Consider the following 54,636-nt stretch of genomic DNA (forward strand, 5'->3'; position numbering starts at 1 on the left):
GCACCTGACGGTGCCGGGACCCGCGCCGTCGTCCTGTCCGAGGGCCGAGCAGGCTCAGCCCTCGCCGTCCGTGCGGGACAGGAGGTCGTGGCCCTGTCGGGCGCGGTCAGCGCTCCGGATTGGGGGTGAAGGTGTGGCCCAGGGCCGTGGACAGCTCGGCGAAGATCCGCGTGGCCGGGGTGGCGCAGGGCAGGGTCCTGGGGTCGTCGGCCAGCACCGGGGACTCCGGGCAGTCCCCGGAGGGGATGTCGCTGGTGGCCTGCACGACCACGGTGGTGTCGGTGGTGGTGTCGTAGTAGACGGTGGTGTTGTAGCCGGGCTGCGTCCCGGTGTGCCCGACCCACCCGTCGATGCAGCCGAGGCCCAGCCCGTAGCCGCCCTCGGGGGGCCGGAACGAGGTGAGGCGCTCCCGCTGGGTTCCCGGCTCCAGCAGCCCGTGCCCGGTCCCCATGGCCCGGCCGTAGACGAGCAGGTCCTCCACCTCCGAGATCAGGGCCCCGGCGGTGCCTCCCCAGGAGGGGTTCCAGTGGGTGGCGTCGTCCGGGGCCTCAGGGGTCGCGGTGTCGCCCTGCAGGGTGAAGCCCTGCGCGTAGGGCTCCGGCAGCTCGGTGGACGCCCCGGGCCAGGTGGTCTCGTCGAGCGCCAGGGGCTCGAGGATCTGCTCCTCCAGGACCTCCCCGACCGGCCGGCCGGTGACCTGCTCGATCACCAGGCCCAGCAGGATGTAGTTGGTGTTGGAGTAGTCGAACTGCTCCCCGCTGGCGAACAGGGGGGATTCCGCGACGCCGACGGCGACCAGCTCCTCCGGGGTGAAGGTCCGCTGCGGATCCGCGAAGAAGAGGTCCGTGAACGCGGTGCTGCGGGTGTAGCTGGCCACGCCGCTGGTCATGTCGGTCAGCTGCCGCAGGGTGATCCGCTCGCCGTTGGGGATGCCCTCGACGTAGTCGGCGACGGGATCCTCCAGGGACAGCTCTCCCTCCTCGGCCAGCTGCAGGACCAGCGTGGCGGTGAAGGGCTTGGTGACGGACCCGATGCGGGTGTGCACCCCCACCTCCATGGGCTGACCGGTGGCGGGGTCGGCCACTCCGTAGGCGGCCGTCCAGGTGCCCTCCGGGGAGGAGACCCCCACCACCGCACCGGGGGTGGAGGCCTGCCCGAACGCCGCGCGGGCGGCGGCGTCCAGCGTCGTCGCCACCTCCTCGGGCAGCGGCTCGGCCATCGGCGCGGACGGCTCCCGGGTGACGACGTCGTCGACGTCGGGCACACAGGCCTCGGGGCCCGCGGCCGGCGGTGCTCCTGGAGCGGCCGGGCCGGACGACGCCGGGGCGGCGGTGGCCCCAGCGGTCCCGAGGAGGAGGGCCACGGCGGTGGCGGCGGCGAACGTGCGGCGACCGGGTCGTGTGGGTGCGGACATCTTCGGTTCCTTCTCGATCGGCGCGGGACACCCCGGCGGGGTTCCTGCGTCGGCGGAGCAGTGCTTCGGGAGCGGTCGTCAGGGACGACGATGCCGGCCCCTGCACCCCCGCACCGCGGAGGCGGAGCCCGGCGGCACGCACCGGGGAAGGAGCCGACGGGACGACGGGCCGGCACTCGGCCCTCGGATCACGCACCACCCCGGGCGGACTCCGGGGACGGGTGGTGCCGCCAGGGTAGGACGGCTTCCGGGGCCGGTCGGCGGACCGGCCCCGGATCGTTACCCGAGCACCGAAGATGTCAGGCCGTCCTGCGCGGTCAGGGCGCCCCCTCCGTCGTGGCGGTGGCCGTTGGGCGCGGGATCCACCGTGGTCGGCGAGCCGGGAACCGCCCCGGACCCCCGCACGACGCACGGCCGGTGGCGGGCTCCCGGTTGCTCAGGGGAGGGGCACGAGCAGCCCGACGGCGCCCAGCACGGACAGCGCCGCCCGGGCGTGGTTGGCCCGGGTCCACGGCCGGGCGTAGGCGGGCCACGCGAGGGCGCTGCGGGCCAGCCGGCCGTTGAGCGGGACGTTGACGGCCATGGTCAGCGCCCACCCGGCCAGGAGGGCGGCGGCCCCCAGCACACGTGGCGAGGCAGGGGAGGCGGCCAGGGCCGGCCACGCGTCCACGTCGGGGGTCTCAGTCGCCGACGGCGTCGCGTCCGCGGCGGACGATCAGCGGATCCGGGGGATAGACCACCGCCGGGTCCTTGTCCTCGTAGTCGAACTGGTCCAGGAAGAAACGCATCGCATTGAGCCTCGCCCGCTTCTTGTCATTGGACTTCACCGTGATCCACGGGGCGTGATCGGTGTCGGTGCGCAGGAACATCTCCTCCTTCGCCTCCGTGTAGTCCTCCCACCGGTCCAAGGACGCCAGATCCATCGGGGAGAGCTTCCACCGCCGCACCGGATCGATCTGCCGGATCGCGAAACGCGTGCGCTGCTCGTGCTGGGTGACCGAGAACCAGAACTTCGTCAGGTGCACCCCCGAGTCCACCAGCATCTGCTCGAACACCGGGGCCTGCACCATGAACTGCTCGTACTCCGCGTCGCTGCAGAAGCCCATGACGTGCTCGACCACCGCCCGGTTGTACCAGGACCGGTCGAAGAGCACGATCTCCCCGGCGGTGGGCAGGTGGGCGATGTAGCGCTGGAAGTACCACTGCCCCCGCTCCCGGTCCGAGGGCTTGGTCAGGGCCACCACCCGGGCCGCGCGCGGGTTCAGGTGCTCGGTGAAGCGCTTGATCGTCCCGCCCTTGCCGGCCGCGTCGCGGCCCTCGAACACGATCACGTGCTGGAGGTCGTGGTCCTGGCCCCAGTACTGGAACTTCAGCAGCTCGATCTGCAGCCGGTACTTCTCCAGCTCGTAGTCCTCCCGCGACATCAGCTCCTCGTACGGGTAGTCCTCCTGCCAGGTCTGCACCGCCGACCCGCCCGGGTCGATGAGATCGGCGTCCTCGCCCTGCGGGTTGCCCACTGTGTAGCCCCGCGCGGTCAACAGATCGATGAACTCCCGCAGCTCCAGCTTCGCCGGATCCCACTCCTGCAGCACCGCAGATCTCCCCTCCGTAGGTCACACGTCTCCCAACAGTAGGGGTCGCGGGTGGACGAACGGTGAACACGCCACGGCCCGCGCCAGGGGATCCCACCGGCGGTATGCGCACTATAGTGCGCATATGCTGAGGGGCATGAGGCACACCTTCCGGCGCAACGACGTCGTGCGGCTCCGCATCAGCCGCCCCGAGTGGATCCTGATCGGCATCACCATGATCTGGGGGACGACCTTCCTGATCATCCACGTGGCCGTGGCGCACACCGGCCCGCTGTTCTTCGTCGGGATCCGCTTCGTGGTGGCGGGACTGATCGGCGCCGCGGTGTTCCGGCGCGCGCTGCGGGGCATCACCGGGCACGAGGTCGTCGCCGGTGCGGTCATCGGGGTGACGATCTTCATCGGCTACGGCCTGCAGACGATGGGGCTGCAGACGATCACGGCCAGCCGGTCGGCGTTCATCACCGCCCTGTACGTGCCGATGGTGCCCCTGCTGCAGTGGGTCCTGCTGCGCCGGCCTCCCGGGGCGATGACCCTGGTCGGGGTGGCCTTCGCCTTCGCCGGCCTGGTGCTCCTGGCGGGCCCGGACGCCGGGACGGCCGGGCTGAGCACCGGAGAGACGCTGACGCTGCTCAGCGCGGTGGCCTGCGCGGCGGAGATCGTGCTCATCAGCCGCTACGCCGGCACCGTGGACGCCCGCCGGGTCGCCGTGGTGCAGGTGACGGTGGCCGGGCTGCTGTCCTTCGCCATGATGCCCGTGGCCGGCGAGCGGGTCCCGGAGTTCTCCTGGGTGTGGCTGGCGGCCGGGATCGGCCTCGGGGCCGCGAGCATCCTGATCCAGCTGGCGATGAACTGGGCGCAACGCTCCGTCTCGGCCACCCGGGCCACCGTCATCTACGCCGGAGAACCGGTGTGGGGTGGGATCATCGGGCGCATCGCCGGAGAGCGTCTGCCGGGTCCGGCGATCCTCGGGGCCGTGCTGATCGTCGTCGGCGTCCTGGTCAGCGAGCTGCGCCCCGAGGAGCTGAAGCGCCGGCCGCGTGCCGTCCCCGAGTCCGGCCCGGGCGCACCGGGTGGGAGCGACGCGTCGCCGGTGCCCGCCCCGTGGAGTGCCGGAGGAGGAGCGGATGGCCGCCCGTGAGCGAGGGGGAGCCACCGCGGAGTTCGTCGCCGTGGTCGGCCGGCAGATCCGCCGGCAGCGCCGGCAGCTCGGGTGGAGCGTCCAGGAGCTCTCCGACCGCGCCGGGGTGAGCCGGCGGATGCTGACCCAGATCGAGCTGGGCCAGGCGAACCCCAGCCTCGTGACGGTCGACCACATCGCCCACGCCCTGGGCACCGACTTCGTCTCCCTCGCCATGCCCCCCACCACGCCCCTGGAGGAAGCCGGCGGGCGGGCCGGGGCGGCGGTGCGCGTGTGGCGTTCGGACCGCGGCAGCGAGGCCGTGCTGCTCGTCGCCACCGAGAGCGTTCCCCGCACCGAGCTGTGGCGCTGGCGCCTGGCCCCGGGGGACAGCTACCAGGCCCGGCCGGACACGGCCGGGACCGAGGAGCTGCACCAGGTCCACGCCGGTGAGCTCGTCATCACCACCGCCGGCTCCGTGCTGGTCGTGCGCGCCGGGGAGGCCGGTCGCATTCGCAGCGACCAGCACTACGCCTACCGCAACGACAGCGACACCTGGGCCGAGTTCACCCGCGTCGTCACCGGTGCCCGGGCGCACCCGGAACGGGCGGGGTGACCCGGGCCGTGGCCCGCCGCCCGTGGGGTCCGGGGAGCCGGAGCCTCCCGGTCCCGGCGGCCGTCGGCCCGGGGGACCGGGAGACCCGGGACGGCCGGTAGCTGCTCAGCAGATTGCGGTGGCGTTGGCGGGCGATCCGGTGGCGCCGGTGATGTTGAGGGGTTTCACCACGATCATGGCGTCCCAGTGGCCGGTGGCCCGCGTGTGGGCGGCGAGGTGGTCCAGGCGCCACAGCTCACCGAGGGGCATGCCGAGTTTGGCCAGCAGCTCCTGGTGCATCATGCCCTTGTCGTGAGGGGCCGATGCCAGGAACGGGGTGCCGGCGACCGGGGGCAGGCACTCCACGGCGAAGTTGTCGGCGGCGACCAGGGCCAGCCGGTGGTCCCAGACCCATTCGACGAACTCCTTGGACTGGGCGATGCCGGTGGAGCGGCCGGCCTCCTTGGCCCGGAGCTTCGCCCGGCGGTCGAGGCCGAGGAACCACTCGGCCCAGCCGGTGCGGATCATCAGGACGTCCCCCGGGGCCGGTGCGGTGCCCTGGGTCCGGACCGTGTCCTCGAGCAGCTCCAGGTGCAGGGGTTCGCCGCCCACGTGGTCGATGGGATCGCCGAGCGCTCGGCGGTGTCCGGCGACGTCGAGCAGGAGCCCGCGGGAGACGATGGGGGTCTCGGCCCACGCCTGGATGCCGAGGGGACGGGTGCCGGGGCGGATCAGCTCGTCGTCGGTGCCGCCGTAGAAGCCGACCTCGTCGGAGCGGCGGTGCCGCAGGCCGTCGATCTGGGTGGAGCCCTGCAGGTAGAACCCGTCGAGGTAGTCGTCGCGGTGGGCGGGGTGGCCGGAGTAGATGGTGTGGACCGGGGCGGTGCGCCGGACGGACATGCCGGGGTCGAAGGCGTCGACGGGGTGGTCCAGGCCGAACACGGTTCCGGTGCGGATGCAGGAGCGGGCGGCCAGGACCTCCTCGGCCGCGGCGAAGCTGGGGGTGCCCCGGTCCGGGTCGGGGAACAGGCCCCAGGAGGTCCCGGCCAGGTGTCCGGGGCGGGTGGCCAGCTCGGCGTGCGTGAGGTGGTCGTGGTGGCCGGGCGTGCTCACCGGCGGGCCTCCTGCTGCTGGGCGGTCGTCGGGGCGGGGGTGCGGTAGCCGAGGAGGTACCCGGCCACGGCGCACACCGACGCGGCGACGACGACGGGGGTCTTGGCGCTCTCATTGAGGAGGACCAGCCAGGGGCCGTGGCCGATGAGCAGGGCCACCGCCTGGGCGAGCACCAGGGAGATGCCCCCGAGCAGGGAGAGCCCCAGGGTGAGGGTGAAGATGCCGAGGAGGGTTCTGCGCAGCACGTGGTGCCTTTCGGGTCTCAGACGGGCAGGATGCCGAGGGCGATGAGCACCCCGATGGCCAGCAGGGGCAGGGCGTAGTAGAGGAAGAGGCGGGCGAAGGTCCTGAACGGGTCGACGTCGGCGATGCCGCAGGCCACGTACAGGGGAGCGCCGCCCGGGGGGATGGCGGCCTCGCAGGAGGAGAACACCAGCACGGCCACGGCGGCGGTGGGGGCCGGGACCCCGGCGGCGACCAGGGCGGCGACGCCGACGGTGCCCACAGCGGCCATGGTGGCGGTGGAGGACAGCGGGGCGGCCACGGCGATGACGATGAGTCCCACGAGGACGGCCAGCGCCCACAGGGGCAGGTCGAGGTCGCCCAGCAGGCCGGTGAGCTGTTCGGGCAGTCCGGTGGTGGCCAGGGCGTTGGCCCCGGCGAAGGCGAAGAGCACGGTGATCCCCACGATGCCGAAGCGGGGGGCGGAGCTCTCCAGCAGTGCCCACCACCCCGCGGCGGTGCGCGGCAGCCTCGCCAGGCCCAGCAGGACGCCGGCGATCGTGAGCGTGATCGGGATCCAGAAGATGATGCTCACGGCGTCGCCGATGTCCTCGACCCCGGTCCAGGCGGCGGCGGCCTCGGCGGCCGCCCCGGTGGTGAGGACCAGGGGGACGGCCACCGCGACGAACAGCAGCAGGGTGGCCCAGCCCTGGCGGAAGGCGGTGCCCACGGCCATCCGCTGCTCGGGGTCGACCGCGGCCATCCCGGACCGGCGGACGAGGACCACGGTGACGATCAGCCGGTGGAGCAGGCACCACAGCCCGCCGACGAGCAGCGGGACGACCAGGTCCTGCACGTCGAGCAGGGGGCCGACCGTGGTCGAGCCGACGAGGACGAACATCGAGGCGCTGAACGGGAAGGTGATGCCCATCCCGGCGTTGCCGGCCACCAGGGTGGCCGCGGTCGAGCGGTCCATCTTCGTGCGTTCCATCCAGGGGATGGTCACGGATCCGACGGTGGCGGCGATGGCGGCCTGGTTGTGCACGATGCTGCCCAGCCCGGCCGAGGACAGGGTGGAGACGTAGGCCGGTCCGCCCCGGTAGCGTCCCAGCAGGGAGTTGAGCAGGTTGATCAGCCGGTCCAGCACCCCGCCGCGGTCCAGGAGGTAGCCCATGAACACGAAGACCATGGTGGCGTAGACGATCTCGTCGGTGAGCGCGTCCTGGAGGGCGGCCCGTCCCACGCTCAGCGCCTGGGGGCCGCTGAAGAGCAGGGCCGTGAGGAACCCCAGGATCATGGCCTCCCCGACGCTGCGCCTGGCCACGGTGGTCCACCCGATGATGACGGCCAGATAGGCCACCAGGGCCCACACTCCGATCACGATCCACTCACTTCCTCAGGGGCGTTCCGGCCGTCGGCGGGAACGCTGACTTCATTGTGGCGGTGGGCCCGGCACCCCGCGGTGCCGGGCCCACCGTAGGGTCTCCGGCCGCTCAGGACGCGGTGGCCTCCACCGGGTCCTGGGCGGCCCGGGCGGCCATCCGTTCCATCGCCGACGCCGAGGCCTCGGTCATCTCGGCGGGCACCCCCAGGTCGGTGAGGTACTGGGCGGTGGAGCGCATCTCGTGGGCGCGGCGTGCGGCGTGCTTGGGCGTGCCGGTGAGCCACCGGTCGATGACGGCCTGGCCGTCCCCCGCCAGCTGGCCGGCGATCTGGGCCCGGACCCACTCCTCCTGCCCGGCCGCCCGGGCGGCGGTGACGGCCTCGACGACGACCGAGGCCATGCCCTTCATCACCACGCTGCGCAGCAGCTTGTGCGCCATGGCCGCCCCGGGGCCCCCGTCGACGACCTCCACCGGGGCACCGATCCCGCCCAGCAGCTCGGCCAGCACCGGGGCTCCGGGGCCGCTGACCATCAGCGGGGTGCGCGCCCCCTGCACCGGGACGGGCCCGAGGATGGCCACGTCGGCGAACAGCGCCCGGGAGGGGGTGCGGCCCAGCTCCTCCATGGTCTGCGGGGAGGAGGAGGTCAGGTCCGCGTAGCAGGTGTCCTCCTGCATCACGGGCAGGCACTCGGCGGCCACCGCCCGGGCGGCGCCGGCCCCGGTGAGGACCAGGACCACGTCGGCCGCACGGCAGGCCTCCGCGGCGGTGTCCGCCCGGACGACGCCGGCGGGGGTGGTGGGGGCCACCGGGTCGTAGCCGGTGACGGCGTGCCCGGCCTCGGCCAGGGCGGTGGCGTAGACGGCGCCGGCCTCACCGAGACCGATGACGGTGCATGCGCTCATGATGACTCCTTGGGATGGTGGGGAACGGTGGCTCAGGCCTGTACCGGGGCGGCCTGGGTGCGGGCGGCGAGGATGGCCGCGCGGCGCTGGGACTCGTCGGCGAAGACCGCCTCGGCGGCCTCGGCGATCTCGGCGGCCCGGCCCTGGGGGACGACGACGACTCCGTCGGAGTCCCCGATGACGATGTCGCCGGGCAGCACCGGCACCCCGCCGAAGGCCACCGGCACCGCGACCCGGGAGGGGCCGTGCTTGTAGGGCCCGGCCGGGGACGTGGCCCGGGCGAAGACGGGCATGCCGATCTCCTGCAGGTCCTGGGCGTCGCGGGCGGCCCCGTCCAGGGCGAAGCCGGCGATGCCGGCGGAGATCGCGCGCTCGCCGATGAGCTCCCCGAGCAGGGCCCGGGTGGTGTCGCCCTGACCGGCGACGACGATGACGTCCCCGGGGCGGGCCAGGGGCAGGGCGCGGTGGATGCCCTGGTTGTCCCCGGCGCGCACCCAGACCGGTAAGGCGGGGCCGGCCAGGCGGGCGCCGGGCCAGATGGCCTGGATGGCGGAGTCGGCCACGCCCAGCCGCTCCATGGCGTCGCCGATGTTGGCGGCGGGCAGGGCGGCCAGCCGGGCCACCAGGGCCGGGTCGGGGCGGGCGAAGTCGGCGGTCGTGGGGTCGTCGGTGATCGTGGTCATCGAGAGGTCTCCGTGTCGTGTGGCAGGGGTGAGCGGGGGTCGGCGGCAGGTCCCGGGAGGCGTCACTCGCCGTCCTGGACCTGGGGCAGGACCTCCTTGTAGTCGGTCTCCTGCTGGGCCCAGAACGCCTCGTAGTCCGCGGCGCCCAGGTAGCTGGTCTCCAGGCCGAGGTCCTCCATCTTCTGGACGACCTCCGGGTCCTCGATGGCCTTCTGCAGGGCGGCCTCGAGCTTCTGCGCCACGGGCTCGGGGAGCCCGGCGGGGGCCGAGTAGCCGCGGGCGGTGGCCGAGACGACCTCGTAGCCCTCCTCGGTGAAGGTCGGCACGTCGGGCAGGGCCGCGGCGCGCTCCTCGCCCATCACGCCCAGCACCCGGGCCTTGCCCTGGGCGACCAGGTCGGTGACGTCGCTGACGTTGGCCACGAGCACGTCGACGTGCTTGCCCAGGAACGCCGTGGTGGCCTGGGAGGCGCCCTCGGAGAAGTGCACCGGGGCGAAGGAGGCGTCGGTGGTCTCGGCGATCTGCGCCAGGGCGAAGTGCTCCCCGCCGAGCTGGCCGGTGGTGGTGGCGGTCATGGACTCGGGCTCCGCCTTGGCCGCCGCGAGCAGCTCCTCCAGGGTCTGGTAGGGGCTGTCGGGCTGGACGGCGATCACGGCCGGGTCCACCACCTGCCGGCCCAGGGGCTGGAAATCCTCGCGGGTGTAGGAGGCGCCGCGGCTGGGGTCCAGCGGGGAGACGACCACCGAGGGGGAGCCGGTGGCCCCGATGGTGTAGCCGTCCGGGTCGGCGCCGGTGAGCTGGGTGTAGCCGATCTGGCCGCCGGCGCCGGGGGCGTTGACGACCTCGACGTTGGTGTCCAGCTCCTCCTCCAGCACCGGCTGGACGAGGCGGGCGGCGGTGTCCACGGCTCCGCCGGGGGCGAAGGCGACGACGAGCTCGATCGGCTTGCCGGCCTGCGGGAAGTCCTCGCCGGAGGCGGAGGTGCCGGTGGAGGCGGCGCAGCCGGTGGCGGTGAGCAGGCCCAGGACGGTGAGGCCGGTGGCGACGGTGCGACGGGTCATGGTGTTCTCCTGTTTCGGGGCAGCGCCGAGGAGGGCGGCTGCGGAGCAGAGGGGTGCGGGGACGGTGCGGTGGTGGCCGCTCGGGACGCGTGGTGCCGAGCGGCCGGCGGGACGGTCAGGACTCGGGGTCCTCGTCGGCCAGGGCCTTGGGCTTGCGCAGCTTCAGCAGCGGGCTGCAGACGATGACCAGGGCGAGGACCAGCAGGACCGCGGTGATCGGGCGGGTGTAGAAGACGTCGAAGCTGCCCTGGGAGATCTCCAGGGACTCGCGCAGGGACCGCTCCATCAGCGGGCCCAGCACGAGGGTCAGGACCATGGGTGCCAACGGGATGTCGAGGTGGCGCATGGCCAGGCCGATCACGCCGAAGGCGATCATCACGAACACGTCGAAGACGGTGAAGTGGATGGTGTAGGCCCCGATGACCATGAACAGCAGGATGAGGGCGGTCAGGATCGGGTAGGGCACCCGCAGGATCGACGTCCACAGCCCCACCAGCGGCACGTTGAGGATGACCAGCAGCACGTTGCCGATGAACAGGCTGGCGATGATGGCCCAGGCGATCTCGGAGTTCTCCGCGAACAGGGTGGGGCCCGGCGTCAGGCCCTGCTGCAGGAACGCTCCCATGAGCACCGCGATGGTGGGGGAGGCGGGGATGCCCAGGGTGAACAGCGGGATGAGCGCGCCGTTGGCGTGGGCGTTGTTGGCGGTCTCGGGACCGGCCACGCCTTCGACGGCGCCGTGGCCCAGCTCGTGCCGGTAGCGGGAGAACTTCCGCTCCGCGCCGTAGGACAGCAGGGAGGAGACCGAGCCGGTCATGCCCGGGATCAGGCCCAGGCCGAACCCCACGCCGGTGCCGCGGGCGATCGCCGGGGCACTGCGGCGCCATTCGACGCGGTTGGGCAACAGCGAGCGCAGGTTGGGGGCGTGGACGGCCGCAGGGGTCCTGCCGGCACGGTAGGCCAGGATCTCGGACAGGCCGAACACCCCGACGATCACGGCCACGAAGCTCACCCCGTCGAGCAGCCGCTCCGAGCCGAAGGTGAAGCGAGGGGCTCCGGCGACCGGGTCGATGCCGACCATGGCGATGAGCAGGCCCAGCGCCCCGGAGATCAGCGCCCGGACGATGGAGCGCCCGGCCAGGGCCACCAGCAGGGTGATGCCCACGGTGACCAGGGCGAAGAACTCCGGCGGGCCGATGAGCAGCCCCAGCTCGCCCAGCGGCTTGGCCGCGGCCACGAGCCCCACCGTGGCGATGGTCCCGCCGACGAAGGAGCCCACCGCGGCGATGGTCAGCGCGGCACCGGCCCGCCCCATCCTGGTCATGGCGTAGCCGTCGAACGTGGTCACCGCCGAGGCCGCCTCACCCGGGGTGTTGAGCAGGACGCTGGTGATCGTGCCGCCGTAGGTGGTGCCGTAGAAGATGGCGCACAGCATGATGATCGAGCCGGTGGCGTCCAGGTTCAGCGTCAGCGGGATCAGCAGCGCCACCCCGGCCACGGGGCCGATGCCGGGCAGCACCCCGATCATGGTGCCCAGCAGGCACCCGATGAACGCGAAGAGCAGGTTCTGCCAGCTCAGGGCGGTCGCGAAGCCGCCCAGCAGGTCGTTGAAGACGTCCATGGTTCACAGTCCGATCAGGTTGAACGGCAGCACGGAGGCCGAGGGCAGGGAGACCTTCAGGCCCACGGTGAAGAGGTAGAACACGCCCACGCTGCCGATCACCGAGATCAGCACCGACTTCGCCCATCCCAGCCGGGCGCGGATCCGCAGGTGGTACATCAGGAACAGCAGCAGCGTGACCTGGAAGCCGAGGAAGGGCAGCACGGCGCCCAGGACGAGCAGGCTGCCGATCACCGCCGCGATCTGCGACCGGTCCACGTCCTCCCGCGGGGTCGAGGGGCTGCGCTGCTCCTGGACGAGCCAGATCAGGGACATCGCCACCAGGACCGCGCCCATCGCGAAGGGGAACAGTCCCGGGCCCGGGCCCAGGCTGGTCCACAGTCCCAGGTCCCAGGAGCTGACCAGGACGTAGGCGCCCAGCAGCAGGAAGACCGCCTGCCCGATCAGCACCGACCGCGCCGGCCGTTGTCGCGGACCGGGCCTCGCGCTCTGCGTCGTCGGTGACTCCGTCGTCATTCTCGTGCCCCTCACTGCTTCATCGGGTGAAATGTTCTTTCACCCCGTGGAAGGTTATTTCGTAGAAGGAATGGTGACACGGAACACAGAGTGGCGTCAACCACATCCCGGCAGGACGAGCGGACGGCGGGCCGGAGGCAGATGCAGGGTCTGAAGCGAGGGCCACTTCCATACAATGGAAGAATGACGACGGTCGACGACGCCTCTCCCACGCCTGCCCGGTCTGCCGGCAAGACCGCCACGACCATGCGGTCCCTGTCCCGGGCCCTGGACGTCTTCGAGCAGCTCCAGCGCTCGGACCGCCCCCAGCGACTGAGCGAACTGGCCCGCGCCTGCGGGATCTCCCTGCCCACCACCCTCCGGCTCCTGCGGGTGCTGCAGGACTACGGGCTGGTGAGCCAGACGGAGAAGAACTACCGGATCGGCCCCGCCGTCCTGCCGGCCGCCCGCAGCTTCCTGGAGAACGACCCCCTGGTCCTGGCCGCCCGGCCCATCCTGCTGCAGCTGGCCACCCGGTCCCGGCTGACCGCGTCCCTCTACTCCCGGCTGGGCGACGAGCGCATCCTCATCGCCCGCGTGGACGGCGCCGATCCCCTGCGCTACGACCTGCCCCTGGGCAAACGGCTGCCGCTGACCCGCGGGGCCGCAGGAAAGATCCTCATCGCCGAGCTGCCCGACGACGAGCTCGCGCGCATCGCCGAGGCCGCCGCGGGGCGCCGCCATGAGGAGGAGCCCTTCGACGTGGGCGCGCTGAGGTCCCGTCTGCCGGCGCCGGGTGACGGCTACGCGTTCTCCGTGGACGAGCGGGCCAGCGGCGTGATGTCCGCCGCCGTGGCCGTTCCGCACCCGTCCGGCGCCGTCACCGAGTCCATCGCCCTCACCACACCGGTCGAGGCGTACTCCCCGGAGGACCTGCGCGCCCAGGTGCCGGAGCTGCGACGGGCGGCCCGCAGGCTCTCCGAGCTGCTGGAGGGCGTCGTCTACTGACGGTGCAGGGCCGGGCGGGCCGCTCGACCGTGCGCAGTCCGTGGCGGTCCGCCCGGGTCGCCGGAGTGGTCACGGTGGTGACCGGGCTGCGCACCGCGGTGGGGCGGCCCGGCGGTGCCATGGGCGCGGTGCCCGGTCTGCCGCTGTGGACGATGCCGGTCATCGGCTGTACGCGTCGGCTCGGCGGGGGCCGTCCCCGTGCGCTCCTGCGCCGCCGCCGCTCAGGCTTCCGGGTCGAGCATCGCGGCGGCCGCGGCGTGGTCGGTCTCGGCGCCGGTCGCCAGGGCGTACAGCGCGTACCCGAGCGGGGAGGCCTCCCACAGGTGCCGGGCCTGGGCGGCCAGGCCCGGGTGCACGTACCCGCCGGCGTGCTCGTACGCGGTGAGGGCGGCCTGCAGCATGTCCTCCCCCGCGGCGCCGTACTGGGCGGCCAGGTCGCGGGCGGGGTCGTCCACGCGGGCCGTCGTCCAGTCCAGGACCCCGGTGACCGCACCGTCCTCGTCGAACAAGACATGGGCGGGGTAGATCTCCCCGTGCGTCATCACGGTCCGCTCCGGCCAGCAGGCGTCGTCCTCGAGCCATGCCCGCCATGCCCGGGCCAGAGCCGGGGCCACGGTGAACGCCGCCTCCACCCGGGCGACGTCGTCCCGCCACGCCCGGCGGACGTGCATGGGGGAGCGGACCTCGACGCCGGCGGCCTCGGCCTCCGCGGCACCGAGGGAGTGCAGGCGGGCCAGCAGGCGTCCCAGGCGGGCGGCGTAGTCCGGGTCGGCGGGGTCCATGTGCCAGACGGGTTCTCCGGTCTCCGACAGGGTCAGTCCCGGAGCACCGGGCAGCGCCGGGTAGGCGATCAGATCCGGGGAGCGGATCTGCCAGTCCGGAACCGCCACCCCCTCAGCCGCGAGGAGCGGGCCCACGAGGTCGAGCACGCGGGCCTCGGCGGACATGCCCGCGGACACGTCCGCGCGGCGCGGGATCCGCAGCACCCAGCGGCGTCCGCTCCTCTCGGAGGCCATGACGACGCGGTAGTCCAGGCCCGCCTCGTTCACGGTCGCGCCCTCGGCGGACAGGTGCAGTCCGTGGGCGGCGGCCAGGGCCAGCACCTCGTCGAGTGTGTGCACGGAACCATCCTCCCACCCGGAGGAGCATGACGGTCACGAGGTCATGAGGTCCGGTCCTCGGCACCCTCTGCCGCATCGCGGGCGGCGCTCCGGCCGCCGTGGTGGCCATCGGGCCGGCGCCGGGGCAGGCATCGACGGGACCGCCGGCGGGGCGTAGCGTCTGACGGCATGGGGGAGCAGGTGCGCCGGTCCGTGTTCGCCACCCGTGACCGTGCCGAGGGCTTTGCCGTGCTGGAGCAGGTCTATGCCGTCCAGGGGGCCCACCGCGGGTCGGCCGGGGACTTCTCCATGCGCGTGTCCACGGCCGGGGTGGGGCCGATGAGCCTGGAGCGGGTGAGCTGGCAGGGAACCCCGGCGGGCGGGGTCGGGGAGCATCCCGAGGTGCTGCGGGTCGGGCAGGTGCTGGAAGGGTCGGTCGAGATCTCCAGCGGCCGGGACGCACTGGCGTGCCAGGGTCCGTTCCTGCTGCCCCGGTCTCCGTATTCGAGCCGGTGGGAGGGACTCGACATCCTGTCCCTGTCCCTGGACGCGGCGGTGGTCGAGGAGCACGCCCGGGCCGTGCTGGGATCCGGGACGTTGCGCGTGGAGTTCACCGGCGCCGCCCCGGTGAACGCGGCCCTGGGCCGGTACTGGTCGGGCGGCGTCACCCGTCTGGCCCGGACCCTGCAGTCCGGTGACGAGGTCATGCGCACCCCGCTGCTCCAGGCCGAGATGACCCGGTCCCTGGTCACCGCCCTGCTGCACACCTTCCCGAACTCGTACCTGGAGCGGCTCCGGGCCCCGGCCGCAGAACCCCGGCCCGGCTCCGGGGGCGTGCGGCGGGCGGTGGCGTTCATCGAGGGCCACCCGAGCGAGCCGATCGGCCTCGCCGAGATCGCCGCGGCCGCACGGATGAGCCCCCGGGGGCTGCAGGCGGCGTTCCGGCGTGAGAAGGGGACCACGCCGCTGGGACATCTGCGCGCGGTGCGGCTGGAGGCCGCCCACGCGGACCTGGTGACCGCCGACCCCGCGAGCGGGGTGAGCGTGGCGGTGGTCGCCGCCCGCTGGGGGTTCTCCCACCCCGGGCGCTTCGCCGCCGCCTACCGCGACCGCTACGGGCGGGCGCCGTCGGCCACCCTGCACGCGTGACCGCGTCGCGGTGCTCCGCTGCCGCTCCGGGTCGTGCCCCTCCCCGGCCGGCCCCTTGCGGCGGGGGATCGGTGATGATCCGGTGACCTGCTCCGGGCCCCCGAGGACTGGGACACGCCTACACTGGCACGTAAGCACGCACGGCGTGCGCCGGAGGCGTTCCCGGCGGAGTGACCGTCGCGGTGCCGGCGGGCACGGGGCGGGTCAGGGCGCGCTGGCCGCGGGAGTCCGACCCCGCGGCGCGGCAGGCCGACCAGGGGGAGGAGCCGATGAGCCGGCCCATCCACCACGAGCAGACAGCCGCCGATCCGGAGGCCGTGACGGAGCTGTTCGCCCAGCTCGGGGTGCGCTTCTGCTTCGACCCGGCCGGGCCGGGCTTCATCTACCGGGAGACCCGGGACGGGGACGAGCAGCTGAGCGTGGCCCGCCTGTCCATGGGGGGCGAGTTCTCCACCTGGGGCGACACCGAGGTCTTCGGGGTGGTCGAGGTGCGCGGGGCCCGCTACGACTGGTCGACCTCCGACGACCAGGGTTCCGGGCTGGGGGAGCCGGTGCTGTTCCGTCCCGGGCACCCGGCCCTGGTCGTGGCCGGAGCCCTGGTGGCCACCAACGTCTATCTCACCGCCGGGGTGCTGCAGGAGATCGCCGACACCGTCTACGGCCTGGAGCGCGTGCCGGTGGCCTTCGTCTCCTCCCGCCCGACCACTCCGGCCCTGGGGCGGTACTGGTCCGGGCTGGCCCGGTGGGCCGCCGACGCCGCGGTCCCCGCGCTCCTCGACGAGCCGCTGGTGCGCAGCGACCTCACCCGCCGCCTGGCCGTGGGCATGCTCGAGTGCTTCCCGCTCAGCGGGGACCGTGAGACCCGGTCCCTGTCGATGGCCGCCCAGGTCCGCCGCTTCCGGATCGCGGTGGCCTTCCTCGACGACAACGCCCACCTGCCCATCACCGTCGAGGACGCCGCCCGGGCCGCGGACACCACCACCACCGCCCTGGTGCGGGCCTTCCGCGCCAACCACCCCGCGGGCCTCACCCCCGCCCAGCATCTCCGGCGGGTGCGGCTGGCCGGAGCGCACGAGGACCTCCTCCGGGGGGATCCCACGACCGGGGAGACGGTCGGGGCGATCGCGACCCGGTGGGGCTTCACCCACCCGGGCCGTTTCGCCGGCGCCTACCGCGCCGCCTACGGGGTCGCTCCGCGCTGGACGCTCGACCGCTGAGGCTCCCGATCGGCTCCGCCGGTGCCGCACGTCTCGGGCGGAGGCGGCGAGATGGCGGGACGTGCCGATGACCCCGGCCGGCACGGGCGCACCGACGAGCACGTCCACCGGTCCAGCCCCCGGGGGCCCGCTCTTCGCGGGCCGCGAGGGGCGCGGCCCGCGAAGAGCGGGGGAGGCCCACGGCACGCAGTGTCCTGGACCTCGCGGCGCATCGTGCGGGAACCACGTGCGTCACTGTCCACTTTACGCAGGACAGGCCAGGAAACGCACGAAGTGGCAGGACAATTTCGCAGCCGTCCGTGGGTGGTCGTTCCCGGCGAGTCCGCGTTCGCTGGGGGCCATGCCGGGGCGGGGACGGTGTGCGGCACGTCGCCTGCCGCGGACGGCCGCCCCCGGGGAGCAGACGGGGTGCGCCCGGCAGGGGGCGGATTGCCGACGGGGCGGGCGGTCCATATCCTGAGCGCAACGGTCGAGCAGACGGCCGGCCGGTGCGTGATCTGACCTGTGGGAGGTCTCGGGCCCATGCCCACCGCAATCCCGACGAACTCGCCCCTGGGGGCATCCGGTCCCCGGCGCCTGTCGTTCACGACCCAGGACCCGGAGGCCGGCATCGAGGTCCTCGAGCGGGTGTACGCGATCCGGCGGATCGAGGTCGACCGGACCACACCCTTCCGGATGGCCCAGGCGGTGCGCGGGGTCGAGGGGCTGCACCTGGAGCAGGCCCGGCTGCAGGGCGCCCCGACCGGGGCGCTGGTCGACGCCACCGGCATCGTGCGGGTGGGGCAGGTCTACGATGGGGCGCTGGGGTTCACCGACCAGACCCGCACCCGCCCGGGGCGGGGGCCGTTCCTGTTCCCGGTGCGTCCCTACGCCTGCCGCTGGGACGAGCTGGGGCTGCTGAGCCTGTCCCTGGACTTCAGCGCCGTCCAGGACCACGCGGCCGGACTGCTGGGCCGGGAGGACTTCGAGCTGCACTTCCACGGCGGAGCACCGGTGAGCGCGTCGATGGCCCAGTACCTGGCCCGGCTCATCACCGCCCTGGGCCGCGACCAGCTCGACAGCGACGCCATGTCCCACCCCCTGCTGCGGCAGGAGGCGTTCCGGTCGGCGGCGACCGCGGTGCTGCACACCTTTCCCAGCACCTTCCTGGACCAACCGGCCCAGCCGTCGGACTCCGACCGGGTGCCGGGTGGGGTGCGCCGGGCGATCGCGCACATGGAGGAGCACTTGTCGGACCCGCTGACCCTGGCCGATGTGGCGGCGGCGGCCAGAATGAGCCCGCGCGGACTGCAGGCCGCCTTCGCCCGGCACCTGGAGACCACCCCCATGGGCCATCTGCGGAGCCTGCGGCTGGCCGCCGCGCACGCCGAGCTGGCGGAGTCCGACCCCGCCGCAGGGGTGACCGTGGCGGCGGTCGCCGCCCGGTGGGGCTTCACCCACCCGGGGCGCTTCGCCGCCGACTACCGGGCCGCCTACGGGGTGCCTCCCAGAACCACCCTGGGGCGATGAGCGCCCCGGCAGTCCGCCGGCGGCGTGGTCGTCCTGCGGCCGGGTCCGGTGCGGCGTGTCGACCGGCGCTCCGTGTGTCCCGGTGCGGGCCCGCCGGCCTGTGGTCGGCGGCGGACCGGGAAGCCGCTCAGGAGTGCAGGGTCTCCGTCGGGGTGCAGCCGTACCGGGTGCGGTACTCCGTGGTGAACCGGGCCAGGTGGGGGAAGCCGCACCGGTGGGCGATCGCCCCCACGGTGTCCCCACGGGTGGGGTCGGCCGCCCGGAGCTCCCGGTGGGCCACGTCCAGCCGGGCCGTGCGCAGATAGCCCCCCGGGGTGGTGCCCAGGTGCCGGCGGAAGGCGAGGACCAGCTGATGGGCCGGCAGGCGGGCGGCCGCGGCGAGGTGGGTCAGGTCGACGGGCTCCCCCAGGTGCTCGTCGATGTAGGCCACTGCCCGCCGGACGGGACCGGGCAGGCGCGTGGCGGCCTCCTCGGGCAGGGCCTGGTCGGTGAAGGTGCTGGGGAAGCAGCCGAGCAGGGCGGCGGCCACCCGCCGCTGGGCCTCGGCGCGGATCAGGGGCACCGTGACCGCCTCGGGATCGTTCAGGACCGCGCGCAGGTGGTCCACGGTGCGGGTCCAGTGGTCGGCGGCGGCCTGGTGGTGGGGGCCGACGCCGGTGAGCCGGAGCCGGAAGTCCTCCTGCTGCAGCAGCTCACCCGCGTGGTCCTGCACCCAGGCGTGGTCCAGGGCCACGATGGTCAGGTCGGTGGCCTCCATGCTGGAGCTGAACCGTCCCCGGGGCATCAGGCGCGGTGCGGGGCCGAGGCGGTGCTGCTCGCCTCCGGTGCGCACCGTCATGGCCCCTGCGCCCACCTGGGCGATGTTGATCGTCTGCGGGGACTCCACGGCCATCCGCACCGTCGAGCCCCGTCCCACCTGGGCCCGCCTGGCCATCACCGGACCGGCCGCGGCCCAGGACAGGGTGAGCTGGAAGCGGTCGTCGGCGGGTGCGTGGACCTGGGCGCGGCCGATGAGCCGGCTCAGGGTCTCGGCGGCCTCCCCGGCGTCGGCGGTGCTGAAGGCACCACGGTGGGCATCGTTCATGACCTGAGAACCATACGGCCTGCTCGGCCCGGAAGGGCGGGATGCGCCCTGCGTGTCCCCGCAACAGGGGACGGCACGGGCCACGGTGTTCGCCCGGTCGCATCCAGGGGGCGCCTCCCCTCCGCCGGGAGCGGGGCTGCTCGCGGCCCCGACACGGTGCGTCCGGATCGAGCCCGGCACCGAGGGGGCGAGGACCGGCTTCCGGTGCCCCCGCCGGAGCCCCTGCCGGGAGTCGACATCCGACGCAGCGGGCCTACCATGTCGTGCAGGGGCCGTCCGTGAGGGCCCACCACCACGGCGGGAAGGCCTCGGCGGTGCCCGCGCCACGGCCCGCCCCGAGGCCCCTGCCGTTCCCCGCCCGGGCACGTCCTGAAAGGGTTGTCATGACGCGATCCATCGCCGACCAGACCGTCGCCGAGCTCGGCGGGCGGCTGAGCGTGCTGACCCGGCAGCAGAAGGACCACATCGAGCTCGACCGGCTGCTGCGGCAGCTCGAGGAGGCCGAGGCCACCGGCCAGGGGCAGGTGCTGCTGCGGATCTACCGCCTGGTGTTCCCGCACGCCTTCGCCGAGGAGTCCGTGCTGTGGCCCGTGATGCGCCGGGTCCTGCCCGACGGGCACGAGCTGACCCTGCAGGTGGAGCAGGAGCACCAGGAGGTCAACGAGCTGGTCACCGCCCTGGAGACCCTCGACGCGGGTGACCCGCAGCGGCAGGCCGTGCTGGCCCGGCTGGTCGAGGTGCTCCGCGAGGACGTGCGCGACGAGGAGGACGTGCTGCTGCCCCGGCTGCAGCGGCTGCTGGGCCCGGGACGGCTGATCGGGCTGGGCCTGGCCTGGGAGGTGCTCCGCCGCACCGCCCCCACCCGCGCCCACCCCGTCGTGGCCCGGCGCCCGCCCGGCAACGTGATCGCGGCCCTGCCGCTGTCGGTGCTCGACCGGGTGCGGGACCTCGTGGACGCAGCCGTCCTGCGCGGGCCCGGACGCGGCGCACCGGTCCTGCGCTCGGTCAGCACCGCCCTGGGGGCCGTGGCCCACCGGATCGAGGGCCTGCCGCTGATGCGCAGAGGCGAGGACCCCTCCACCGGCCGCACGGCCCTCTGAGCACGGTCCGCCCCCGGAGGCCGGCCCGCGAGGCGTGGCCGCTCGCCGGAGTGCGTGGTCCGGCCGGTGCGCGGGGAGTGGTATGACGGTGGCATGTCGAAGCGCGCGCACCGCAGTCCCGCTCTAGCGGCGATCCGGCCGAGGGGCTTGGGCCGGCGCAGGGTGGCCGCCGGGTCGGTGCTCGCCGTGGTGCTGCCGGCGGTGGTGCAGGGTCTGCTGATGGCGGTGTGGGAGGCGAACCTGGCCACGGCCTCGCTGGTGCAGCTCACCGGGGCGGTGGCGGTGGCGCTGGTGGGCGGGATCGGTCCGGGCCTGCTGGCGGCGCTGTGGAGCAGCCTGGTGCTGAACTACTTCATGGTGGACCCGAGGGGTTCCCTGTTCATCCACGACGCCGCGACGGTCGTGTCCCTGGTGTGCTTCGTGGTGGTCTCGGGGGCCGTGGCGGTGGTGGTGGACGCGTCGGCGCGGCGCCTGGCGCAGGCGCGGCGGGCCGGGGCGGAGGCCGCGGTGCTCAACCGGCTGGCCATGGTCGTGGTGGCGGCCGAGGACCCGGTGCTGAGCCTGCTGGAGCAGGCCCGAGAGGTGTTCGCTCTGGAGGGGGTCGCGCTGTTCGTCCGGTCCGGGTCCGTGCGGAGCGGCTCCGGCGACGGGCCCCGCTGGGAGCTGTGGGGCGCAGCGGGCCGGCCCCCGGTCTCCCCGGAGGCCGGCCAGGGGGAGGCCGTGGACGAGCGGACGCTGCTGGTGCTGCGCGGCCGGGAGCTCTCCGCCGGAGAGCGGGAGCTGCTGCAGGCGTTCACGGCGCAGATCATCGCGGTGCGCGACCGCCAGCAGCTGGTCGTGAGCAGGCGCGAGAACCAGGTGCTGGCCCAGGACAACAAGATGCGCACCTCGATCCTGCAGGCGGTCAGCCACGACCTGCGCACCCCGTTGGCCGGGATCAGGCTGGCGGTGAGCAGCCTCCTGTCACCGCGGGCGCGGTTCGGTCCGGCGCAGCAGCGGGAGCTGCTGGAGACCACGCAGGACTACGCGGAGCAGCTGGAGGTGATGGTGGAGAACCTGCTGGACATGTCCCGGATCACCGGGCAGGCGGTGGGCGCCGTGCTGGGGCCGCTCCGGTGGCGGGACGTGCTGCCGGGCGCCCTGCGCTCGGTGCCGGCGGATGCGGTGGAGGTGCAGGTGGCCGCCGCCGCTCCGGCGGTGGTCGCGGACGCGGGCCTGCTGGAGCGGGTGCTCGCCAACCTCGCCGAGAACGCCGCCCGGCACGCCCCGGGCTCGAGGATCACCCTGGTGGCCGGGGGCCCGGTCGAGGTGGACGGGGCGTCGAGGGGAGAGCTACGGGTGGTCGACACCGGCTCCCGGCCGGTGCCGGAGGACCTGGAGGAGCTCTTCGTCCCGTTCCAGCGCTTCGACGACACCGGCGGGCTCCCCGGGGTGGGCCTCGGGCTGGCCGTGGCCCGCGGGCTGGCCGAGGCGATGGGCGGGACGCTGCACGCGGAGCGGACCCCCGGCGGGGGCCTGACGATGGTGCTGCGCCTGCCGGCGGCCGCCCTCCAGCCGACCGGACCGGCCGGGGAGGCGGGGCGGTGACGACGGTGCTGGTGGTGGAGGACGAACGCCCCCTGCGGCGAGCGCTCCAGCTCGCGCTGGAGGCCCACGGGTACACCGTGGTCACGGCCCCCACGGGCAGCAGCGGCCTGGCCTCCCTCGCGGAGGCGCCGGTGGACGCGGTGGTGCTGGACCTGGGGCTCCCGGACATGGACGGCCAGATGTTCATCCGGCGGGTGCGTGCGGCGGCGGGGACGCCGATCCTGGTGCTCTCCGCCCGGCACGCCTCCGGGCAGAAGGTCGCCGCCCTGGACGCCGGGGCCGACGACTACGTCACCAAGCCGTTCGGGCTGGAGGAGCTGCTGGCCCGCCTGCGGGCCGTGATCCGGCGGGGCCGGTCCGCGCCGGAGGCCGGGCGGGTGGACACCGACAGCTTCACCCTGGACTTCCCGGCCCGCCGTGCGGTGCGCGACGGGGAGGAGGTGCGGCTGACGCCGACCGAGTGGAAGATCCTGGAGGAGCTGGTCCGGACCCCGGGCCGGCTGGTGCCGCACCGGCAGCTGCTGGAGCAGGTCTGGGGGCCGGCCCGGGTGAAGGAGACCCAGTACCTGCGGGTGTACCTGGGTCAGCTGCGCCGGAAGCTGGAGGCGGACCCGGCCCGGCCCCGGCACCTGATCACCGAGCCCGGGCTGGGCCACCGCTTCGATCCCTGACGGCCGGGCCTCAGCCGACGTGCACCCAGGGCCGGCGGGCCACCACGGGTTCGGCCTGGCGCAGCACCTCCCGGGTGACCGGGGCGATCTCTCCCTCCCCGAGCACGAGGAAGCGCAGCAGATTGGTCACCGGGTGGCCCTCGGTCCACCGGAAGTAGATGTGGGGCATCTGCCCGGTGACGTCGCGCAGGTGCAGCAGCACCGAGGCGATGGTGTTCGGCACCGCCGGGCCGTGGACCTCGAGCACCCGGTAGCCGTGGCGGGTGATGCCGCGGACGTCGAGCGCGGTCTCGAACTCCGAGGAGTCGTCGACCACGACCTCCAGGAACACGACGTCCTCCTCCGCCGGCAGGTGGTTGACCGCCCGGGCCGCGGTGAGCTTCTTGGCGTAGGCCGTCCCGTCCAGGCGGTGGGGCTCGTGGGCGATGATCTCGATGGGCCGGCCGTCCTCGGCGGCCACGAACTCCAGGGCCGCCGCGTCGAGACGGACCCGGGTGGCGTGCAGCTCGAAGGAGCGCCGGGCCCGGGAGAGGAAGGACACCACCACGATCCCCAGGATGAACAGCGAGGCGATGCGGATGCCCTCGGGCCGTTCCACGACGTTCGCCGCGGTGGTGTAGACGAAGACCACGGCGATGACCCCGAACCCCAGGGCGGCCCACCGCTGTTTGCGCGCCCGGGCGGACAGGGTCACCGCGACGGCCGCCGAGGTCATCAGCACCAGCACCCCGGTGGCGTAGGCCCCGCCCTGGGCGTCGACGTCCGCGTCGAAGGCCACGGTGACGGCGAACGCGATCAGGGCGAACACCAGCACCAGCGGCCGGCGGGCCCTGGCCCACTGCGGGGCCATCCCGTAGCGGGGCAGGTAGCGCGGGACCAGGTTCAGCAGCCCCGCCAGGGCCGAGGCCCCCGCGAACCACAGGATCGCGATCGTGCTGAGGTCGTAGACCGAGCCGAAGACCATGCCCAGCTGCCCGTGGGCCAGGTAGGCCAGCGCGCGCCCGTTGGCCTCACCGCCGGGCCGGAACTCGTGGCCGGGGATCAGCACCACCGTGGCGAAGCTCGAGGTCAGCAGGAAGGTGCTCATGATCACCGCCGCGGTGGTCAGCAGCCGGCGGGTGCCCCGGATCCGCCCTGCCGGGTTCTCCTCGGTCTCGAACTCCCCGCCGCGCACCTGCGGCATGACCGCCACCCCGGTCTCGAAGCCCGACAGGCCCAGGGCCAGCTTGGGGAAGACCAGCAGCGCCGCCGCCACCGCGAGGACGGGGTTGCCGTGGGAGGTGGTCAGGGCCTCCCACCAGTTGCCCACCCACACGGGGTGGGTCAGGGCCTCGGCCAGGCACACGACGATCAGCACGGCGTTGAGCGCCAGGTAGACGGACACCACGAGCACCGCCACGCCGATGGCCTCCCGGAAGCCGCGCAGGAAGACCGCGGCCAGGCCGGCCAGCAGCACCAGGGTGATGCCCACCTCCTCGCCCTGCCACTCCTGCGGGAACAGGGGGTTCTCGACCAGGTGCGCGGTGGCGTCGGCGGCCGAGAGCGTCATCGTGATCATGAAGTCGGTGACGGCGAACCCCAGCAGCCCCAGCACGAAGAGCTTCCCGCGCCAGTGCGGCAGCAGGCGTTCCAGCATCGCGATCGACCCGGACCCGTGCGGGCTCTCGGCGGCCACCCGGCGATAGACCGGCAGCGCGCCCAGCAGGGTCACCAGCACCAGGACCAGGGTGGCCAGCGGGGACAGCACGCCGACCGCCAGCGCCGCGATGGCCGGCTGGTAGCCCAGGGTGGAGAAGTAGTCCACCCCGGTCAGGCACATCACCTGCCACCAGAGATGCCGCTTCTCGTGGTGGCGGGACCTCCCGTAGGGCCCGTGGCGCAGCCCGCCCGGTTCCGGCACGTCGTGCAGCAACCACCGTCGCAACCGCACCGACGTCGGTGGTCTGGGCACCCACAGCTCCTCGGGGGGCCGGCTCAAAGTCGTCATGTCCTCGTCCTTCACGCGCATCCTCAACCGCTCGATCGGATGCGACGGTACGCCCGCGACCACCCCTGCGTGCCGGCTCTTGACGGTTCCTTTACGCCCATGGGATCCCGGCCGTGCCCCCGAGGGCCCGGGCAACGGCGAGCGCCCCGGGCTCCTGGCCCGGGGCGCTCGCGACGAACTGCGGTGCGGTCAGTCGCGCACGGCGAGGTCGTGGCGGTAGTTGGGGCTGTCCGGGTTCAGGACGGAGTGCCGGCGGCCGTAGAAGAAGTAGATGACCAGGCCGATGAGCAGCCACACCCCGAAGCGCAGCCATGTCTCCCAGTGCAGCTGCAGCATCAGGAAGAGCGAGGCGAGGACGCCGAAGGCCGGCACCACGGGCATCCACGGCAGACGGAAGGTGCGCGGGGTCTCGGGGCGGGTGTAGCGGAACAGGATCACCGACACGCACACCACGACGAAGGCCGAGAGGATGCCGATGTTGGTCAGGTCGGCGACCGCGCGGATCGGGAAGATCCCGGCGAGCACCGCCGACGCGATCCCGGCGATCCAGGTCACCCGCTGCGGGGTGCCGTTGTGGTCGGTGTGCGCGAACCAGCCCGGCAGCAGTCCGTCGCGGCTCATGGAGAACCACACGCGGGTGACCCCGAGCAGGAAGGTGAGCATCACGGTGAGGATCGACAGCACGGCGAACACGGAGATGATGGAGGCGATCACCGGCAGGCCCACGCCGTTGAAGGCGGAGGCGAACCCGGCCTCGGGGTCGATGTCGCGGTAGTTCTGCATCCCGGTGAGGACGAGGGTCGCCGCGACGTAGAGCAGCATCGCGATGACCAGCGACAGGATGATGGCCTTGGGCATGTGCTTCTTGCCGTCCTCGGCCTCCTCGGCGGCGGTGCTCATCGCGTCGTAGCCGAACACGGCGAAGAAGACCGTGGCGGCGCCGGTGAGCACGGGACCCAGCCCGGTGGGCATGAACGGGTTGTAGTTGCCGGTGTTGATGTAGAAGATGCCCAGCCCGACGATGAACAGGATCAGCAGGATCTTGATGCCCACCGCGATGAGTTCGAAACGGCCGAAGGTCTTGGTGCCGCGGCTGAGGATGAAGGTCACGAGCAGGCAGATCAGGATGGCCGGGAGGTTGATGATCCCGCCCTCGCCCTGGTCCGGCGTGGAGGTCATCCAGGCCGGCAGCTCGAGGCCGAACCCGGACAGGAACGCGCCCACGTAGCCGGAGATGCCGATCGCCACCACGGCGACGATGGCGATGTACTCCAGCAGCAGGTCCCAGCCGATGAACCAGCCGATGATCTCCCCGAGGGCCACGAACCCGTAGGTGTAGGCCGATCCGGCCCGGGGGATCATCCCGGCGAACTCGGCGTAGGACAGGGCCGCGGCCGCGGAGGCCAGGCCGGCGATCAGGAACGAGATCAGCACCGCGGGGCCGACCCCGGGGTTGTCCGGGTCACCGTGCGCCACGAGCCCGGCCAGGGAGAAGATGCCGACCCCGATGATGCCGCCCACGCCGATCGCCGTGAGCTGCCACAGTCCCAGGCTCTTGTTGAGCACGCCGTGCTTGCTCTCCTCCTCGACGAGGTCCACGGGCATCCGGCGCAGGACGGACCGGGGGCTCCTCGTGTTCTGGGCATTGTTCGCGTGCATGGAAGACCTCGCCTGTCATGGCCCTGTGCGGGGCGGGAGAGCCTTCGGCAGCCGTTGGCGAAGGCGATGATTCCCGAGCGTACTGGCCCCGCCCGGCGCGAGCACGGTCGCGACACATCTTTGCCGGGTCCCTCGACGAGCGGACGTCCCTGCTCCGGGCGCGACGCCCTCCGCGCGGCGGGCGCGGGCGACATGTGCTCCGCACAGGACACGGAGCACGGCGTGAGGAGTGGGCTCCGCTCCCAACGGGCCGTGCGGTCCTTGCGTCAGGGGTTCCCATGAGCGTCTTCCGGGCCAAGTCCATCGAGCAGTCCGTCCAAGGCACCGAAGAACCCGAGCACAAGCTCGAGAAGAACCTCGGAGCCCCGGAGTGGTGGGCATCGGCTTCGTCAACGTGGCGAACTGGAGCCCTTCCATCCCGCCCGCCCAGACCCTCCTCGGGCTGGAGCCGACCGCCTTCACCGCTGTGGGCGCACCGTGGGTGGGCGGGATCATGGCCGTCGGGGCGTGCATCGGGCTGATCGTCGTGGCCATGATCCTCTTCCTCGGCCAGACCCGGGTGAGTTTTCGCGTTGGCCCGCGACGGTCTCCTGCCCGCGTCCCCGGCCCGGGTGCACCCCCGTTTCCGGACCCCGCGCCGGACCACGGTCATCGCCGGCGTCGTCATCGCCGTGATCGCCGCGTTCGTCCCCCTGACCACCCTGGCGGAACTGGTCAACATCGGCACCCTGGCCGCCTTCGTCGTCGTGTCCGTGGGCGTCATCGTGCTGCGCCGCACCCGGCCCGACCTGCCCCGGTCGTTCCGGGTGCCGTTCGTGCCCATCGTGCCGATCCTGGCGGTCCTGACCTGTATCTACCTAATGCTGAACCTCACCGGAGCCACCTGGATCCGGTTCCTCGTGTGGATGGGCATCGGGTTCGTCGTCTACTTCGTCTACTCCCGCAAGCACAGCGTGCTGGCCCGCCGCGAGGCCGAGGCCCTGCATCGCACGTAGGGCACCGGACCTGCCCGGTCCTCCGGGGAGGACACCGGCATCGGCGCCGACGACCCCCGGGGGCCTTCACCGCCCGCGTCGGCCTGCCCGCCACCCCAGCGCGGCCAGCCAGGAGGCGCACAGCTCCGGCCAGGCCTCGGGCTCTCCGCTGCCCGTGGCGAGCCCGAGACCGTGCGGCCCCTCGGGGAAGACGTGCAGGGCGTGGGGTGTGCCGGCGCGTGCCAGCGCCTGGGCCAGCAGATAGGAGTGCTGCACCGGCACCGAGGCGTCGTCGGCGGTGTGCCAGATGAAGAACGGGGGAGCATCCGCCGTCACCAGGCGGTCCAGCGACGTCGCGGTCCGCGCCGCGGCGCTGGGGTCGGCGCCGAGGAGCTCTCGCCGGCTGCCCTGGTGGGTGTCGAGTTCCATGGAGACCACCGGATAGCACAGGATCGCCGCGTCGACCCGCTCGGGGGCGCCCGGCGGCGCGGTCAGTGCGGCGTGGCCGGCCAGGTGTCCGCCCGCGGAGGATCCCAGCAGAGCGATCCGCTCCACGCCGCTGGACCTGAGGGCGCGGATCTCGGCCCGGACGGCGTCCAGCGGGGCGGGGTGGGCGGTGCGCACCGGGTAGCGGAGCACGCTCGCTGACAGGCCGAGCCGACGGAGCCACGCGGCGACGGGCTCCGCCTCGTTCTCCGCGTGCCCGGCGTAGCCGCCGCCGGGTAGCACGAGGACGTGCCCGGTGGCGTCCGGGCCGGCCGCAACGGTCGTTCCACGGGCCGACGAGGACACCGGGGCAGAGGGCAGCTGTGGTGAGGTCATCTCCTCAGCATTCCAGGCGCCGCCGAGCTGCGGCGTCATCGACAAGGTACCGGGACGACACCGCGACTATATGTTGACTGTTGACAGTAAACCGACGTAGCGTGATGTGCAGCACATCGATCCACCGGCTGCGGACACGGCCCCGCCGAGTACGACACCACCCCGTTGCCGGCCCCCTCCACTCTCATCCCGAGGAGCATCATGTCGACCACCCAGCGCACCGCCGTCATCACCGGGGCGACCTCCGAGAAGGGCATCGGAGCCACCACCGCCCGCCGCTTCGCCCGCGACGGCTGGGCGGTGGTGATCCTCGACCTCGACGGCGAGAGGTCCGCCCGGGCCGCCCAGGAGATCGGACGGGACTGCGGCGTGCCCGCCTTCGGCCACGCGGTCGACGTCGCGGACGAGGCCTCCGTGACCGCCGCCCACGACGCCGTGGCCGCCGAGGTGGCCGCCGGCGCTCTCCCGCCGGTCGGTGCCGTCGTGAACATCGCCGGGATCACCTCCCCGGTGGACTTCCTGGACACCACCCTCGAGCTGTGGCACCGGGTCATGGACGTCAACGCCACCGGGACCTACCTCGTCACCAAGGCCTTCCTGCCCGGGATGATCGAGCAGGGGTGGGGCCGGGTCGTCAACATGTCGTCGGTCTCCGCACAGCGCGGCGGTGGGGTCTTCGGGAAGGTGCCCTACTCCGCGGCCAAGGCCGCCGTCCTGGGGTTCACCAAGGCGCTGGCCCGCGAGCTGGGCCCGACCGGGGTGACGGTCAACGCCGTGACCCCCGGCGCGGTCGACACCAACATCCGGGTGGGCAGCACGGACGAGCAGGAGGCCGCCATCGCGGCGGGCATCCCGGTGGGGCGCACGGCCACCACCGAGGAGGTCGCCGCGGCGATCACCTTCCTCGCCGCCGAGGACTCCTCCTACCTGACCGGGGTGACGCTGGACATCAACGGCGGGAGCCACATGCACTGAGCGTCCCGTCCCGCCCGTGACCGCCGCCTCCCCGCACCCGCGGGGAGGCGGCCGCATCGCATCCCAGGAGACCACCATGCCTCGCTCCGCCCGGTTCCGCTCCGCCGCGCACGCCCGCCCATCTGCAGCGGGTGTGCGGGTCCATCACATGTCCGAGCTGCGTGCCGGCGACGTCGTCGAGATCCGGCAGTGGGACACGGTTCGTTGCCGCGGGGAGGTCGACGCGGTCTGCCCCCGGCTGGGCGTGCTGTGGGTCCTCGACGAGCCCCTGTGCGACCGGACGATGGTCCAGGCCTCCGAGCACACCGTGTGGAGGATGCCGCGCTGACCGTCCCCACGACCTGCAGCAGCGAGGGCCGGACGGAGACTCTCTCCGTCCGGCCCTCGCTGCGGTGCCCGGTGGCGCGCCCGGGTCAGCCCACGGCCTCGGTGCGCCGCGGGTGCAGCAGGGATCTGACCTTCTCGGCGATCCTGGTGGTGGAGACCCCGTAGCGGTCGTTGAGGGTGGGCAGGGCCCCGGCGTCGAGGAACTCGTCCGGCAGGCCGATCGGGGTGATCTGGCGCAGCACGCCGTCGCGGACGGCGGTGTGGGCCACCGCGTCGAAGAGACCGCCGATGACGGTGTGGTTCTCGCAGGTCAGCACCAGGCGGTCCTTGGCGAGCTCGGCCAGGACGGTCGCCTCGTCCAGGGGCTTGAGGGTGGGCACGTGCAGCACGGCGACGTCGACCTTGTCGGCCTCCAGGACCTTGGCGGCCTCCAGGGCCCGCTCGGTCATCAGGCCCGTGGAGATCAGCAGCACCTCGGCCCCGTCGCGCAGCAGCTTGGCCTTGCCGAGCTCGAAGGTGTAGTCGTACTCGTCGAGCACCCGCGGCACCTTCCCGCGCAGGATGCGCATGTAGGTCGGCCCGTCGTGGGCGGCCAGCTGCCCCACGGCCTGCTCGATGTCCACCGCGTCGCAGGGGTCCACGATGGTGAGGTTGGGCATTCCGCGCAGGATCGCGACGTCCTCGGTGGCCTGGTGCGAGGGCCCGTACCCGGTGGTCAGCCCGGGGAGGGCGCAGACCATGTTCACGTTGAGGTTCGCCTCGGCGATGTCCAGGCACAGGAAGTCGTAGGCCCGGCGGGTCGCGAAGACGGAGTAGGTGGAGGCGAAGGGCACGAAGCCCTCCATCGCCAGCCCCGCCGCGGCCCCGAGCAGGGCCTGCTCGGCCATGCCGACCTGGTAGAACCGGTCGGGCATCGCGTCGCGCAGGATGTGCAGGTCGGTGTACTTGGCCAGATCGGCCGACAGGCCCACGACCCTCTCGTCGCGCTCGGCCAGCTCCACCAGGGCGTGGCCCAGCGGGGCCGCGGTGCTCCGCTGTCCCTCCCGGGCCAGGGACGCGCTCATCGCGTCCGAGGTCAGCCGTTTCTTCTGCAGGGTGGTCGGGGTGGTGTTCGGGGTGGTGTTCATGCCTGGGACGACTCCTTCAGCCGGTCATGGGCCTTGGTCCACTCGTCGGCGGCGACGGTCATGAAGTGCAGCTTCTCGCGGCTCTCCAGGAAGTCCACGCCCTTGCCGAGCTTGGTGTTGGCGATCAGGCACCGCGGCCGGCCGGCCTCGATGCCGCGCAGCTCCTCCAGCGCGGTCAGGACGGCGGCCACGTCGTTGCCGTCGACCCGGCGGGTGATCCAGCCGAAGGACTCGAACTTGCCCTCGATCGGCTCCATGCCCAGCATGGACTGGCTCTTGCCGTCGGCCTGCTGGTCGTTGAAGTCCACGATCGCGATCAGGTTGTCCAGCTCGTGGTGGGCGGCCACGGCGGCGGCCTCCCAGGTGGAGCCCTCGTTGAGCTCCCCGTCCGAGAGGATGTTGTAGACGAAGGCGTCGTTGTTCTTGCGCTTGAGCCCCAGGGCCACACCGTTGGCGATGACCAGGCCGTGCCCCAGTGATCCTCCGGAGATCTCCACCCCGGGGGTGTAGGAGGCCATGGCCGACATCGGCAGCCGGGAGTCGTCGGTCGCGTAGGTCTCCAGCTCCTCCAGGGGCAGGAACTTCGCCTCCGCCAGGGCGGCGTAGAGGGCGATGGCGTAGTGGCCGATCGAGAGCAGGCACCGGTCGCGGCCCTCCCACTCCGGGTCTTCCGGGCGCAGGTTCAGCTGGTCGGTGTAGAGCACCGCCAGCACGTCGGCGATGTCCAGTGCCTGGCCGATGTAGCCCTGGCCCTGGACCTCCGCCTGGATCAGGGCGTTGGTGCGGATGCGGAAGGCCGCCTCCTTGATCCGTTGCAGGCGCTCGGGCTCGACCGGAGCGACCTCAGTCTCTGGCTGCATGGGTTTCCCCTCGTGTGGTGGTGGTCGGATCTGCCGGTCGTGGAGCAGGAGTCCCGTTCCGCCCGGAACGGTGTCCGCCGGCAGGTGCTGTGGTAGGCATCACAGTACGTCGTTCAACTGTTGACAGTCAACAAAGATGACGTACGCGCCGAGAAAGGGCGTCCGTCCGTTTCCCTCGGTCGACGGTTAACCGGCACCGTATGATCGACGAAGCGGGCCTCCACGGTCGGCGGTGCCGACCGGTTCCACCTCCCAGTCTCCGAAGGACGACCACGATGACCTCTCAGACCGCGGCCCTGGCCGGACTGGCCAAGGTGAACCTGCGCGAACAGGCCCTGACGGCACTGCGCCGGGCGATCACCACCGGGGAGCTGCCTCCGGGCACCCACCTGGTGGAGACGGAACTGTCCGAGCGCCTGCAGATCAGCCGGGGCACCCTGCGCGAGGCGATGCGCCAGCTGCAGCAGGAGGGGCTCATCGCCGCGGGGGCTCGTGGCCGGCTGTCCGTGCGCAGCCTGGACGCCAAGGAGATCGTCGACATCTTCGCGGTCCGGGCGGCCCTGGAGTCCCTGGCCGTGCGGACGCTCAGCCGGGCGGAGCACCGGGACGCGGCCGTGGGCACGCTGCGCGAGGCGGTGCGGGCCATGGACGAGGCCGTCGACCACACGCTCGAGGAGCGGATCGAGGCGGATCTGCACTTCCACCGCACGCTGTGCCGGCTGACGGGCAATGCCATGCTGCTGCACTCCTGGAAGGCCCTCGAAGGATCCATCCGGATGTCGTTCATGTGGGCCGGCATGGAGCGGGCCGTGGGCAACATGCGCGTGGACCGGCACACTGCCATCGTCGACGTCATCGCGGCCGGGGACGCCTCGGAGGCCGCCGACTACATGCTCTCCCACATGGACGAGGCCGCCGCCAACCTCGTCTCCTGACCGCCCGGACGCGGAGCTGCCGCCCGCGGGACGCCGCCCCCGCCGACCTCTCCCGGGGTGCGGCGCTGCCCCGACCGGGGGTGCCCGCCCACGGGGCGATGACGCCGATGACGCCACGGCGGGCCCCGGGCTGACCGGGGCGCATCGACGGCCGTGCGGGGACGACCGTGCGCACCGCCCGGCGGTCGGCCGGGCTCGGGCCGCCTGTGTTCCGCCACGCCGCCTCCGGTGACGACCGGTGCTGCGCGTCCTCGGCGCGTCGGCCGGGCCCGGCAGTTCGCGGGGCCCGCCGGTGGACCGGCTTCCCCGAGGCCCAGGAGCGCCTCGGCCCCGACGCCTCGATCGGGGCCCTGACGCGAAATCCACCATTGCGCCCCCCATGTGTCCTGTGCCACACTGCACAACACCACCAGTTGACTGTTAACAGTCAACCAAAATCGGGAGCAGGGACGACCCGGCGGGAAGAAGCGGCAGAGCTGCCACGCAGGCTGTTCCGGTGGACCCGGCCCCCGCACGGGCGACCGTGCGGACCGGGCAGCGGTGCCCGTCGCGGGTGCCGCTCGAGCCCCGATCGACGCGGCCCGTCCGGGGTCCGATCACCTGGGGCGGGACCGTTCGACCGCCCTGCCCGACCACCATCCGGCTGCCGGCCCGCCCGGCGTCATCCGCAGAGGAGAAGACATGGACACGCTCGTCCTGATCCACCTCGCCGTCGCGGTCATCGGCATCGTCCTGATGATCGTCTGGGCGAAGATCAATCCCGTCGTCGCGCTCGTCGTCGGCGCGCTGTACCTGGGCGTCACCGCCGGGCTGGGGTTCGAGGCCTCGGTGGCGGCGGTCAACACCGGCTTCGGGGCGTTGATGGCGGAGGTGGGGCTGATCATCGGCTTCGGCGTCATGATCGGCACCACGCTGACGGCGACCGGGACCATGCAGCGCGTCGTCGACGGGCTGCTCAAGCTCGTCGGACCCCAGCGGTCCCCGTACGTGCTGGGCCTGACCTCGGGCATCATCTTCCCGTCGATCTACTTCGACGTCGCCCTGGTGATCCTGGCGCCGATCGCCGGTGCCATCGCCAAGCGGACCGGCAAGAGCCTCGCGACCCTGGCCGGGTCACTGGCGATCGGCCTCGAGGTCGGACTGCTGATCGTGGTCCCCGGTGTCGCGGCGATCGCCGTCGCCGGCCCGCTCGGGGTCGACATCGGCACCATGCTCCTGTGGGGCATCCCGCTGGGCATCTTCTTCATCGTCTCCAGCATCTTCGTGCACGACCTGCTGATGCGAAAGATCTTCAACCCGGCCACGGACCAGGACCAGGGCTTCGACGACTCGATCTTCGGGGAGTCGATCGAGGAGGAGCGGGCCCGCCTCGAGAACCGGCGGGAGACCGGCCCCACCACCGTCGGCACCACCGAGGTCGCCGCCACCTCGGCGGGCACCGTGACCGTGACCGCCCCGACCCGGCAGATGCCGCTGGTCGTGGCCATGCTCCCCGTGATCGTGCCGATCCTCCTCATTCTCCTGAACACCCTCACCGGGATCCTGGGGCAGGAGCTGCCCGTCCTCGGCTTCCTCGGCAGCCCCGTGGTCGCCCTGCTCATCGGCCTGCTCATCGGCATCGTCCTGGCGGTCCCCGCCGTGACCCGTGACGGCATCGACGACCTGCTCACCCGGGGCGCCCAGACCTCCGGCTCGATCCTGCTGTTCACCGGCGTGGCCGGCTCCCTCGGCCAGGTCATCACCGAGGTCGGCGTCGGCGACATGATGGCCGCCCTGTTCCAGGCCAACGCCGCGATCCCGGTGCTGCTCACCTGGACCGTGGCCGCGGTCCTGCGCATCGCGCAGGGCTCGGCCTCGGTGGCCGCGATCACCGCGGCCACGCTGCTCGCCCCGATCATGGGCTCCATCGAGGCCGCACCCATCCTGATCCTGCTGGCCGCCGGCACCGGTGCCGCGTTCGGCGCGCACGTCACCGACAACACCTTCTGGATCTTCAAGCAGATGCTCGGCTTCACGACCAAGGGCACCTTCAAGATCTACACGCTCGCCCAGTCCACGTTCGCCGTGATCGGGCTGGCCGTCTGCCTGCTGCTCGACCTCTTCGTCTGAACCCGTCCCGTCCCCCGCACTCCCAGGAGGCTCCCATGCCGACCGTTCCACCGCACCGGATCACCTTCATCGGCATCGGGGCCATCGGTCTGCCGATGGCCGAGCAGCTCCAGGGCGCCGGGTTCGACGTCACCGGCGTGGACCCCTTCGCCGGGCAGCGGGCCAGGGCGGCCGCACGGGGAGTGCGGGCCGAGCAGACCCCGGCATCGGCGGCGGCCGCGGACGTCGTCGTGTGCATGGTGGCCACACCCGAGCAGCTGCGGGCCGCCGTGCTGGGCGACACGGGAGTGCTCCGACGCATGCCCGCCGACAGCGTCCTGGTGGTGATGAGCACCGTCGGTCCCGCCGCGGTGCGGGAGGTCGCCGAGGCCGCCCCGCCGGCGGTGCGCGTGCTCGACGTCCCCGTCACCGGAGGGGTCGCCCGGGCGGTCACCGGACAGCTGAGCCTGTTCGCCGCCGGCGACCCCGCCGTGGTCGACCGCGTCCGACCGGTCCTCGAGACCCTGGGCACGGTCGTCGACTGCGGCCCGGAGATCGGCCAGGGCCAGTCCTACAAGGTGGTCAACCAGCTGCTGTGCTCGGTGCACATCGTGGCCGCCGCCGAAGCCCTCGCCCTCGCGGAAGAGCTCGGCCTGGACCCGGAGAGGGTGCTGCCCGCGGTCGCCGGGGGCGCCGGCGGATCATGGATGCTCTCCGACCGCGGCCCGCGCATGCTGCGCGGCCTCGACGCCGAGGTCACGAGCACCATCGGGATCTTCGTGAAGGACTCGACCCTGGTGAAGGACATCGCCGACGACATCGGCTTCGACGCCCCGATGATCACCGCCGCCCAGGCGAAGTACCGGGCCGCCGAGGATGCCGGGTGGGAGCGGAGGGACGACTCCCAGGTCATCCAGACCTACCGGCGCTGATCCGGCCCGCCGCGGGGTCCTCGTCGTGAGTGGCCACGGGCCGGGGCCGGCAGCCCCCCCCGTACCGCCGCCACCGCCGCGATCCGGAGCCGGTGGGCCGTCAGACGGAGCCGGACACGGCGATGGTGACCAGGTCCGTCACCGGACCCGGCGTCAGGGGCGGCCGCCACACCGCCTGCAGCGTGCGCTCGAGCCGGCATCCCCGCACGGGGACGGTGAACAGCCGCCCGGCATCGACCTCGGCGCGCACGACCAGCTCGCTGAGCACCGCCGGGCCCGCCCCGGCGCGGGCGGCGCCCAGCACCGCGGCGTTGCTGCTGAGTTCCATGGCCGGGGGCACCGGCGGGTGCCCGGCCAGTGCCTGGTCCAGGGTGGAGCGCGTGCCGGAACCGGCCTCGCGGACCACCAGCGGTTCGGCGGCCAGCTCGGCGGCGTCGATCCCGTCGGAGCGGCCCGCCCACCGGTGGTCGGGAGTGACCACGAGCAGCAGCCGGTCCACGGCCACGGCGGCTCCGCCCAGGCCGTGGGGCAGCCGCGGGGTCTCCACGAAACCGACGTCGGCCTCCCCGGCGGTCATCCGCCGCAGCACCTCTGCCGAGTTGCACACCTGCAGCCGCACGTCGACCTCGGGGTGGGACAGCCGGAACTGTGCCAACCAGGCCGGGGCCAGGTATTCGGCCACCGTGATCGAGGCGGCCGCGGTGACGTGGCCGGCCGCCGTGCCCCGCACCCGCTCCACCTCCTCCTGCAGCCGGCGGCAGCGGGCCAGCACCCGCTCCGCCGAGGCCGCCAGCTGCCGCCCCTCGGGCGTGAGCGCCGCTCCCCGGGGAGAGCGCTCCAGCAGCCGCACCCCCCATCGCCGCTCCAGGCGCGCCACCGTCCGGCTGGCGTTGGGCTGGGCGGTGCCGGTGCGGCGGGCGGCCGCGCTCAAGCTCTCCAGCTCGCCCACGGCGACGAGCAGCTCCAGGGCGCGCAGATCCGGCCAATCCATATCAGTGACGATATACCCCCAGGCTGATCCGACGGCTGGTGGGCGCACCGGGCCCCGGGCACGATGAAACCCATGAGTTCCGCATCATTGGAGTCCGGGGTGTTGCCCGTAGCCGCGGCCGGGAGGCGGCCGCGGCTGGTCTGGCTCCCCGGCCTGGCGTTCTGCACCGCGGGCATGGCCGTGGCCACGCTGGCGGCGTCCGTGGTGCCGGCGGTGGGCGCGCTGACGGTGGCGATCGTGCTGGGCGCCGTGGTGGCGAACGCCCTCCCCGTGCCGGCGGGACTCGCGCCGGGGATCGCCCTGGCCGCTCGGGGGGTGCTGCGGATCGGGATCGTGCTGCTGGGTCTGCAGCTGGGCCTGCAGGACATCGTCGCCCTGGGGCTGCCCATGGTGCTCACCGTGGTGGCGACCGTGGGGGCCGGCCTGCTGGTCACGGTCTGGGCCGGTGCGCGGCTGGGGGTGCCGCCGGCCCAGCGGCTGCTCATCGCCTGCGGCTTCTCCATCTGCGGGGCCGCCGCGGTGGCCGCCGTCGACGGGGTGACCGACGCGGAGGAGGAGGACGTGGCCCTGGCGGTGGGTCTGGTGGTCCTGTTCGGCACCCTCATGATTCCCCTGGTGCCCGCGGCGTCCGGATGGCTCGGCCTGACCGAGCACCAGGCGGGACTGTGGGCGGGCGCCGCCACCCACGAGGTGGCGCAGGTCGTGGCCATCGGCGGCACCCTGGGCTCCGGGGCCCTGACGGTCGCCGTGGTCGCCAAACTGGCGCGCGTGCTGATGCTCGCTCCGGTCATGACCGTGCTGGCCTGGCAGACGCGTCGTGCCGCCGGCGTCACGGACGGGCGCACCGGCACTCTTCCACCGCCGGTGCCGCTGTTCGTCGTGGGCTTCGTGGCGATGCTGCTGCTGGCCTCGACGGGGCTGGTGCCCGCCCCGGTGCTGGAGGGGGCGAGGACCCTCGAGGGCATGGTCCTCGCCACGGCGATGTTCGCCCTCGGTCTCGGCGTGCGGGTCCGGGCACTGCTGGACGTCGGCGCCCGGCCGGTGGTCCTGGGCGCCCTCTCCACGGTCGTCGTGGCCGGCACGGCCCTGGCCGGGGTGCTCCTGGCCTCCTGAGCCGTGACCCCGGGCCCGGAGGTGGCCGTGGACGCCCCGGTGGCCCGCGGCGTCCCGGGACCGGGGGCGACGGGCGCGCACCTGCCGGGCCCCGGCCCCTCCTCGAGCGGCCCCGACATATTCGACCCAATGTTTCCGGCCCGTGCTCCGGTTCACTAAGGTCGGCTCCACCTGCGGGCGAGCGCGGAGACCCCACCAGCGTGCCGCCCGTCCCTTTCGGCGTTCGCGGCATCCGGCGGCACGCCCGGCTCCGCCGGGGCCGCCGCGACGCGGGAGCCGGCGACCGAGCCGGAGATCCGAGCGATCGATCACTCCGCCGGACTCCGTGCGCCCGCGGGGGCGCACACCGACCGAGCACATCACTACAACGACGTAGGGAAGCACCATGACCACAACAGCCAGCATCCACTCCGCACCCACCCCGCCCGCGCCGCCGGCCCCGCAGGAGGTCGACGGCACCGTTGCGGCGTCGCGCCCCCGATCCGCGGGCCGGGTCCGGTCCGGCGCCGCACCGGGGGAGGCCCTCAGGCGCGCCGCCAGCCGGTGGGGTTCCGAACGGGAACGCCCCGAGGACGATGAGGCGGTCATCACCGCGGTGCGAGCCACCGTCGTCCACCGTTCCTTCCGGGAACGCCCCGAGGACGACGAGGTGGTCCTCACCTACACGAGCGAGCCCGCCTGCCGGCGCATGGGGTGAGGCCCCCGGGCGGGCGCGGCATCGACTCCGACATCGCCTGAGCCCACCGCGCGCCGGATGCGGCGCGCGGTGGGCTCCGGCCGTCCAGGACGCCTGCCGGCGGAGCGTCGTGCCCGACAGCCCCGGCACAGGTGCGGCGTGTGAGCGGCACAGGACCGTTGCGTCCAATGGACTGCGACGACCCCCTGCGGCACCACGAGGAGAACCATGACCACCGCCACCCACCGCGTCCGCACGGCCGCTGCCGCGCTGAGCCTGATCGGCGTCCTGTCGATCACCGCCTGCGCCCCTGCGGCCACCGACGCCACCACCACGGCCACCGCCACCTCCGCGACGACCACGGAGACCACGTCGTCCACCTCGGCCGCGGGCACGACCGCGCAGACCATCACGGCCACGGCGGCCGCGGCCGAGGACTTCCTGGCGACCCTGTCGGCCGAGCAGCGCGCAGCGGTGCTCTACGCCTACGACGACGACACCAAAACCACCTCCTGGTCGAACTTCCCGGTCACCTTCGTCGACCGGGCCGGGCTGAACCTCACGGACCTGACCGAGGAGCAGCAGGCCGCCGCCCTGGAGGTCCTCGAAAGCCTGCTCAGCGACGAGGGGTACCAGACCGTCACCGACATCATGGGCGGGGACCAGTTCCTGGCCGAGAACTCCACCAGCACCGAGGAGTCGCTGGGCCAGTACTACATCGCCTTCTTCGGCGACCCCTCCGGCACCAGCGCCTGGGAGGTGCAGTTCGGCGGACACCACCTCGGGATCAACGCCACCCTGAACGGGGCCGCGAACACGGTCACCTTCGCCCCCACCCACCTCGGGTCCCAGCCGGCGGTCTACACCGACGGGCAGGGCACCGAGGTGCAGCCGCTGGCCGGAATGTACGAGAGCGCCTTCGCCTTCTACGACAGCCTCACCCAGGAGCAGCAGGCGGTGCTGTACCAGGGCGAGGACGTGTCCAACCTGGTCTGCGCCCCCGGGGACACCTGCGACTACCCGACCGGCACCGGGATCCCCGGGTCGGAGCTCACCGAGGAGCAGCGGCAGCTGCTGCTCGACGTCATCGCCCAGTGGGTGGGACTGGCCGACGAGGAGACCACCGCCGAGGCGCTGGCCACGATCAAGGCGTCCCTGGACGAGACCTACGTGAACTGGTCCGGGGCCACCGCCTACGACATGAGCACCGGCGACGGCGTCTCCTTCCAGATCTCCGGCCCGGACGTCTACATCGAGTTCTCCAATCAGCAGGGCTCGGCCGGCGCCGACGTCACCGGTGTCACCACGAGCGGGTGGGGCCACATCCACACCATCTACCGCGATCCCGCCGGCGACTACGCCGGGTCCGTGACCCAGCAGGAGGCCACCGGCATGGGTGGCCCCGGCGGCCAGGTCCCGGCGGGGCCGCCGACGGACACCGCGCCCGCCCAGGGCTGATCCCGTGCCCCCACCCCCCGCTGTTTGCCAATTCCGCAAGGATGTTTGCCACGAATGGAGTTCGTTGCGCAGACTCGATCCATGGACAACATGAAGTGGGACGTCGTGGTGATCGGTGGCGGTGCAGCGGGGCTGAGCGCCGCCCTGCTCCTGGGGCGGGCGCGCCGGCGCACGCTGGTGGTCGACGCGGGGAGTCCCCGCAACCGGTTCGCGGGGCACATGCACGGGGTGCTCGGCCAGGAGGGCGTGCCGCCGGCCGAGCTGCTCGAGCGCGGGCGGGCGGAGGTCTCCGCCTACGGGGTGCAGATCGCCCCCGGGACGGTGGAGCGGGTGGACCCGACCGGGGCCGGGGTCGAGGTGACGCTGCACGGCGGGAGGACGGTGCAGGCACGGATGGTGGTCGTGGCGACCGGGATGACCGACGAGCTGCCCGGCATCCCGGGGCTGGCGGAGCGGTGGGGCCGCACCGTGCTGCACTGTCCCTACTGCCACGGCTGGGAGGTCGCCGATCGGCGGCTCGGCGTGCTCACGACCTCCCCGCTGGGCCTGCACCAGGCCCAGCTCGTCCGGCAGTGGAGCGACACGGTGACCGTGTTCACGGCGGGGCTCGGGTCCCTGGACCCGGCCGCCGAGTCCCGGCTCCGCTCCCGGGGCATCGACCTCGTGGCCTCCCCGGTCGTCGAGATCCTCGGCGCCTCCGAGGCCATCGACGCGGTGCGCACCGCCGACGGCGCACTGACCCCGGTCGACGCCCTCTTCACGGCGGGCACCCCGCGGCCGCACACCGCGTTCCTCGACCACCTCGGCCTCGCCACCACGGACACCCCCATGGGCCGGTTCCTGGCCGTGGACGGGACCGGCAGGACCAGCGACGACCGCATCTGGGCGGTCGGCAACGTCACCAGCGCCGGCCTGACGGTGCCCATGTCCATCGGCGCGGGCGCCCTCACGGGCGGAGCCGTGAACGTGGCCCTGGTCGCCGAGGACTTCGACCACGCCGCCGCCCCCGGCCGCGCCGTCGCCCCCGACCACGCGGCCGTCCACGGCCACGCCCTCGCCCCCGACGACGCGGCGGAGTCGGACCCGAGCGAGTACTGGGAGCGCCGCTACACGGCCGCCGAGCGGATGTGGTCGGGGCGCGTCAACCAGGTCCTCGCCGAGATCGCCGCGGACCTGGTGCCGGGCCGGGCCCTGGACCTGGGGTGCGGCGAAGGCGCGGACGCGATCTGGCTCGCCGGGCACGGGTGGGCGGCCACCGGCATCGACATCTCCGGCACCGCGATCCGGCGGGCCACCGAGGCCGCCCGGTCGGCGGGGATCCCCGCCGACCGGATCTCCTTCGTCGCCGCCGACCTCTCGACCCTGGACGAGGGCGACCGGTACGACCTGGTCACGGCCAGCTTCCTGCACTCGCCGGTCGAACTGCCCCGCACCGAGATCCTGCGCGCCGCCGCACGCCACGTCGCGCCGGGCGGGCACCTGCTCATCACCGGCCACGCCTCCGTTCCCGCCTGGGCCGACCTGCCCCCGGGGCACGAGCCGCGGTTCCGCACGCCTGCCGAGGAGGTCGAGGACCTGGACCTCGACCCGGCGCAGTGGACGGTCCGCGTCGCCGAGACCCGCCCCCGGCGGACCACGGACCCGCAGGGCCGCCCGGTCAGCATCGACGACTCGGTCGTGCTCCTCCAGCACCTCCAGCACCTCACGGCGGAGGCCGCTGCGGGCCCGGCGGGGCGGCACCGCTGACGCAGGGCGCGGCGCGAGCGCGTCGTCGGGACCGCCCCCGGCCGCCGAGCTCCGCGCGCCCCGCCGCACCCGCAGGTCACGGGGTCCGTCGGCGCCGTGACCTGCGCGTTTCTCTGTGTCCGTCGGTGAACACGCCTTTGCATGCACAGTTGAGCGCCACCGGCCCGGGGTGCTCAGGTGGGGAGGGACAGGGCCCACGCCGGACGGGGACGCCGGCCGGCGGGGCCTGCGGACAGGGCCGGAGCACCCGGGGGAGCGGAGAGGAGCCACCGCACCATGGTCTTCGCCGGGATGCTCCTGCTGACCGCGGCCCTGCTGCTCGTCGTCCTCCTCGCCCGGCCCACCGAGATGGACACGGTCCGCTTCCAGCGGCTCACCGCCATGGCGGTGCTGGGCCTGGTCATGGTCGCCGCGGCGATGTTCACGGCCGGTCTCCTCGTGACCGGTGGCGCGATCCTCGGGCTCCTCTGAGCCCGTCTCCGGGGCCCTTGTCGTCGCCGGCAGACCGCGGCGGCGCGGGCCGTCAGGGGCTCAGGGAGGTGAGCACCCCGGTGAGCACCAGGACGAACAGCAGCAGAGCCCCTTCGGTGTGCAGCGCGGAGCGCAGATCGTCCCGGGCCGCCGGGTCGGAGCGGGCGCGCACCCGGGGGAGGAGCACGTAGCGGTTCCAGGCGGCGACGCCGACCACGCCGGCGACGACGAGGACCTTGAACAGCAGCAGCCGGCCGTAGCCGGTGGACACCAGGGCCTCGGCGCCGCCCAGGATCCGCCACCCCAGGAGCGCACCGGCCACCGTGAGGACCAGCACGGACCCGGCGGCCACGGTGGAGAACCGCACGAGGGTCGCCGCGGCCCGGGGGACCGGGAGGTCCCGGGCCCGCCCCAGCACGGTGAGCAGCCCCAGGACCCCTCCGATCCAGACGACGCCGGCGGTCACGTGCACCGCATCGGCGGCGACCACCAGCCAGTTCGGCCCGACGGTGCGGCTGTGCCCCACGACCACCAGCGAGGCCACGGCCAGGGCCACCCCGCCCAGCGACAGCCGGCCGGCCGGCGCGGTCCGGTCGCCCGCGGCCCGGGGGAGGGCGCCCACGGCCACGACCGTGCCGGCGACGGTCATGGCCGCGGCCACCGCGGCGTCGGAGCCGAGCGCGGCGCGCCACAGGACCGGGTCCGACAGCGCGGTCGGGGCGGCGCCGCTCTGCCACATCGCGGTGGCCGGGACGGAGGCCACGGCCCCGGCCACCGCCGCGGCGGCGCCCAGCCCAGCCAGGGCGCGGACCCGCCGCCGGCTGCCCGGCGCCGTGCCGGGCGGGGCGGCGAGCAGCAGGAGTTCGAAGACGGCCAGGCCGGCCGCGGCTAAGATCCCCAGGTAGACCAGCGTCTGGGCGGCGTGGTGGGCCACCAGCACCCCGTGGGCGGCCGCCGGGGTGACGTGCCCCGTGGCCGGCGGCGCCTCGAGGACCTGGGCGTGGGCCGGTCCGGTGGACAGCAGTCCCGTGTGCGCCGCGGCGGCCGGTGCGGCCAGGAGCATCAGCAGCACCGTGGTCAGGGCGACGAGGGCCGCCGGGAGCGCCCGGGGGGCCGTCCGCGCCCCGCCGCGAGGACCCGGTGTGGCCCGGATCGGCCTGGTCGACTGCATGGGTCGAACCCTAGCCGTACGGGAGAGCGCGAGACCGCCGCACCGGTTTCCCGCCGCGGCGTCACCCCCGGTAGGTTTCCGGAACAGGGGCCCAGGCGGTGTGCCGGCCCGGGGCAGGGGGCAGCAGTGGAGGACAGCCGATGAGCCGGCGCGCGACAGCGTGCTGGGCCCGGGCGCTGCTGGTCACCGCCGTCGTCGTCTCCCTGGCCGCCGCCGGGCACCTGGCGGCCGGCGGCGACCTTCCCCCGGCCCTGCCGATGCTGGGGCTGGGCGCGGGCCTCCTGGGGCCCGTGGCCTGGACGGCCCGGTGGCCCCTGCGCCTGCCCCGCGTGCTCGCGCTCCTGGGGGTCACCCAGATCGGGCTGCACGAGGTCTTCACCGCCTGGTCGATCCCCGCGGGCTGCCCGGCCGGCGGCCACGGCCACCACACGCCCCCCGCAGCCGGTCCGTCGTGCCTGGCCACCGGTGCCTCCGGGGCGGCGGGTCCCCACGGCCTGGACGGGGCGGGCACGGCCATGCTGGCCGCTCACGTGGCGGCCGTGCTGCTCACCGCCGTGGTGATCTCCACGGCGGAGGACGCCCTGTGGTGGGCGCTCGCCTGGCTGCGGCCCCTGGTCGCCGTCCCGCGCCGGCCCCGCCTGGCCCGGGAGTCCCGGCAGCGGGTCCTGCCCCCGGTGCGGCGCCCCACCGTGCGGTGGCGAGGCCTGCGGCGGGACCGGGTGCGCGGGCCGCCCGTGCCGTGGGCGCCGAGGAGAACCTGCCGGGGATGATCCCCGGCGGGGTGCTCCCGGGCGCCCGCCCGCGGTTCACCCCACGACTCCTCCCGCGCCGCCGTGTCCCGGCGGCGCGAACGAAAGGCCCATCCTCATGACGAACACCCCTGCCCCGCGCCTGCTCACGAGCACGTCCGTCCTGGCCGTCGCCGCCGGACTGACCGCGCTGGGACTGTCCCCCGCCGCCGCCCACGTCTCGGCCACCTCCACCTCCACCGCCGCGGAGGGCTACGCCCAGGTCACCTTCTCCGTGCCCAACGAGTCCGACACCGCCTCCACGAACGAGCTGGAGCTCACCCTGCCCCAGGACACCCCGTTCGCCTCGGTGCGGGTCAAGCCCGTGGAGGGCTGGAGCGCCGAGGTCACCGAGGAGCAGCTGCCGGAACCGGTCCAGATCGGGGAGGGCGCCATCTCCGAGGCGGCCGCCACCATCACCTGGACGGCGGACGAGAAGCACGCGATCGGCCCGGGTGAGTTCCAGACGTTCACCATCTCGGTCGGTCCGCTCCCCGCGGAGGGGACCACCCTGGTGCTGCCGGTGACCCAGTCCTACACCGACGGCCGCTCCGTGGCCTGGGACCAGCCCGCGGCCGAGGGAGAGGCCGAGCCCGAGCACCCGGCCCCGTCCCTGGTCACCACCGCCGCGGAGGCCGACGGCCACGGCCACGGCACCGGGGGCACCGCCGCGGCCGAGGAGTCCTCCGCCGAGTCCTCCACCGCAGGGTCCGCCGGCACGGGACCGGCCTGGGCCGGACTGGTCGCCGGAGTGCTGGGGCTGCTCGCCGGGGTCGTCGCCCTGGTGCGCACCCGCCGCCGCGGCTGACCCGCGGCCGGTCACCGCTGCCGGCCGACCCCCGTGCGGCGCGCTCCCGCGCCCCGCACGGGGTCGGCCCCGGTCGGGTGCGGCGCGGCCGCACGGTGCCCCCGGCAGGCGCCGGCCCCCGGGACGCGGTGCCGTGCCCGCGTCCCGGGGACGGGGGACCCCGGCGGCTGCCGCGGAGCCGTGCGCGGGGTGGACCGGGCGTGCCGTCGCGCGGCGCCCGTTCCCGGGACGGCGGGGTGCGCGGTGCCGGGCGGCCCGGCGAGGCGGCCTGCGCCGCGCGGGACCGGCCCGCCTGCGGCCCCTCGGGGCGCAGCCGGGGGGAAGGCGCCGGGCCGGCGCGGCGCACCTCCCTTGTGGGGACATCCGCGCGTTTCCCCACATCATGTGCCTTCGCACATGATGAAGTGGGTGTGCGACGCCGTCCTGCACCGGTCGCCCCCGGTCCCGTCCCGGGGCGGCCACGGGTGGTTGCGCGGACATGGAGAGGACGGCCCGGATGATTCCTGCGGTGCTGCAGACCGAGGACCTGGTGAAGACCTACGGGCACGGTGCCAACGCCTTCACGGCTCTCCGCTCGGTGAGCCTGGCGATCGAGGCCGGGGAGTCCGTGGCGATCGTGGGCAAGTCCGGGTCGGGCAAGTCCACCCTGATGCACCTGCTGGCCCTGCTGGACGCACCGACCTCCGGGTCGGTGGCGGTGGCCGGCCAGGACGCCGGGTCGCTGACGGGCCGGGAGCTCAACGCACTGCGCAACACGATGTTCGGGTTCGTGTTCCAGCAGTTCTTCCTGACCCCCGGGCAGACGGTGCTCGAGAACGTGGTGCTGCCCCTGAAGATCGCCGGGGTGCCCCGGGGGCAGCGCCGGGCCCGCGGCCTGGCCGTGCTGGAGCGCCTGGAGATGGCGGAGAAGGCCGGGGCCCGGGCCACCGACCTCTCCGGGGGCCAGAAGCAGCGGGTGGCGATCGCCCGGGCGCTGGTCAACGACCCGTCGGTGATCTTCGCCGACGAGCCGACGGGCAATCTCGACTCGGCCACCGGCGCGGTGGTCCAGGACATCCTCTTCGAGCTCAACCGGGAGCGGGGCATCACGGCGGTGGTCGTCACCCACGACGCGGAGCTGGCCGCACGCTGCGACCGCCAGGTGCACCTGCGCGACGGGCGGATCGTGGACGCCCCGGCCCCCGCACCGGCGGACCCGTTCGACGCGGTGGTCCCCGCCGGCCGGGGCGAGGTCGCCCTCGGGGTCTCCGGAGGCGCCCGGTGACGTGGACCGACATGGTCGGCTCGGCCGTGGCCAGCACCTTCCGGGGCCGGATCCGCACGGTGCTGACCGTGGTGGCGGTGTTCATCGGCGCGCTGACCCTGACGCTGACCTCCGGCATGGGCACCGGGGTGAACCGCTACATCGACGAGACCGTGGCCGCCTTCGGCGACACGGACGCCCTGTACGTGCAGAAGTCCCAGCCGCTGCTGGAGCTCTCCACCGGCACCGGCCCACGGGCCTACGACCCGGAGGACGCCCGGGTCGCCACCGGCTTCGGGGTCTCCTTCGCAGGCCTCTCCGAGGACGACGTCACCACCGTGGAGGACACCCCCGGCGTCACCGAGGTGCACCCGGTGTACAACGTGGTCCCCACCTATCTGCGCGCCGACGGGGCGAAGTTCCAGCTCGCCCTCGGCATCCCGGCCGACGGCGAGGGCCTGCAGATGGTCGCCGGGGCCACGGCCGCGGACGGCGCCGACGAGCTCGCGATCCCCGACAGCTGGGTCGCCGACCTGGGCTTCGCCTCGGCGGAGGACGCGGTCGGGGAGGTCCTCGAGGTGGTCATGACGAACATGGCCGGGACGGAGCGGGCGTTCGAGGCGCGCGTGTCGGGGGTGACCCAGGCCAGCCTGGCCGGGGTGGCGATGAACCCGCTGCCCTCGACCTCCTTCAACGAACGTCTCTACGACTACCAGGTCGGCGGAGGGCCCGAGGAGGTGGCGGCCACCTACATCATGGCGCGGGCCGTCATGGACGACCCCGGGCAGGCCTCCGCGGTGCAGGAGCGGCTGACGGAGGCCGGGATGGTCGCCTCCACGGTCGAGGACCAGCTGGGGATGTTCCGCACCGTGATCGACGCCGTGATCTGGATCCTCAACACCTGCGCGGTGATCGCCCTGCTGGCGGCGAGCCTGGGCATCGTCAACACGCTGCTGATGTCCGTGCAGGAGCGCACCCGCGAGATCGGGCTGATGAAGGCCCTGGGCACCAGCGGGGCGAAGGTCTTCGGGCTGTTCTCCCTGGAAGCGGTGTTCATCGGCCTCCTCGGCGCGGTCCTCGGCGTGAGCACCGGCGTGCTGGCCGGGTCCTGGGTGGCCCGGTGGCTGGCCGAGGGGTTCCTGGCGGGGCTGCCGGGGCTGTCCCTGTTCGTCTTCCGGGCCCCGGAGATCGCGCTGATCGCCGTGGCCGTGCTCGCGATCGCCTTCGCGGCCGGCACGATCCCGGCCGTGCGGGCCGCGGGCAAGGATCCCATCACCGCCCTGCGCCACGAATGACCGCCCCCGCCGCCTGACCCGCACCGTCCCGGGGCCCGGCGTGCGGGTCAGGCATGCGGGTCAGGCGCGCGGGTCAGGTGCGGTAGCAGTAGGAGTCGGAGGAGGCGTCCCCGCCCTGCAGCCGGATCTGGTGGACGCGCAGGCCGCGGAAGTCGTCCTGGCCGAGGAAGAAGTCCCTGTCGATGGACAGCCCGCCGGTGTCGGTGTCGGCGTCGATCTTGGCCATCCACGCCCCGACCCCGTGGGGGTAGAGCTGGTCGTCCCAGGCCCCGTAGAGGGAGTTCGTCACGTAGACCCGGGTGCCGTCGCGGCTGGTCTCCACCATCTGCGGGCCGCCGCCGAGCCACGTGTCCGGGGCGGAGGGGTGGGCCGCGCGGTCCCCGATCCCGCCCAGGCGCACGGACCCCGTCTCCCGCGGGTGGGCCGGGTCGGAGACGTCGTACTGCTTCAGCTCCCCGGTGCCCCAGCAGGAGACGTAGAGCCAGCGGTCGTCCACGGACAGCGAGATGTCGGTGACCAGCGGGGGCACCGCGCCGAACGGGCGCAGGAACTCCGGCAGCCGCTCCGCCTCGAGCGGCTCGGCCGGGATGGAGATGACCTTCTCCGCGGCCCACTCCCCGGTCTCGGTGCGGTGCCAGTGGAAGATCGAGGCCGAGAGGTCCTCGGTGGAGATCACCGCGTCCACCAGCCCCCAGGTCGCCTCCGGGTCGTGGGCCGGGCGCAGCTCCAGGGCCATCTGGTGCTCGGGTCCCAGCTCCACCCGCTGGAGGTGCCTGCCGGCGGCGAGGTCCCAGAAGTGCAGGGCGTGGCCGTACTCCTGGTTGAGGAGCTGCTCGCCGACGATGCCGTTCTCCACCATGGCCGGGGTGCCCCACTCGCTGGTGACGAGGGTGTTGTGCATGAGGTGCCACCACGCGTCGTAGGACAGGTGCTGGGGGCCGCGGTCGGTCTCCCACTTGCCGACCACGTCGAAGGTGTTGTGGTCGAGCACCGCGATCCCACCGGGCCCACCGTCGCCTTCGGCGGTGCCTAGGCAGGAGAGGTACACCCCGTCGGGGCCGCAGTGCAGGGTGTGCGGGCGGGAGTAGCCGGCCTTCTCGGCCAGCTCCTCGGCGGTGATGGTCTTGACCACCCGCGGGTTCCGGGGGTCGGGGTGGGTGTCGGCGATGTGCACGTTGGAGGACCGCAGCCCGGGCAGCAGCAGGTACCGGCGGGCCAGGCCGGTCATGTCGTGGCCCTCGTGCAGAAAGGCGCTGCTGCAGGCGTTCCAGCCGAAGTGGTGCAGCTCGTCCCCGGTGCCGGGCATGTCCTCCCAGCCGACCACGGTGCCGTAGGACGGCGATCCCGGGTCGACGTCGACGACGGTCAGGGCGTCGGGGCGCTGCGCGGTGCGGTCGAAGGCGACCACGTAGGCCAGCGTCTCCCGCGGAGCCGCGATGGCCTGGGCGGGGGAGCGGTAGAACGTGGGGTCGGTGGCCGAGGACGTGGCGTCGGTGCCGGCACCGCCGCCGGGCCCGGTGGAGTGGTGGTGGCCGGAGGAGTGCATCGGAGCTCCCATGCTGGGGACGGGCGGGTGGATGCCGGGTGCTCCGTCCCGGGCCTCCCGAGGCGGGGCGACCGGCACGGCACCAGTGTCCCACCGCGCCGGCGAGGAGACCAGGTCTTCCCTCGTCCGGCCGGGCCTCGGCCCCGGCGGTCGCCGTCGGCCGCCGCCACCCCCGCCCGCGGACACCTAGGCTGGGCGGGTGAGCAGCACAGCAGCCGCCCCGTGGGCCGAGCGCCACCAGGTGGCCGTTTACCTGGGGGCCATCGCCGCCGCCGTCCTCGTCGGCTGGCTGGTGCCCGGCGCGTCCGCACTCGCCCCGGCCGTCACCCCGGTGCTGGGGCTGCTGCTCTTCGCCACGTTCCTGGCCGTCCCGTTCGCCGCGATCGGACGGGCCCTCACCGACCTGCGCTTCCTGGCGGCCGTGCTGGTGGTGAACTTCGCCGTGGTGCCGGTCGTGGTGCTCCTGCTCTCCCGGGCGGTCGCCGACCACGAGGCCGTGCTGATCGGGGTGCTGCTGGTCCTGCTGGCCCCGTGCGTGGACTACGTCATCGTCTTCACCGGTCTCGCCGGCGGCGCCGCCGACCGGCTGCTGGCCGCCGCCCCGCTGCTGATGCTGGGGCAGATGCTCCTGCTGCCCGCCTGGCTGCTGGTCCTCGCCGGCCCCGAGGCGGTCGCCCTCGTGGAGCTGGGGCCCTTCGTGGAGGCGTTCGTGCTGCTCATCGTCCTGCCCCTCGCCGCGGCCGCGGTGCTGCAGCGGGCGGCGCCGCGCTCCGCCGCGGCACACCGGGTCGGAGCGGCCACGGCCGCGGCGATGGTGCCGCTGATGGCGCTGACCCTCTTCACGGTGATCGCCTCGCAGGTGCGCGGGGTGGGGGAGCAGCTGGCCGACCTCGTGACCGTGGTTCCCCTCTACGTCGGCTTCCTCGTGGCCATGGTCCCGCTCGGGGTCCTGGCCGCCCGGATCGCGGGCCTGGACGTGGCGGCCTCCCGGGCCCTGGTGTTCGGTGGGGCCACCCGCAACTCCCTCGTGGTGCTCCCGCTGGCCCTGGCGCTGCCGGAGCGGCTGGCGCTGGTGCCGTTCGTCGTCGTGACCCAGACGCTGGTGGAGCTGGTGGGGATGGTGGTCCTCGTCCGGCTGGTCCCCCGCCTGGTGCCGGCCCGCGGCCCGCGACCCCGCACGGGCGCCACCCCGTCCGGCCGGCGGGTGCCCGGGGCCTCGTCCGAGAACTGACGACCGCCGCGGCCCCCTCGTGCGATCCGGCCGGGGTTCGTAGACTGGGCCTTCGCGCCGCGGAACCGCGGTGGCCGACGAGAGAAGGGCATCCCCATGACCGATCAGGACGACGGCGCCGCCAAGGTGCGCGAGCTCATCAGGAAGACCCGCATCGCCATGCTCACCCACGCCGACGAGCACGGCAACCTCATCTCCAAGCCGATGGCCACGCAGGACGTGGACTTCGACGGCACCGTGTACTTCATCGCCGAGCGCACCTCCGACCAGGTGCAGGACCTCCAGCAGCGGCCCTCCGTCAACGTCGCCTACGCCGGGGAGGGCGCCTGGGTCTCGCTCACCGGGTCCGCGCTGGTGGTCAACGACGTGGACAAGCTCAAGGAGCTGTGGGACAGCTTCACCGGCTCGTGGCTGGAGGGCGGGCCGGAGAACCCGGACAACATCCTGATCGAGGTCACCGGCCGCTCGGCCGAGTACTGGGACACCCCCGGCGGGAGCAAGGTCACCCAGGTGGCCAACCTGGTCAAGGCCAAGCTCACCGGGGACACCGTCAAGGGCGACAAGGGCGTCGTCGACCTCTGACGCCTCCGCCGCCCGGGCCGGAGCGGACGGCTCCGGCCCGGGCGTGTCCGGCGCCCCGCGCGTAGAATCCGGGCATGGTTGCCACCCTGTTCCGTCCCCGCCGCGGCAGGCTCCTCGCCGGCGTCTGCGCGGCGCTGGCGCACCGCTTCGGTCTCCCGAAGCTGCTCGTGCGCCTCGGCTTCGTCGTCTTCGGCCTCGTGGGCGTGGGCGAGCTGGTCTACATCGCGCTGTGGATCATCATTCCCCGGGAGCCCTGAGCCTGTCCGCGCACCGCGTCCGCGTGCCGTGACGCCGGCGCGGCGCGCTCCCGGGCCACGGCAGGCGCACCGCGTCCGCGCGCTCACCGCGCCCTGGCCGGCACGCCGCCGAGCAGGCGGCGGTAGCTCCGGTGGACGTTGAGGGCCACGGCGGTGGCCACGACCGTCTTGAGCAGGTCGCCGGGAACGAACACGAGCGAGCCCAGCAGGGACGTGGACAGCGGCAGCCCGGCGACCACGGCCGTCCACGGCACGCCGAGGGCGTAGACGACGCCGATGCCGCCCACGACCGTGCTGAGCAGGACGGCGGCGAACCGGGCCGCGGGACGGGTCCGCCGCAGCGCCCAGTGCTGCACCAGGAAGCCGATGACCAGGGCGGCCGGGATCCAGCCGAGCAGGTAGCCGCCGGTCGGCCCCAGGAACACCCCGAGCCCGCCCCGGCCGCCGGCCAGCAGCGGCAGCCCGGCGAGCACGAGAACCTCCAGCACGACCACGGAGAGCATGCCCCGGACCGGGCCGAGCAGCGCGCCGGCGAGCATCACGCCGAGGGTCTGCAGGGTGATGGGCACCGGGACGACGCCCACGGTGATCGGCGGCACCAGGCCCAGGGCGGCGATCAGGGCGGCGAACACCGCCACGAGGACGGTGTGCTGGGTGGTCTGCGGGTTTCCGGCGGCCATGGGGATCCTTCGGGTGGGCGGGATAAGAGCTCAGTCGGACAGGGGGGCCGCGGGGCGCGGGCCCGGCGGGGCGGAGTCGTAGCACCGGGCGTCGATCGCGGCGGCGACCTCCTGGGCGGACTCCAGGGTGCGCACCAGCAGGGGCACCAGCACGGCGACCGGGCGGTGGTGCAGGCCGCGGGCGAACTGGGCCTCGCGGATCGCGAGGTACTGGGTGCGGATCTCGGGGATGAACCGGATCGTCATGGACAGCGCCAGGCCGATCTGGGCGGGGTTCAGGCCCAGGTGCCGGGCGGGGCGCAGCAGGGTCTGGAACAGGGCCAGCATCGCGCTGAACGCGGTGCTGAGGGTGACGGCGTAGGCGAGGAGGCAGAGGCTGAGCAGCCGCAGGGCGGAGACCGCGGCGGCCTCCCAGCCGGCGGTCAGCACCAGGGTCACGGCGACGACCCCCACGACGAGGAACAGCCCCGCCAGCATCCGGGCCAGTTGCGGCAGCGGCGTGCGGGTCAGCAGCACCGCCGCGACCGCGGCGACGAAGAAGCCGGTCTGCGCCGGGAGGCCGGGTACCGCGTACAGGGCGATGCTGGCCAGGAAGAGCAGCGCGAACTTGAGTCCGGCCGGCACCGCGGCCAGCGGCCCGGCGGGGCGGGCGCCGGTCACGAGTCGCTGATCCGGCAGTAGAACTCGAGCGCCCGGCCGGGGTCGCCGTCGAAGGCGATGCGGCCCTCGTGGACGACGAGGGCGCGGTCGTAGGCCTCGACCATGTCCAGGTCGTGGGTCACCACGATCGCCCGCTGCTCCAGGGAGTCGATGGTGGCCTGGAGCCGGCGGCGGTTGCGCCGGTCGAGCATGGTGGTGGGCTCGTCGAAGACGACCGTGGAGGGCTCCATCACCAGCACCGCGGCCAGGGCGACCATCTGCTTCTCCCCGCCGGAGAGGGTGTAGGACTCCCGGTCGCGCAGGTGGGCGATGTCCAGGCGCCGCAGCACCGCGTCCACCCGGTCGGTGAGCTCGGCCCCGCGCAACCCGAGGTTCTGCACGCCGAAGGCGATGTCCTCGGCCACCAGCGGCATCACGATCTGGTTCTCCGGGTGCTGGAACACGAACCCCACCCGGCGCCGGATCCGCTTGGCGTCCTTCGCGGTGGTCAGCCCGCCCACCTGCACCGTGCCGCGGGTGGGCAGCACCAGCGCGTTGAGCAGGCGCACGAGGGTGGACTTGCCCGAGCCGTTGAGCCCGATCACGGCGATGCGGTGCTCGTCCAGGGCCAGGTCGACGTCCCGCAGGACGTCCCGGCCCTCCCGCGTGACGGTGACGCCCGTCAGCCGGATGCCCGGGTGCCGGGACGCCGGAGACATCACGGGCACCTCACCACGGGAGGGATCCCGCATCGCACGCTCGACCGACATCTTGCGGGTCCTCTTTCCCTGGTGGTCCTCGGCAGGGCATCGTGCCGAGGTGCATTCTTCCGCTGCGTCCGGCAGCACGGACGGACGGTGCGTGACCACAGGCCCCACAGGGGCCTGCCGCCGCATCTCGTTCCTCCACCGCACGCTGCACCACCGGGAGCCCGTGCTCTTCTCGGGCCCGAACGCTGGTTGAACACTGTTCAAGTATTGAACGGTGTTCAATGCCTGGTCAATCCGAGTCCCCGCCGACGTCGGCCGGACGGCCGGACGGCCGGCCGGCACGCCGCGCCGTAGACTGGCCCGGTTCATCCCGTTCCTCGAGGAGGCCCGGTGTCTCTCACCCGCACCGCCGTGGTGGACGCGGCATGGGCGTTGCTGCGCACCTACGGGCTGGGTGATCTCACGATGCGCCGGCTCGCCCGCGAGATGGGCGTGCAGCCGGGCGCGCTCTACTGGCACGTGACCGACAAGCAGACGCTGCTGCTGGCTCTCGCCGAGCGGATGCTCGAGCCGGTCCGGAACAAGGACTCCCCCACCGAGCTCGTGACCGCCCTGCGGCTGGCGATCCTGGAGATCCGCGACGGGGCCGATGTCGTCGCGGTGGCTCACGCCCTGGGCGCGGAGACCCTACCGCCGACCACGGAGCTCGTGTCCCTGCTGCGCGTCCTCGGTCTGCCCGACGACACAGCCCGCGGTGGGGCGCTCACCCTGATCCGGTACACCCTCGGGTCCGTCGCCGCCCAACAGACCCGGACCTCGCTCGCCGGCCGTTCCAGCGCAGAACAGGACGCCACGGACGCACAGGACTTCGAGAGGGGGCTGGAGACGATCCTGCGGGGACTGGGGGCCGGCCACGGGTCGACAGGCGACGCCGGGACCGCCGCACGGACTCGTGACCGCTGAGCCGGCTCGTCCGCCGCTGTCCGGCCACGGGCGAGGTCGTGCGTCGACCCCTCCGGCACGGTGGGTCAGTCCTCGAAGTACAGGGAGGCGTGCAGACGGCATCCCGGGTTGAAGGGCGCGCTACAGCGCGGGCAGCCGTCCGTGCCCCGGTACTCGGGCACGGTCAGCTCGTGCCCGCAGACCCCGCAGAGGACGGCCGCGGCGTCGCGCTCAGCGGCCGGCCACGGCACCGCCGCGTGCCCCGCGCTCTCCGCGTGGCAGAGGTGGCAGGGGTAGTACTCCTGGCAGCACCAGAACCGGATCGCGACCACGTCGAGGGCCGTGCGGTAGTGCGTGCACCTCGTCTGGTCGTCGACCGTGCTCCCCAGGACTCTCGGCATGGCCACTCCTCCCCGATCCGGGTCGCGTTCGTCCGTGCCGGCCGGTGCGGACGCCGAGGTCATTATCCCCGCCCCCGTCCGGCATGGCCGTCCCGGTGCGTCCAGCCCGTGCCCAGAGGACCGGCCTACAGTTCGGGGCTGACATCCGGAGACCGCGTGGTGCGCGTTGACGGAATGCCCGAGACGACGCAGGAGCCGTATGCCGACCTATTCCCGTTCCCCGCTCATCGCCCTCGCACCGCAGCACAGACGGCGACTGGTCGTGGCGCTCGCCGCCGTGCTCGTCCTGCTGGTGGCGGCCACGGTCTCGGCCACGGCCGTGCGCTTCGCCCGGCTGGCCGGGAACATCGACACGGTGGACCTGGTGCGGGAGGACGTGGCCGCGACCGGCGGGGGAGGGCTCAACCTCCTCGTCGTCGGCTCGGACGCCCGGCACGACGACCCGCTGATGGGGGACCGTGCGGACTCCATGGTCCTGGTCCACCTCAGCGAGGACCGTTCCCGGATCGACGCGGTGCAGATCCCGCGCGACACCGTGCTGGACCTGCCCGCCTGCACCGAGGACCTCGACAACGC

54 protein-coding genes (1 of these 54 only partly in view) are annotated in these 54,636 nt (G+C 73.6%); 29 read left to right on the plus strand and 25 right to left on the minus strand.

Translation table 11 applies throughout. The features are described 5' to 3' along the window. Positions 1-106: 106 nt before the first annotated feature. The 3 genes from ACWCOM_RS09640 to ppk2 form a co-directional block, all read right to left on the minus strand. Entirely contained in the window at positions 107-1,414 is a 1,308-nt protein-coding gene (locus ACWCOM_RS09640) for a serine hydrolase domain-containing protein (protein ID WP_454548526.1), read from the minus strand. A gap of 436 nt (positions 1,415-1,850) precedes the next feature. Then, on the minus strand, positions 1,851-2,084 hold the full coding sequence (locus tag ACWCOM_RS09645; RefSeq protein ID WP_454548527.1) for an anthrone oxygenase family protein: 234 nt from the start codon (positions 2,082-2,084) through the stop codon (positions 1,851-1,853). A gap of 10 nt (positions 2,085-2,094) precedes the next feature. Further along, entirely contained in the window at positions 2,095-3,006 is a 912-nt protein-coding gene (gene ppk2, locus ACWCOM_RS09650; RefSeq protein ID WP_454548528.1) for a polyphosphate kinase 2, read from the minus strand. 136 nt (positions 3,007-3,142) lie between these two features. On the opposite strand from ppk2, the gene ACWCOM_RS09655 reads away from it, so the two are divergent. Together ACWCOM_RS09655 and ACWCOM_RS09660 are read left to right on the plus strand one after the other, a co-directional pair. After that, on the plus strand, positions 3,143-4,144 hold the full coding sequence (locus ACWCOM_RS09655; protein ID WP_454548529.1) for a DMT family transporter: 1,002 nt from the start codon (positions 3,143-3,145) through the stop codon (positions 4,142-4,144). After that, positions 4,131-4,739 carry a helix-turn-helix domain-containing protein gene (locus ACWCOM_RS09660; protein WP_454548530.1) on the plus strand — a complete coding sequence of 203 codons (609 nt, stop codon included), beginning with the start codon at positions 4,131-4,133 and terminating at the stop codon, positions 4,737-4,739. Before ACWCOM_RS09655 ends, ACWCOM_RS09660 begins: the two co-directional genes overlap by 14 nt. A gap of 105 nt (positions 4,740-4,844) precedes the next feature. Here ACWCOM_RS09660 and ACWCOM_RS09665 read toward each other — a convergent pair whose 3' ends face one another. From ACWCOM_RS09665 to ACWCOM_RS09700, 8 genes are all read right to left on the minus strand, one after another. Then, positions 4,845-5,831 carry a cyclase family protein gene (locus ACWCOM_RS09665; RefSeq protein ID WP_454548531.1) on the minus strand — a complete coding sequence of 329 codons (987 nt, stop codon included), beginning with the start codon at positions 5,829-5,831 and terminating at the stop codon, positions 4,845-4,847. Then, positions 5,828-6,076: a hypothetical protein gene (locus ACWCOM_RS09670; protein WP_454548532.1), complete on the minus strand. Its 249-nt coding sequence runs from the start codon at positions 6,074-6,076 to the stop codon at positions 5,828-5,830. Before ACWCOM_RS09670 ends, ACWCOM_RS09665 begins: the two co-directional genes overlap by 4 nt. Positions 6,077-6,093: 17 nt before the next feature. Continuing rightward, entirely contained in the window at positions 6,094-7,434 is a 1,341-nt protein-coding gene (locus ACWCOM_RS09675) for a TRAP transporter large permease subunit (protein ID WP_454548533.1), read from the minus strand. Between the two features lie 112 nt (positions 7,435-7,546). Next, positions 7,547-8,341: a DUF1932 domain-containing protein gene (locus ACWCOM_RS09680; RefSeq protein ID WP_454548534.1), complete on the minus strand. Its 795-nt coding sequence runs from the start codon at positions 8,339-8,341 to the stop codon at positions 7,547-7,549. 32 nt (positions 8,342-8,373) lie between these two features. Next, a complete protein-coding gene (locus tag ACWCOM_RS09685; protein ID WP_454548535.1) occupies positions 8,374-9,024 on the minus strand; it encodes an RraA family protein in 651 nt (216 codons plus the stop codon). A gap of 62 nt (positions 9,025-9,086) precedes the next feature. Beyond that, entirely contained in the window at positions 9,087-10,085 is a 999-nt protein-coding gene (locus ACWCOM_RS09690; RefSeq protein ID WP_454548536.1) for a tripartite tricarboxylate transporter substrate binding protein, read from the minus strand. Positions 10,086-10,200: 115 nt separating this feature from the next. Further along, positions 10,201-11,706: a tripartite tricarboxylate transporter permease gene (locus tag ACWCOM_RS09695; RefSeq protein ID WP_454548537.1), complete on the minus strand. Its 1,506-nt coding sequence runs from the start codon at positions 11,704-11,706 to the stop codon at positions 10,201-10,203. Between the two features lie 3 nt (positions 11,707-11,709). Then, on the minus strand, positions 11,710-12,156 hold the full coding sequence (locus ACWCOM_RS09700) for a tripartite tricarboxylate transporter TctB family protein (protein ID WP_454548538.1): 447 nt from the start codon (positions 12,154-12,156) through the stop codon (positions 11,710-11,712). 249 nt (positions 12,157-12,405) lie between these two features. On the opposite strand from ACWCOM_RS09700, the gene ACWCOM_RS09705 reads away from it, so the two are divergent. After that, complete coding sequence (locus tag ACWCOM_RS09705) at positions 12,406-13,209, plus strand: IclR family transcriptional regulator (RefSeq protein ID WP_454548539.1); 804 nt, start codon at positions 12,406-12,408, stop codon at positions 13,207-13,209. Between the two features lie 221 nt (positions 13,210-13,430). On the opposite strand, the gene ACWCOM_RS09710 is transcribed toward ACWCOM_RS09705, so the two are convergent. Further along, the gene (locus ACWCOM_RS09710; protein WP_454548540.1) at positions 13,431-14,330 is read right to left on the minus strand and encodes a macrolide 2'-phosphotransferase; all 900 of its coding nucleotides are present in this window, start codon (positions 14,328-14,330) and stop codon (positions 13,431-13,433) included. A 168-nt stretch (positions 14,331-14,498) separates the two neighbouring features. Here ACWCOM_RS09710 and ACWCOM_RS09715 point away from each other — a divergent pair, with 168 nt between their 5' ends. From ACWCOM_RS09715 to ACWCOM_RS09725, 3 genes are all read left to right on the plus strand, one after another. After that, the gene (locus ACWCOM_RS09715; RefSeq protein ID WP_454548541.1) at positions 14,499-15,458 is read left to right on the plus strand and encodes a helix-turn-helix transcriptional regulator; all 960 of its coding nucleotides are present in this window, start codon (positions 14,499-14,501) and stop codon (positions 15,456-15,458) included. A gap of 269 nt (positions 15,459-15,727) precedes the next feature. Further along, positions 15,728-16,675 (plus strand): helix-turn-helix domain-containing protein, encoded by a 948-nt coding sequence (locus tag ACWCOM_RS09720; protein WP_454548542.1) that lies wholly within the window; start codon positions 15,728-15,730, stop codon positions 16,673-16,675. A 522-nt stretch (positions 16,676-17,197) separates the two neighbouring features. Further along, a complete protein-coding gene (locus tag ACWCOM_RS09725) occupies positions 17,198-18,184 on the plus strand; it encodes a helix-turn-helix domain-containing protein (RefSeq protein ID WP_454548543.1) in 987 nt (328 codons plus the stop codon). 127 nt (positions 18,185-18,311) lie between these two features. On the opposite strand, the gene ACWCOM_RS09730 is transcribed toward ACWCOM_RS09725, so the two are convergent. Further along, the gene (locus ACWCOM_RS09730; protein WP_454548544.1) at positions 18,312-19,268 is read right to left on the minus strand and encodes a helix-turn-helix transcriptional regulator; all 957 of its coding nucleotides are present in this window, start codon (positions 19,266-19,268) and stop codon (positions 18,312-18,314) included. 383 nt (positions 19,269-19,651) lie between these two features. On the opposite strand from ACWCOM_RS09730, the gene ACWCOM_RS09735 reads away from it, so the two are divergent. The 3 genes from ACWCOM_RS09735 to ACWCOM_RS09745 all read left to right on the plus strand — a co-directional run bounded on the left by ACWCOM_RS09735 (position 19,652) and on the right by ACWCOM_RS09745 (position 22,626). Further along, positions 19,652-20,368: a hemerythrin domain-containing protein gene (locus ACWCOM_RS09735; protein ID WP_454548545.1), complete on the plus strand. Its 717-nt coding sequence runs from the start codon at positions 19,652-19,654 to the stop codon at positions 20,366-20,368. Between the two features lie 147 nt (positions 20,369-20,515). Next, positions 20,516-21,955 carry a sensor histidine kinase gene (locus ACWCOM_RS09740; protein WP_454548546.1) on the plus strand — a complete coding sequence of 480 codons (1,440 nt, stop codon included), beginning with the start codon at positions 20,516-20,518 and terminating at the stop codon, positions 21,953-21,955. Further along, positions 21,952-22,626 (plus strand): response regulator, encoded by a 675-nt coding sequence (locus ACWCOM_RS09745; RefSeq protein WP_454548547.1) that lies wholly within the window; start codon positions 21,952-21,954, stop codon positions 22,624-22,626. The genes ACWCOM_RS09740 and ACWCOM_RS09745 overlap by 4 nt, the downstream gene beginning before the upstream one ends. Before the next feature lie 10 nt (positions 22,627-22,636). On the opposite strand, the gene ACWCOM_RS09750 is transcribed toward ACWCOM_RS09745, so the two are convergent. Further along, a complete protein-coding gene (locus ACWCOM_RS09750) occupies positions 22,637-24,613 on the minus strand; it encodes an amino acid transporter (RefSeq protein ID WP_454548548.1) in 1,977 nt (658 codons plus the stop codon). Positions 24,614-24,802: 189 nt separating this feature from the next. Beyond that, on the minus strand, positions 24,803-26,272 hold the full coding sequence (locus ACWCOM_RS09755) for an amino acid permease (protein WP_454548549.1): 1,470 nt from the start codon (positions 26,270-26,272) through the stop codon (positions 24,803-24,805). 572 nt (positions 26,273-26,844) lie between these two features. Here ACWCOM_RS09755 and ACWCOM_RS09760 point away from each other — a divergent pair. Continuing rightward, positions 26,845-27,267, plus strand: coding sequence for an amino acid permease (locus tag ACWCOM_RS09760; protein ID WP_454548550.1), 423 nt, complete (start codon positions 26,845-26,847; stop codon positions 27,265-27,267). A gap of 66 nt (positions 27,268-27,333) precedes the next feature. Here ACWCOM_RS09760 and ACWCOM_RS09765 read toward each other — a convergent pair whose 3' ends face one another. Then, the gene (locus ACWCOM_RS09765) at positions 27,334-28,068 is read right to left on the minus strand and encodes an alpha/beta hydrolase (protein ID WP_454548551.1); all 735 of its coding nucleotides are present in this window, start codon (positions 28,066-28,068) and stop codon (positions 27,334-27,336) included. Positions 28,069-28,269: 201 nt separating this feature from the next. Between ACWCOM_RS09765 and ACWCOM_RS09770 the strand changes: the two genes are divergently transcribed. Then, complete coding sequence (locus tag ACWCOM_RS09770; RefSeq protein WP_454548552.1) at positions 28,270-29,043, plus strand: SDR family NAD(P)-dependent oxidoreductase; 774 nt, start codon at positions 28,270-28,272, stop codon at positions 29,041-29,043. A gap of 148 nt (positions 29,044-29,191) precedes the next feature. After that, entirely contained in the window at positions 29,192-29,371 is a 180-nt protein-coding gene (locus tag ACWCOM_RS09775; protein WP_454548553.1) for a hypothetical protein, read from the plus strand. An 85-nt stretch (positions 29,372-29,456) separates the two neighbouring features. On the opposite strand, the gene ACWCOM_RS09780 is transcribed toward ACWCOM_RS09775, so the two are convergent. Then, on the minus strand, positions 29,457-30,497 hold the full coding sequence (locus ACWCOM_RS09780; RefSeq protein WP_454548554.1) for a transketolase family protein: 1,041 nt from the start codon (positions 30,495-30,497) through the stop codon (positions 29,457-29,459). Further along, positions 30,494-31,357 carry a transketolase gene (locus ACWCOM_RS09785; protein ID WP_454548555.1) on the minus strand — a complete coding sequence of 288 codons (864 nt, stop codon included), beginning with the start codon at positions 31,355-31,357 and terminating at the stop codon, positions 30,494-30,496. Before ACWCOM_RS09785 ends, ACWCOM_RS09780 begins: the two co-directional genes overlap by 4 nt. Before the next feature lie 275 nt (positions 31,358-31,632). Between ACWCOM_RS09785 and ACWCOM_RS09790 the strand changes: the two genes are divergently transcribed. The 3 genes from ACWCOM_RS09790 to ACWCOM_RS09800 all read left to right on the plus strand — a co-directional run bounded on the left by ACWCOM_RS09790 (position 31,633) and on the right by ACWCOM_RS09800 (position 35,312). Beyond that, a complete protein-coding gene (locus tag ACWCOM_RS09790) occupies positions 31,633-32,292 on the plus strand; it encodes a GntR family transcriptional regulator (RefSeq protein WP_454548556.1) in 660 nt (219 codons plus the stop codon). 681 nt (positions 32,293-32,973) lie between these two features. Then, positions 32,974-34,401 (plus strand): GntP family permease, encoded by a 1,428-nt coding sequence (locus ACWCOM_RS09795; protein ID WP_454548557.1) that lies wholly within the window; start codon positions 32,974-32,976, stop codon positions 34,399-34,401. A gap of 35 nt (positions 34,402-34,436) precedes the next feature. Then, positions 34,437-35,312, plus strand: coding sequence for an NAD(P)-dependent oxidoreductase (locus tag ACWCOM_RS09800; RefSeq protein ID WP_454548558.1), 876 nt, complete (start codon positions 34,437-34,439; stop codon positions 35,310-35,312). A gap of 100 nt (positions 35,313-35,412) precedes the next feature. On the opposite strand, the gene ACWCOM_RS09805 is transcribed toward ACWCOM_RS09800, so the two are convergent. Next, positions 35,413-36,303 carry a LysR family transcriptional regulator gene (locus tag ACWCOM_RS09805; RefSeq protein WP_454548559.1) on the minus strand — a complete coding sequence of 297 codons (891 nt, stop codon included), beginning with the start codon at positions 36,301-36,303 and terminating at the stop codon, positions 35,413-35,415. Positions 36,304-36,375: 72 nt separating this feature from the next. On the opposite strand from ACWCOM_RS09805, the gene ACWCOM_RS09810 reads away from it, so the two are divergent. The 5 genes from ACWCOM_RS09810 to ACWCOM_RS09830 all read left to right on the plus strand — a co-directional run bounded on the left by ACWCOM_RS09810 (position 36,376) and on the right by ACWCOM_RS09830 (position 41,767). After that, on the plus strand, positions 36,376-37,416 hold the full coding sequence (locus tag ACWCOM_RS09810; RefSeq protein WP_454548560.1) for a YeiH family protein: 1,041 nt from the start codon (positions 36,376-36,378) through the stop codon (positions 37,414-37,416). A 385-nt stretch (positions 37,417-37,801) separates the two neighbouring features. After that, positions 37,802-38,113: a hypothetical protein gene (locus ACWCOM_RS09815; RefSeq protein ID WP_454548561.1), complete on the plus strand. Its 312-nt coding sequence runs from the start codon at positions 37,802-37,804 to the stop codon at positions 38,111-38,113. A gap of 207 nt (positions 38,114-38,320) precedes the next feature. After that, complete coding sequence (locus tag ACWCOM_RS09820) at positions 38,321-39,550, plus strand: DUF3500 domain-containing protein (RefSeq protein ID WP_454548562.1); 1,230 nt, start codon at positions 38,321-38,323, stop codon at positions 39,548-39,550. An 81-nt stretch (positions 39,551-39,631) separates the two neighbouring features. After that, a complete protein-coding gene (locus ACWCOM_RS09825) occupies positions 39,632-41,296 on the plus strand; it encodes an FAD-dependent oxidoreductase (protein WP_454548563.1) in 1,665 nt (554 codons plus the stop codon). Between the two features lie 276 nt (positions 41,297-41,572). Further along, positions 41,573-41,767 (plus strand): hypothetical protein, encoded by a 195-nt coding sequence (locus tag ACWCOM_RS09830; protein ID WP_454548564.1) that lies wholly within the window; start codon positions 41,573-41,575, stop codon positions 41,765-41,767. A gap of 52 nt (positions 41,768-41,819) precedes the next feature. Here the strand turns inward: ACWCOM_RS09830 and ACWCOM_RS09835 are convergent, their stop codons facing one another. Further along, positions 41,820-42,938, minus strand: a complete 1,119-nt coding sequence (locus ACWCOM_RS09835) for a copper resistance D family protein (RefSeq protein ID WP_454548565.1) — start codon at positions 42,936-42,938, stop codon at positions 41,820-41,822. A 140-nt stretch (positions 42,939-43,078) separates the two neighbouring features. Here ACWCOM_RS09835 and ACWCOM_RS09840 point away from each other — a divergent pair, with 140 nt between their 5' ends. The 4 genes from ACWCOM_RS09840 to ACWCOM_RS09855 all read left to right on the plus strand — a co-directional run bounded on the left by ACWCOM_RS09840 (position 43,079) and on the right by ACWCOM_RS09855 (position 47,072). Next, positions 43,079-43,708, plus strand: a complete 630-nt coding sequence (locus ACWCOM_RS09840) for a hypothetical protein (protein WP_454548566.1) — start codon at positions 43,079-43,081, stop codon at positions 43,706-43,708. Between the two features lie 97 nt (positions 43,709-43,805). After that, positions 43,806-44,534 carry a YcnI family copper-binding membrane protein gene (locus tag ACWCOM_RS09845; RefSeq protein ID WP_454548567.1) on the plus strand — a complete coding sequence of 243 codons (729 nt, stop codon included), beginning with the start codon at positions 43,806-43,808 and terminating at the stop codon, positions 44,532-44,534. A gap of 496 nt (positions 44,535-45,030) precedes the next feature. Continuing rightward, positions 45,031-45,798, plus strand: coding sequence for an ABC transporter ATP-binding protein (locus tag ACWCOM_RS09850; RefSeq protein ID WP_454548568.1), 768 nt, complete (start codon positions 45,031-45,033; stop codon positions 45,796-45,798). Continuing rightward, positions 45,795-47,072, plus strand: a complete 1,278-nt coding sequence (locus ACWCOM_RS09855) for an ABC transporter permease (protein ID WP_454548569.1) — start codon at positions 45,795-45,797, stop codon at positions 47,070-47,072. The genes ACWCOM_RS09850 and ACWCOM_RS09855 overlap by 4 nt, the downstream gene beginning before the upstream one ends. 73 nt (positions 47,073-47,145) lie before the next feature. Here the strand turns inward: ACWCOM_RS09855 and ACWCOM_RS09860 are convergent, their stop codons facing one another. Beyond that, positions 47,146-48,618, minus strand: coding sequence for a selenium-binding protein SBP56-related protein (locus ACWCOM_RS09860; protein WP_454548570.1), 1,473 nt, complete (start codon positions 48,616-48,618; stop codon positions 47,146-47,148). A gap of 199 nt (positions 48,619-48,817) precedes the next feature. Between ACWCOM_RS09860 and ACWCOM_RS09865 the strand changes: the two genes are divergently transcribed. From ACWCOM_RS09865 to ACWCOM_RS09875, 3 genes are all read left to right on the plus strand, one after another. Next, positions 48,818-49,849 carry a bile acid:sodium symporter gene (locus ACWCOM_RS09865; protein WP_454548571.1) on the plus strand — a complete coding sequence of 344 codons (1,032 nt, stop codon included), beginning with the start codon at positions 48,818-48,820 and terminating at the stop codon, positions 49,847-49,849. A gap of 96 nt (positions 49,850-49,945) precedes the next feature. Continuing rightward, positions 49,946-50,431, plus strand: coding sequence for a pyridoxamine 5'-phosphate oxidase family protein (locus ACWCOM_RS09870; RefSeq protein ID WP_454548572.1), 486 nt, complete (start codon positions 49,946-49,948; stop codon positions 50,429-50,431). 74 nt (positions 50,432-50,505) lie between these two features. Continuing rightward, positions 50,506-50,688 (plus strand): PspC domain-containing protein, encoded by a 183-nt coding sequence (locus tag ACWCOM_RS09875; RefSeq protein ID WP_454548573.1) that lies wholly within the window; start codon positions 50,506-50,508, stop codon positions 50,686-50,688. 83 nt (positions 50,689-50,771) lie between these two features. Here the strand turns inward: ACWCOM_RS09875 and ACWCOM_RS09880 are convergent, their stop codons facing one another. The 3 genes from ACWCOM_RS09880 to ACWCOM_RS09890 are packed head-to-tail and all read right to left on the minus strand — an operon-like array spanning position 50,772 to position 52,726. Continuing rightward, a complete protein-coding gene (locus ACWCOM_RS09880) occupies positions 50,772-51,368 on the minus strand; it encodes a biotin transporter BioY (protein ID WP_454548574.1) in 597 nt (198 codons plus the stop codon). Between the two features lie 30 nt (positions 51,369-51,398). Then, the gene (locus ACWCOM_RS09885; RefSeq protein WP_454548575.1) at positions 51,399-52,028 is read right to left on the minus strand and encodes an energy-coupling factor transporter transmembrane component T family protein; all 630 of its coding nucleotides are present in this window, start codon (positions 52,026-52,028) and stop codon (positions 51,399-51,401) included. After that, positions 52,025-52,726, minus strand: a complete 702-nt coding sequence (locus tag ACWCOM_RS09890) for an energy-coupling factor ABC transporter ATP-binding protein (RefSeq protein WP_454548576.1) — start codon at positions 52,724-52,726, stop codon at positions 52,025-52,027. Before ACWCOM_RS09890 ends, ACWCOM_RS09885 begins: the two co-directional genes overlap by 4 nt. Before the next feature lie 381 nt (positions 52,727-53,107). Between ACWCOM_RS09890 and ACWCOM_RS09895 the strand changes: the two genes are divergently transcribed. Further along, the gene (locus ACWCOM_RS09895) at positions 53,108-53,680 is read left to right on the plus strand and encodes a TetR family transcriptional regulator (protein ID WP_454548577.1); all 573 of its coding nucleotides are present in this window, start codon (positions 53,108-53,110) and stop codon (positions 53,678-53,680) included. Between the two features lie 65 nt (positions 53,681-53,745). On the opposite strand, the gene ACWCOM_RS09900 is transcribed toward ACWCOM_RS09895, so the two are convergent. Continuing rightward, positions 53,746-54,060, minus strand: coding sequence for a CHY zinc finger protein (locus ACWCOM_RS09900; RefSeq protein ID WP_454548578.1), 315 nt, complete (start codon positions 54,058-54,060; stop codon positions 53,746-53,748). Positions 54,061-54,259: 199 nt separating this feature from the next. Here ACWCOM_RS09900 and ACWCOM_RS09905 point away from each other — a divergent pair, with 199 nt between their 5' ends. Beyond that, on the plus strand, positions 54,260-54,636 hold the 5' portion of the coding sequence (locus ACWCOM_RS09905) for an LCP family protein (RefSeq protein WP_454548579.1). 655 nt of this gene lie beyond the right edge of the window; only the first 377 of its 1,032 coding nucleotides appear in the window; the start codon lies at positions 54,260-54,262; the stop codon falls past the right edge of the window.

The organism is Kocuria sp. KH4, assembly GCF_053711175.1.

What these genes read in the sequence shown, in the direction of transcription:
- ACWCOM_RS09790 (WP_454548556.1), top strand. Translation starts at nt 31,633, where the DNA reads ATGACCTCTCAGACCGCGGCCCTGGCCGGACTGGCCAAGGTGAACCTG.
- ACWCOM_RS09845 (WP_454548567.1), top strand. Translation starts at nt 43,806, where the DNA reads ATGACGAACACCCCTGCCCCGCGCCTGCTCACGAGCACGTCCGTCCTG.
- ACWCOM_RS09890 (WP_454548576.1), bottom strand. Translation starts at nt 52,726, where the DNA reads ATGTCTCCGGCGTCCCGGCACCCGGGCATCCGGCTGACGGGCGTCACC.
- ACWCOM_RS09715 (WP_454548541.1), top strand. Translation starts at nt 14,499, where the DNA reads ATGGGGGAGCAGGTGCGCCGGTCCGTGTTCGCCACCCGTGACCGTGCC.
- ACWCOM_RS09825 (WP_454548563.1), top strand. Translation starts at nt 39,632, where the DNA reads ATGGACAACATGAAGTGGGACGTCGTGGTGATCGGTGGCGGTGCAGCG.
- ACWCOM_RS09815 (WP_454548561.1), top strand. Translation starts at nt 37,802, where the DNA reads ATGACCACAACAGCCAGCATCCACTCCGCACCCACCCCGCCCGCGCCG.
- ACWCOM_RS09765 (WP_454548551.1), bottom strand. Translation starts at nt 28,068, where the DNA reads ATGACCTCACCACAGCTGCCCTCTGCCCCGGTGTCCTCGTCGGCCCGT.
- ACWCOM_RS09785 (WP_454548555.1), bottom strand. Translation starts at nt 31,357, where the DNA reads ATGCAGCCAGAGACTGAGGTCGCTCCGGTCGAGCCCGAGCGCCTGCAA.
- ACWCOM_RS09755 (WP_454548549.1), bottom strand. Translation starts at nt 26,272, where the DNA reads ATGCACGCGAACAATGCCCAGAACACGAGGAGCCCCCGGTCCGTCCTG.
- ACWCOM_RS09805 (WP_454548559.1), bottom strand. Translation starts at nt 36,303, where the DNA reads ATGGATTGGCCGGATCTGCGCGCCCTGGAGCTGCTCGTCGCCGTGGGC.
- ACWCOM_RS09705 (WP_454548539.1), top strand. Translation starts at nt 12,406, where the DNA reads ATGACGACGGTCGACGACGCCTCTCCCACGCCTGCCCGGTCTGCCGGC.
- ACWCOM_RS09835 (WP_454548565.1), bottom strand. Translation starts at nt 42,938, where the DNA reads ATGCAGTCGACCAGGCCGATCCGGGCCACACCGGGTCCTCGCGGCGGG.
- ACWCOM_RS09660 (WP_454548530.1), top strand. Translation starts at nt 4,131, where the DNA reads ATGGCCGCCCGTGAGCGAGGGGGAGCCACCGCGGAGTTCGTCGCCGTG.
- ACWCOM_RS09860 (WP_454548570.1), bottom strand. Translation starts at nt 48,618, where the DNA reads ATGCACTCCTCCGGCCACCACCACTCCACCGGGCCCGGCGGCGGTGCC.
- ACWCOM_RS09830 (WP_454548564.1), top strand. Translation starts at nt 41,573, where the DNA reads ATGGTCTTCGCCGGGATGCTCCTGCTGACCGCGGCCCTGCTGCTCGTC.
- ACWCOM_RS09800 (WP_454548558.1), top strand. Translation starts at nt 34,437, where the DNA reads ATGCCGACCGTTCCACCGCACCGGATCACCTTCATCGGCATCGGGGCC.
- ACWCOM_RS09875 (WP_454548573.1), top strand. Translation starts at nt 50,506, where the DNA reads ATGGTTGCCACCCTGTTCCGTCCCCGCCGCGGCAGGCTCCTCGCCGGC.
- ACWCOM_RS09870 (WP_454548572.1), top strand. Translation starts at nt 49,946, where the DNA reads ATGACCGATCAGGACGACGGCGCCGCCAAGGTGCGCGAGCTCATCAGG.
- ACWCOM_RS09900 (WP_454548578.1), bottom strand. Translation starts at nt 54,060, where the DNA reads ATGCCGAGAGTCCTGGGGAGCACGGTCGACGACCAGACGAGGTGCACG.
- ACWCOM_RS09680 (WP_454548534.1), bottom strand. Translation starts at nt 8,341, where the DNA reads ATGAGCGCATGCACCGTCATCGGTCTCGGTGAGGCCGGCGCCGTCTAC.
- ACWCOM_RS09850 (WP_454548568.1), top strand. Translation starts at nt 45,031, where the DNA reads ATGATTCCTGCGGTGCTGCAGACCGAGGACCTGGTGAAGACCTACGGG.
- ACWCOM_RS09880 (WP_454548574.1), bottom strand. Translation starts at nt 51,368, where the DNA reads ATGGCCGCCGGAAACCCGCAGACCACCCAGCACACCGTCCTCGTGGCG.
- ACWCOM_RS09795 (WP_454548557.1), top strand. Translation starts at nt 32,974, where the DNA reads ATGGACACGCTCGTCCTGATCCACCTCGCCGTCGCGGTCATCGGCATC.
- ACWCOM_RS09840 (WP_454548566.1), top strand. Translation starts at nt 43,079, where the DNA reads ATGAGCCGGCGCGCGACAGCGTGCTGGGCCCGGGCGCTGCTGGTCACC.
- ACWCOM_RS09775 (WP_454548553.1), top strand. Translation starts at nt 29,192, where the DNA reads ATGTCCGAGCTGCGTGCCGGCGACGTCGTCGAGATCCGGCAGTGGGAC.
- ACWCOM_RS09695 (WP_454548537.1), bottom strand. Translation starts at nt 11,706, where the DNA reads ATGGACGTCTTCAACGACCTGCTGGGCGGCTTCGCGACCGCCCTGAGC.
- ACWCOM_RS09725 (WP_454548543.1), top strand. Translation starts at nt 17,198, where the DNA reads ATGCCCACCGCAATCCCGACGAACTCGCCCCTGGGGGCATCCGGTCCC.
- ACWCOM_RS09655 (WP_454548529.1), top strand. Translation starts at nt 3,143, where the DNA reads ATGAGGCACACCTTCCGGCGCAACGACGTCGTGCGGCTCCGCATCAGC.
- ACWCOM_RS09820 (WP_454548562.1), top strand. Translation starts at nt 38,321, where the DNA reads ATGACCACCGCCACCCACCGCGTCCGCACGGCCGCTGCCGCGCTGAGC.
- ACWCOM_RS09720 (WP_454548542.1), top strand. Translation starts at nt 15,728, where the DNA reads ATGAGCCGGCCCATCCACCACGAGCAGACAGCCGCCGATCCGGAGGCC.
- ACWCOM_RS09685 (WP_454548535.1), bottom strand. Translation starts at nt 9,024, where the DNA reads ATGACCACGATCACCGACGACCCCACGACCGCCGACTTCGCCCGCCCC.
- ACWCOM_RS09750 (WP_454548548.1), bottom strand. Translation starts at nt 24,613, where the DNA reads ATGACGACTTTGAGCCGGCCCCCCGAGGAGCTGTGGGTGCCCAGACCA.
- ACWCOM_RS09735 (WP_454548545.1), top strand. Translation starts at nt 19,652, where the DNA reads ATGACGCGATCCATCGCCGACCAGACCGTCGCCGAGCTCGGCGGGCGG.
- ACWCOM_RS09780 (WP_454548554.1), bottom strand. Translation starts at nt 30,497, where the DNA reads ATGAACACCACCCCGAACACCACCCCGACCACCCTGCAGAAGAAACGG.
- ACWCOM_RS09810 (WP_454548560.1), top strand. Translation starts at nt 36,376, where the DNA reads ATGAGTTCCGCATCATTGGAGTCCGGGGTGTTGCCCGTAGCCGCGGCC.
- ACWCOM_RS09730 (WP_454548544.1), bottom strand. Translation starts at nt 19,268, where the DNA reads ATGAACGATGCCCACCGTGGTGCCTTCAGCACCGCCGACGCCGGGGAG.
- ACWCOM_RS09640 (WP_454548526.1), bottom strand. Translation starts at nt 1,414, where the DNA reads ATGTCCGCACCCACACGACCCGGTCGCCGCACGTTCGCCGCCGCCACC.
- ACWCOM_RS09690 (WP_454548536.1), bottom strand. Translation starts at nt 10,085, where the DNA reads ATGACCCGTCGCACCGTCGCCACCGGCCTCACCGTCCTGGGCCTGCTC.
- ACWCOM_RS09770 (WP_454548552.1), top strand. Translation starts at nt 28,270, where the DNA reads ATGTCGACCACCCAGCGCACCGCCGTCATCACCGGGGCGACCTCCGAG.